Genomic DNA, 57,671 nt, shown 5'->3' on the forward strand with positions numbered 1-57,671 from the left:
TGACCTGCTGACCTGCTGACCTGCTGACCTGCTGACCTGCTGACCTGCTGACCTGCTGACCTGCTGACCTGCTGACCATGAATAGTGATGTATTCATAAGTCACTGGAGAAGATCCTTTGAAGAAGTATTTTTCCTGCACACCAATCTTCAGTATTCTCCGCGAGACAGAAGCCGGTGTTTTGGCCCGGGAGCTCTGCCACAGGCTGTATACCGGAAGTCTCATCAGCTGCTAACCGTACTCAGGATTTCGGTCAACACACCATCAATATGTAGCCTGCATAAATTTATAAGGCAGAAGCTATTATAATCAGGGGTTAAAACTATTTTTTAAAATATACGAATATTTTTTAACGTGATTTTGTTCATTTTTATTCAGGAGCTGGCTGTAAAAATAACATATTCTTTTCATGTTGTATGATTTTCAATTCTTTGTTGCTGGTCATTTTTTCTGTGTAATCTGATTATACATGCTCGAAAGCTGTTCTTCAGTGAGTGATGCGCCAACCTTTATTTAACATTAATTTAAAGTTGGTTCATTTTTGATTGTGTCTTTGTTTAAGGTTCCTGAACTTAAAGGTGGTGTCAGGAAAAAAATTTAGTTACATTAGTTTCGCATTAACGAGATGATGAATGAAATTACATAATATGGATCCGGCTGGTAATAATGATTTTTTGGGTGGATGGCTGGTTTTTTATTAGGGCGTTTAAAGGAAGGTAATAAGCAGGTGATTTTTTTAATTATTCCTTTTATTCTTGCTCGCAGTGTGAAATTGCTTCGCTTAATACGATAGGTGAAGGTTTTGACGTTAACATGCTTTTTCAGGGCGAAGTGAGCTATTAAAGTTATCTGTTTAATTTTATCCTCTGGCTTGCGGGCATGATAAATGTCAGAGAACTAATACATGCTGGGACACCCACTGCAGTGGAACCAAATGTCCTCTTCAGGAATCTGATCATGTTAATAAACCAGAGCAAAGTGACAGCGAGGATTATGAACGTCAACACTGAGCGTGGGTAAAATTCAAAAGCGAGGTTAATACGCCGAATTCAACTTATTTGAGATGTCACCAAATTCCATTGTCTTTTCTATGGGGCTGTTTTTAGCTTGCTACCGATTTTGCTGGTGAACTGAGCGGATTTTTTAAATATTAAAAATCTAATTTTCTCTTGAGATCTTAATGTCTGTGAGTTTAATTCATGTCAGAAACCCAAAGTAAACTGGGCAAGGCCCGGCCGCCACGCGTGCATATTACCTATGACGTTGAAGTTGGTGGCGCGGAAACCCAGAAAGAGTTGCCACTGGTTATTGGTGTGATGGGCGAATTTTCGGATGAAAAAAAGCCCCTTCGTGAGCGACGCTTTGTTCAGATTGATAAAGACAATTTTAATGAAGTGATGCAGGGCATGAAGCCTGAAATCGAAATGCTGGTTGATAATGAACTGAATAATGACGATGGAAAGCTGTCGGTCGCACTGCGTTTCAATTCTATTGAGGATTTCGCTCCTGAAAATATAGCTCTACAGGTGGAGCCTCTGAAAAAACTACTTGAGCTGCGGGAGCAACTGAGTGATTTACGCAACCGTACAGCCAGTAATGATCGCCTGAAAGAACAACTGGCGGAACTGCTGGCCAATCAGCCTTCAGAAACGAAAGTTGATAATGTGGGAGAAGAGGCAGAATGAGTGCTGAGGAAATGCAGGCTGCAGTCACAGAGGCGGTCAGTGCCGATTACCTTGATCAGATAATTGACAATACCCAGGCTATCAGGCGTGAGTCTGATCGCAGCAAGCTGAGGTCTCAGCTTGACAGTTTCCTCAGTGAGGTGGCAACAGGCGCTGTTGTTGTAAGTAATGACCTGGTGGGTAGCATTGAGGAGCGCATCACAGTCATTGATGCCCTTCTTTCGGCGCAGATCAGCAAAATCATGCAGGCGCCAGCGTTTCAGAAAATGGAATCTTCGTGGCGGGGTCTGCAGAAGCTGGTTCAGAGCAGCGTTACGGAAAACACGAAAGTCCGGGTGTTGAATTGTACCAAAAAAGAGCTGATCCGCGATTTTAAATCTGCCTCTGATTTTGACCAGTCAGTCCTGTTCAAAAGCGTCTATGAGAGCGAATACGGCACTTTTGGTGGAGAGCCGTACTCCGCATTTGTGGGCGATTTTGAATTCGACGCCATGCCGGAAGATTTATATCTGCTGGAGCAGATTTCTCATGTTGCGGCGGCGGCTCATGCCCCTTTCCTCACGGCAGCGGATGCCGGCATGTTTGGTATGAATAACTTTCAGGAGATGCCGCGTCCCCGGGATCTCGGCAAGCTTTTTGACACGTCAGACTATATCCGCTGGCGTTCTTTCCGACAGAGCGACGACGCCCGCTACGTTGGACTCACACTTCCCCGGGTTATAGGTCGCCTGCCTTATGGTGCCAAAACAACACCAGTAGAGATGTTCAATTTCGAAGAGAAAATCGACGAGAGCCGTGAGGGAGCCAGCTATCTGTGGATCAATGCCGCCTATGAACTGGCCGGCCGAATGATTTCTGCTTTTGAAGATCATGGATGGTGTGCGGCTATTCGCGGTGTTGAAGGTGGTGGTCTGGTGAAGTCGATGCCGGTGTATAACTACATTTCGCATACCGGCGAGAAGGTATTGCAGTGTCCAACGGAAGTGGCTATCTCCGACCGCCGTGAAAAAGAGTTAGCAGACCTCGGGTTCATTCCTCTGGTGTACTGCAAAGGAACGGATTATGCCGCCTTTTTCGCTGTGCAGTCGGCAAATAAACCGCGGAAATATGACTCCAACCTTGCAAACGCGAATGCGCGGTTATCAAACCAGCTGCAGTACATTATGACCACATCAAGGTTTGCTCATTACCTTAAATCGATTGTGCGGGATAAAGTCGGCAGTTTTATGTCCAGAACAGAATGTCAGAACTTCCTGCAAAACTGGATTAATCAATATGTGGTGGGCTCTGACAATGTCGGCCTGCATATTAAGGCCAGCCATCCGCTGCGCGAAGCCCGGATTGAGGTAGTGGATGTCCCGGGATGTCCCGGAAGCTATCGTGCCGTGGCCTATCTGAGGCCTCACTTCCAGCTTGAGGGACTGACGATGTCGCTTCGGCTTGTGGCTGAATTACCTGCATCGGCAGGCTGATAAAAAACGTATTATAACCAGGAGAAGATATGTCCAGTGCAAGTAATCTATTTATGCAAATCGACGGTGTAAAAGGAATTGTAACTGATAAACAGTATAAACAGTGGATTGCTATCGGTCATGCATCAATGGGCGTGCATAGCCAGGCCAGTATTGATAATGGCAGTGGGCAACTGAATAGCAGCGGCGTGCATTTTGAAGATATTTCTATTGCGAAGGCGCTGGATGCCACATCAACCCAACTGGTTGATATGGTTGCGCAGGGAACCAACGTTAAAAAAGTGATTATTGCGCTGAACGTCAAAACTGACAATAAAGATAATGAAATTTGCCGCTGGGAATTTGAGAATTGCATTTTTACCAGCCATAACATCAGCCTGCATAATTCAAACGGTATACCTGATGAGCAGCTTGCCATGGTATTTGGCTCGGTTAAGTTCCAGACCAGTATGATTACGTCTGAAGGTTCAACCAGTAAACAGGGTCCTGTTGGCTGGAATCAAGTCACTAATACCAAACTTTAAGTTAAGCGGCAGCGCGCTTTATAGCGTGCTGCTTATGGGAACATTATGCTTTTACAGCTGCTGTCTGATGATAATCCTGTCGCCCAGGATGAAATCCCGGAAATTATTTCGGATGACGGGGTGCTCGCAGCGGAGCTATTGATGCTGCTCTCATCCAGGCCTCGGCACTACCACGTTTCAGACATGCCTGAAATATGTCAGTCGGTCATTAACTACGGTATCAGCGATGTGTTTCCGGGAGGGATATCCAGAAGTGATAGAAATATTATTCTTGAATCCCGCATTTTACGTGCGCTTCAGCTTTTCGAACCGCGTTTAAAAGACGTCATGGTGTCCGCCGGAAACGAAAGTTATGGATGCAGTTCCTTTATTATTGAGGCTGAAAAAAATAATGCTCCCATCCGTTTTTATCTGGAATGGGATGACGTCCTCAGCCATTTCTCATTACGTTAACAGTGGTTTCTGACATGCTGTCAAAGAAGTTGCTTTCTTATTATCAGAATGAGTTGAGCTATCTCAGAAAATACGGAAAACGGTTTTCCCGTCATTTTCCGAAGGTTGCCCGACGTCTTGGCATGTCAGATGGACTGTCCGAGGATCCGCACGTTGAGCGGATCATCGAGTCTTTTGCACTTGTTACTGCGCAAATTCAGCAGCGTCTGGATGAGGATATGCCTGAAGTAACCGAAGCTCTGCTGACCGTTCTGGCTCCTCAGTTTCTCCGGCCGTACCCGTCGGTATGTATTGTACAGATGCAGCCTGACAAAAGAATCAGCGGACTGACCACTGGCTGTGAGGTTGAGGCCGGGACAATGCTCTATACCCGACAATCAGAGGAGCATGTCTGCCATTTCAGGACGCTTTACCCGGTCATTATGGAGCCCATGACGCTTGAGGAAACAAGTCTCAGGTTTGATAACAGCACTCTGCGCTGGCAACTGGAATTACGGCTTCAGGTCTGGCCGGGAGCAATCCTGAATTCACCCTCACTGCGCTTTTATCTTAATGGCAGCAGTATGGCAGTGAATATACTTTACACACTGATAAATGATGAGATTGAAGCCTTTTCACTGGTTTGCGGAGAAAAGCATTATTTACTTTCTGAATCTGATATTCAGGTCGTGGGATTTAACCGTGCAGAGAGTATTCTCGAATGCGATCCCCGTATATCACCGGTCTATGCTCTGCTTCAGGATTATTTTTATTTCCCTCAGAAGTTCCATTTTATTGATTTCAGCCTGCCCGCAGGACTCACTGTGACATCGAATGAGGTCATGTTGTTCAGGCTGCGTTTTCGCCAGTGCGCGATGGTTGCAATGCTGGATAAAATTGCTTGCTCGGTTGACCGACATTTTTTCCGGCTGCACTGTACGCCGGCAGTAAACCTTTTTCCAATGCGCGCTGAACCTCTGGTTCCGCACGATGATACTGCGGAATATCCTGTGAGACCCGATATCCGTCATGGTGATGCTATAGGAATATGGTCAGTGAACAGCGTTTGTGCCACGCACAAAACGGGTAATGAAATCAGCACAAGGGATATCGCGCCGCTGTTTGGTCTGTCGCATTCCGTTACAGGGGGAGAGCAGGGGACATACTGGCAGTGTATGCAGCGTGAAACCGTTGATGAAAGTGGCCCTGCAAACCGCCTGTTTATTGCTTTTTCCGACCGCGGTGAAAAGCCTCTGACGCCGAAGAATGACTTGATTAATATAGAACTGACCTGCTATGACCGGGATATACCCTCCAGCATACGCAATGGTAATCCTGAAGGGGATTTCGAGTCGGATCTGGCAGTAGCGGGAGTGACCATTACGGCACTCACGCGGCCCACGCGAACCGTCTCTCAGCCGGTAAAACAGGCTTCACGCTGGCGGCTCATCTCGCATTTATCCCTCAATCATATGCTCATCAGCGGCGATAACGGGGTTCAGGTCCTTAAAGAAACATTTGCGCTATATAACATTAATGATAATCCCGCTATTCAGCAGCTGATCGGATTAATCAGACATGTCGTTGTAACACCTGTGACCGCTCGTCTGGTGAGCAACGATCCCCTGTCAATGGCGCGTGGGGTTGAGATCTGTGTGACTTTCCAAAGTTCCGCCGCAGAAGAACCTGAGTATTTTCTATTCTGTCGTTTTATTGAGCACTTTCTTTCGCTTTATGCACCAGTAAACAGCTTTTCACAGGTCGTAACCTGCATCGAATTTCATCAGGAAAGCCGGCGAGTGTGGCCTGTGCGGAGCGGGAGGCTGTCGTGGATTTAAGTACGATTTTCAGCCGATATAACTTTTTCCAGCAGGTTCGCCTGATGTTGCGGCGCCTGAAGGAACGACCTGAGAGTAACGGAACAAAATCGCTGACCAGTGATATCAGTTTTGTATCGCCTCTTTCACTTGACGCTCCAGCAGGCGAAGTGGGTCAAATTATCAGAACGGAAGAGGGAGTATGGCAGGTTGAGGTTCTGATGTATGGAATGACGGGTGCTCTGGGAGCACTACCCACGACGTATACAGAATGGATGCTGGAGCGCTATTACCGATACGGTGATAAAACGGCGAAAGCATTTATTGATATCTTTAATAACAGATTGCATGCCCTGCGTTATCTGGCCTGGCTTAAATATCACTATTACGCCTCGTATGAGTTGAACAGTCAACGCCCTCTCAGCGAGGCGTTGCTGGGGCTGGCTGGCGTCATGCAGTCTGCTCCTGCGCTTCAGAATGAAGCCTTCGCAGGTCTTTTTATGCACCCTGTGCGGTCAGCCCTGAACCTTGAAACATGGCTGGAAAACCTTTTTTCCGTTCCCGCCCGAGTGCGTTCTTTCACCGGAGGATGGCTGAAGGTTCCTTCTGAGCAGTGTTGTCATCTTGGTCATGTCAGGCTGACTCTGGGACAGGCCCCTATGCTGGGTCAGATGCGCAGAGACAGGGCTTCCGGCTTTACAGTGGAATTGGGCCCGTTGCCATTAAGTCATGCGCCACAGTATCTGCCTGGCGGAAAATTCTATGCCGACCTGTTAAAACGCATTCGCGAATATGTTGGTCCCGGACTGGCATTCTCGGTCGAAATAATTACAAAACATGATCGCCACGGCGTCCCGGGGGGATGTCTCGGTGTGGATCTTTGTCTCGGGCAGCCCGGACCAGGTTTTCATCGTGTTTATTTACCCGTGTGCCGTGAACAGGAATAAATAAATGTTATCAGGTCAGGAAAATCGCTTTATCCGTTTTGTCGGACAGTCTGCATCGTCTCTGGTTCTGTTGTCCCTGGAAGGTAAAGAACAGTTGTCTGCGCCGTACGACTTCACAATCCGCTTTCGTTCAACACTGACATCGTCAGAAACGGCGAGTTTGCTGGGTGAGGAACTTGCCTGCCATGTTGGTTCAGGACAGCGCTCGCGTTATGTGCAGGGGGTCGTAACAGAAATGGAAGAAGAAAGCGATGACAGGGGGATCTGTACCTGGCACGCACGGTTACAGCCTCGCCTGGCTCTGCTGAAAATGGGCCGTAATCTGTCCGTATATCAGAATATAACGGTACCCGACCTGGTGTGTCGTTTGTTACGCGGGAATAACATCACCGATATTGACCTGCGGTTACATGGCAGTTATGCACCGCATGAATACTGTATTCAATACCGTGAATCGGACTTTGATTTTATCAGCCGACTTCTTGAGCAGGAAGGAATTTACTATTTCTTCTGCCAGACCAAAGATCGACATACGCTTGTCCTGGCCGATCATCCATCCGGTCACTACCGTGCAATAACACCTGAGCTGGCCTATCAGCCTGAAGCGGGAAAGGGTGAGGATGGCGGCATTTCGAGCTGGTCATCCCGTGTAAGTCTGGCAGTGTCTTCTGTTCATTATAAAGCGTTCAGTTTCGAACAGGCGGCTACCGCAGAGGGCGAATGTCTGTGTAATAACCTGGAATACAGTGCTCAGGGGATCAGTTTCGTTGATGCGTATGACCTGAGTGACCGGGAGACGCTGCAAAGCGCTGCACGGCTGAAAATGGAGCAGCTTGAAGCGCAGACCCGCTATGCGCATGCCCGCATTCAGGCATGGTGGCTAAGTTGCGGCGAGACGTTCTGTCTCACGTCGCTGCCTGATCAGGCAGGCGAATATATTATGCATTCCCTGACATTTCAGGCTGTCAGCAACCTGGATGATGGTTTACCCGATTTTAAGTGTAACGCGTCAGTTTTTGATACCGCCAGAGTGTGGCGGCCTGAGTGTGTCACGCCCGTACCTGACATACCCGGAGTACTTACGGCGACTGTGGTCGGTCCTGCCTCTGAAGATGTGCATACGGATGAGTACGGCCGCATAAAAATACAGTTCCCCTGGGACAGCGAAAATAAGAATGATGACAGCAGTTCCTGCTGGGTCAGGGTATCTCAGCCCTGGAGCGGCGCGCGCTTCGGTGCCATGTTCATCCCCCGCATCGGCAGTGAGGTGGTGGTTAGTTTCCTGCTCGGCAATCCTGACAATCCGCTTGTTACCGGCACCGTCTCCAACGGCAGGAACCTTCCTTTGCTTAACCTGCCCGGTGAGAAAGAACAGGCGGGATTTGTATCAAGAAGTTCTCTCAATGGTTCAGTGGAAGAGGGGCATCAGCTCCGTTTTGACGACAAAAAAGGAGAAGAAAAGCTAACTCTCGTCGCCCAAAAAGATATGGATGTGGTGGTCAAAAATAATCTGACGACGGCCGTTACTTCTGCGGTTAAAGAGACCATCGGCTCTGATCGCTCCACGGAAATCACCAAAGGAAACGATGCGCTCATTCTGCATCAGGGAAATTGTAACCTGACCCTGGAACAGGGAGATTTTAACACCCTCCTTCAACAGGGAAACATGGCGCTGGGTCTGCAGCAGGGGAATTACAGCCTGAAAATTAATGGTCACCTGCAGCAAAATCTGAAAGACGGAAGCCATTCACTCAGCATATCCGGGGGAGGCAGCACAATAAAGGCAGATAAGCGCTGTGTTATCGAGTCAACCCAGGCGGTTGAGCTGAAAGTGGGCAGCAGCAAAATCTCCATTACCCCGGCCGGAATAACGCTGAGCGGCACCACCATCAAAATTGAAGGGACAGCCACGGCAGAACTGGGTGGTGCAATGGTCACGATCAAAGGAAGCGGCATGACCCAGGTCAAAGGTGGCGTGGTCATGATTGGCTGAGGATGACAAAAATGACTGTGTCTAAGATTTTATCCCCGGAAGGGGTTGCGAAGATTCGGGATTCGGCGTCCTGGCATGAAAACATGCATAGCCTGCTGACCGCTTTGCACTGGGAAGACGCGCTTGGGTACTGGGTAAACGCGTGTACGGCTGAGAAATTAATTGCCTGGCTGCTACCGCATTCAGTCAGCACGCTGCCGCCGGGTGAATCCACCCATGCATTTGAAGCCGATATCAGTAACTGGCTTAAAACCTACGAGGATAACTACCGCTGGCGTATTTTTCATCAGGCTGAATCGCTGGGTTTTTCCACACCTGCAGGTGCTCTTGGCTTGGCGATTTTCTGGACGGGAAGCCTGACGCAGCCGGAATATGAAGCTGTATATGCTGACGAACATCTTACGCCCCTGATGCTCTGTACCGTGTTGCGACTCCTGAGCATCAGGCTTGCCGGACCCGATACGCCGGATTTTGGAGCACGGCAACTCTATTCTCTTTGGCTTCCGGTGCAGGAGAACGAATGATGGGACAGCCAGCAGCACGAGTCGGCGATATGCATATCTGCCCGATGGTCACTCCGGGAGTGCCGCCAATTCCTCATGTGGGAGGGGCGGTATCAACGCCCGGTACACCCACGGTGCTGATAGGCGGCGTGCCTGCAGCGACAGTGGGATCGCTTGCCATCTGTGTGGGGCCACCAGACAGTTTAGTGGCGGGAAGTACCTGCGTATTCATTGGTGGTAAGCCAGCGGCGCGTATGGGGGACATCTGTGCCCATGGTGGAACGGTTGTCGCAGGTTGCGTCACAGTGCTGATTTCATGAAAGGGCATAGGGATGAAAATTGATTTAGACGAGCTTCTCTTGCCCCTGCCCGGAGGGCAGCCAGCGGGCAGATGCATGGAATATGAATCTGTATATGAAGAGATCCGTCAGGCGCGTGAGAGCGATCCGGACTTTCTGCCACAGGACGAATGGCGGACACCCCTGCGTAAAGCCGACTGGCCAAAAGTAATACGTCTTAGCGCATCAATACTGCGTGAAACCAGTAAAGACTTGCAGGTCGCCTGTTGGCTGGTTGAAGGGACCAGCCAGCAATACGGGATTGTCGGTATCAGGGAAGGCCTTGCTTTTCTGCATCGTTTTGTTGCCCGTTACTGGGACAGTGGCTGGCCCAGGAAAGACGATGACGATGGCCTGTTGATTAGTCATGCCATCGTCAGCCGGCTTGATCGGCAACTGTCTGATCTGATTATTCAGCTTCCTTTGCTCAGTCAGCCTGAAAGCACGCTCGAATACTGGCGGAAGGTACTGGCTTATGAACATCAGGCGTCAATGGCTCCGGGTGAACGCGGCAGCGAGGATTTTTCAGCCGAAACGTTTCACCTTTGGGCCTCCCGGCAGTCAGCGGAAAAGTTAGCACGACTGTCTGATGAATTGTTACTGCTGTCAGTATGTCTTGCAGATTTTGAAGCCACATATCAGACGCTGAATCCGCAAAAAGAAGGACCAGCACTAGGGCAGACAGCTCAGGGAATTAATGACCTGCAGGCATTTTCACAACGACTGGCCGGGTTAGTGACACCAACCAGCGAAGATGTCATGTCGCTTAATGTTCTCGCACGGAATGACGAACAGCCTGTGTTAAAAACCAATGAGCTGGCTTCAGGATCAGGCAATCAGCAAATGTCTCGCGATCTGGCGATCACCCAGATGTTAACGATTGCTCATTTTTTTCGTCAGTCTGAGCCCTCGAGTCCGGTTCCATTTTTAATGGAGCGAGCTGCCCGCTGGGCTGACATGACGCTGACGGAATGGCTGGAAGAGATGCTGAGTGATAACAACACTCTTCAGGATATTAATAACGTGCTAACGGGGCCAGGGAAGGAATGATTATAAAAGGGAAAAATCTGTGCTGTTTCAGCCTGATATGGATGTTGTCAGGTTGTGCGGGACATCAGAGCAGTTTGCAAAATTCAGCGAAACCAGATCTGTCAGCGCCGTTTTCAGCTGGAGCCATTAGCGTAACGCTAAATGCCAGGCCTGACCTGAATCTGGTCAACGGCATGGCCAACAGTTGCACTATTTTAGTGCTTCAGGCTGCAAAAGCCGAAACGCTTGAACAGATACTCATCAATCCTGTGAAAGTAAAGAGCCTGTTTGCGGGGGCAGGAGTCGGGACGGATGCGGCAAACGGCCACGCAGTTTTACAGATTGATCGTTACACCATGATGCCGGGACAGACAACCACGTTGCATGTCGACAGGGCAATGCACACGCGATACATGGCGCTGATTGCAGGGTACTACCCATTCCCGGGTAAACAGCACCAGATCCAGGAAGATATTCCTGTAAGGAAATACAAGACAGGATGGCTGAATCCCGTCTGGCATCGCGAACTTTCACCATTATCTCTGGCAATCACGCTGGGAAGTGAGGGAATTATCAGCACACAGAAAAACGTTCAGCAAAGCCAGGCTCCGGATGTCAGCCTGCCTGACATTGATCTGACTGAGACAAAAAATAGCGGAGCAGATAAACAATGAACGCTGAAGAACAACAGATCTATTGGCATTCTGGACTTTATCTGCAACCTCAACATTTACAGTCGCTCGATCTCCATTATGCATGGTTGCATGCCCGTCATCGGCAGCAGGCGCAACCTTATAACTACGGGATTAGTGAGATGTCTGTGAACAGGGCTGCTCTGAACGATTATGTCATGAGTGTTGATAGCATTAGTTTCTTTCTTCCGGGTGGAGATTATCTGACGTACCCCGGAAACTGTCGTATTCAAAAAAGAAACTTTCGTGATGCCTGGAAACTTCGCGATCATCCTTTAACGTTATGGCTGGCATTACCGCGGTTTGACGCTGCCCACTGTAATGTGACGTTGCCAGAAAAGGAAAACAGCCATGTGGTAACTCGCTGGCTGAGTATGGCAAACGCTCCTCTGATGAAAGACGTGCATGGTAGCGGTCCTGAAACTGAAGTAAACCGTATCTTATATAATGTTTTGTTGCTGACGAGCGAGGAAAAAGAGGCCGCAACCAACTGTGAATGCATCCCATTGGTAAGGTTGTGTCATGAGGGTGAGCAAGTGGTCTTTGATTCAATGTTTTCACCTCCTGCCGTTACGCTCTGTGGCAGCCCCTCACTGCATAAGCTCATTGAGAGCCTTGTGTTCGAAATCGGAGCCAGAACCCGGAAACTCGAAGAATATAAGCGTCCGGAACAGCTGGTCAGCCGTCAGGAACGGAGCGATCAGCTAATTCAACTGATGACTATGCGCTCTCTTAATCGCGCATTACCCGTGCTGAAAAATTACATGGCGGCTGCTCAGGTACATCCCTGGAGTATTTATAATTTACTGAGTCAGCTTGTCGGCGAACTTTCCTCATTCAGTGATTGTTGTAATTGTCTGGGAGAATGGAAAGGGGAGGAAAATATCGCCCTGTATTATGATCATGAAAAACTATTTGACTCATTTTATCGTCTGAGAACGACGTTAACTATGCTTATGAACAGCCTGGTGCTTGAAGACAGCACGTATATAAAGCTGAAAAATGAGAATGGCATATTTTGTGGAGAGATAACGAAAAATCAGGAACTGAAGAAAGGCGATGTTTTATTGTTATTACGTACTTCGGAAAAAATCCTGAGCCAAAGTGGTCAGTTCAGTGCGGCAGGCTTTAAGCTTGCCTCGGGTAATACGATTGACGGATTGATTCGACATGCTTTGCCAGGGGTAGCGCTCACCGCCTGCGAAAATCCACCTCGGGGAGTGCCTGTTCGCAACGATTATTATTATTTTCACATACACCACAATTCTGACCAGTGGCGTTCTGTAGCTGAAAATGGGGAGGTTGCGTTTTATTTTCCTGAAATGCCGGATGACCTGGAAGTGCAGCTGGTTTTTACGGGGGCAGAATGAATTCTCTGTTAAATCATTATCTACCTGTGTTCAGTATGGGAATAAAGTTCAGTCTGACGCCCGAGGATTATCCTGACTGTAATCATTTCAGAAATGAGTGCATTACATTGCTGGATAAGGCTATGCTGAACTCAGAATTATTATACAGCCTGCAGGACTGTGAGGATTCACATTTTGCGGTGATTGTATGGCTTGATGAAATGGTATTAAAAACGTCACCGGACTGGGTAAATGAATGGCGCACCAGCATGCTGCAAAGTCAAAGGTTCCGGACGGCGATCGGGGGCGAGGAATTTTACACCCGTCTTGATAGAATTGATTTAGTGAATAAGGACCTGAGGCAGGTTTACCTTTTTTGTTTGCTCATGGGTTTCCAGGGGAAGTATGCTCATAAGAGGAGCGATGAATTACAGTTGCGTATCAGTGATGAAAGGAAATGTCTTCCAGATGAATGGCAGTCCTGGCCCGGTGTTGCGAGAATTATAGCAACGGACGTCGAATTAAATTCGCGCCAGTCTTTTCAGAGGTTGCGTTTTTTTCATAACAAAACATCATTGTTTTTATTTGGTGCTATTTTTTATCTGACAACTCTTTCAGGACTGCATCTGTTAATCCGGAACTAATATGTTAAAAAAGATAATTCCCGTTATAATCTGGGCGGTTTTGCTGTGCATTCTTTTCATCTTTTGCCTTTTCCTGTCAGTATGGATGGAAATATCTCTTGTTTACGCCATTGTTTTATGGTTTTTTTTTATTTTTTCTGTTTGTCTGGTTAGTCTGCTTCGGAAATCGTTATCCGCCTTGCAAAAACAGGATTATTTTCAGAAGCTTTTTTCCCGCCATGTATTTTCCCGTACAGAACGGATCCTGTATACACACTGGAGATCGGGCGTACGTAGATTAAAAAAAGCCAAAAGAATAAATAAGGTCTATCCCTGGTTTTTTATTACCGCAGCAGGCAACAGTCATTCAACCCTGCTGTCGGGGTCAGAGATGATGCCAGCTTCGGGATGTCGGGAAAATCGGGAGATCACGCCAGCCCGAACCCTGCGGTGGTGGTTTTTCCAGCCACTGTCATTTCTGGAACTGCCCGGACTATTTTCTGAGTCCGGATGTGTGAAAAAAGTCTGGAAACGAACTGCGAGCTGGTTTCATGCGGCTCCGCCGCCGGCCGGCGTTGTCGTCTGCATTTCTGTTACCGAATTGCTGAATCTTCGCGATGAGCCGCCTGTCATCAGGGGGAGGCGTATACGTGCTTGCCTGGAGCCGTTGCTGAATAAAACCAGAAGACGTTTGCCGGTTTATGTCCTGGTGACAGAGTGTGAAAATATCCCGGGATTCAGCCGCTGGATAAGTGCGCTATCATCAGAACAACAGCACCAGCCTCTGGGATATTTCTGGCTCACGCCTCCCGCGATTGATAGCCGTGATCCCTCATTCCTCAGTCCCCTTTTCGATGCCATGAGAGAGGGGCTAAATAACGTGCGTATCAGCATGTTTTCCGGAGCAAAGCCTGATGCTGATACACTTTTTCTGCTGGACATGCCTGAGCAGATGCAGTCGCTTCAGCCTGTATTGCATCAATATATTGCGTCCATCTGTGGGGATGATGTCAGTTCAGACTCTACGGTCCCGGCATTAGGCGGGATCTGGTTTACGGCAACAGAACCTGTTAGCAACACATCAAATGAGAGAAAGAGTTATTTTACAGGAGAGTTGTTTTCCAGAACGCTGCCATTTATCAGTAGCAACAGCAAAATATTATACACATGCCCTGTCCGCGGCTTTTTGAGCCGCTGGGGAACGCTTTTTATCGCGAGCATAGTTACATTTCTGCTGTTGATTAGCGCGACAATGACCTTTCATGTTGTTGATACCGATAAAAGCAGTGATGTAATTAGCTCTCTTTCTCAGCTGGAATCGATTGATGCTGCTCTTCAGCATCCGGTCCGCTATTTACCTTTCATAAGTGTGCTTTATTCCCGCCAGGCCGAGATTGAGGATAGAATATTATCCTATTCGGTGATTCATTATCAGGATGATCGCGAGGTTATCAGCCGTTACCACCAGGATTTCAAACTGGCCGTTCCGGAAAAACAACGTGAACTCATCCTGGAACTTGCTCGTGCTGTTGTGGCAAAAGAAAGCCTTCTGAACGGCAACGCACTGGCTTCGTCATCAGGAAAGTCACCGATATCTCCTGCCCTGACAATGATGACTAGCGATATTTCCCTGACTCCACGCCAGAGTTTGCTGCTCCAGCGTGCACTTTTGTTGCGTAATGGAGGAGAACAACAGATATCCCGTTTAAGACGTTTACTGGGTGAACTTGTCAGTGACGATCCACAGTGGCGATGGCTGCTGGCATCAACTCAGCAGATTTCGCCTGTACGTTCGGGAAGCTTTTTTCCAGGAAGTGGTGACAAAGTTAGCATTGATGGCATCTGGACAGCGGAGGGGACGCAACAAATTTACCGCTGGCTGAAAGAGATTCACTACGCAGCAGGTAAAAAAATAGACTTACCCGCCTTGGCACGGTTTGAACAACGCCTGCCTGCACTACGTCAGTCGGCCTGGATTAAGTTTATTATACAGCTGAACAGACTGCCTGTTTCGGATCTGAGTGAGCAACAGTGGTCTGATATCTTGCTCAATATTGCCCAGGGAAACAGTCCTGCAACAGGCCTTGCGCGTATGGTAAATCAGCAGCTTGCAGACATCAGTCATGCTGACGCTTCGCCCTGGCTGTTACAGCTGCGAAAGCTGGTTGAATTGCAGACGAACAGTGTTTCAGGAACGCTGGTTCGACAGTTCAGTCAGCGCAAGCAGGAGCTGGATTTTGTCTTCGGGGAGTGGCTTAAAAAGGGCAAGGGCGCTCAGGTTATTACTGACGCGGGCTTACAGGCACAGTCGTGGACGGATTGGCAGAGCAGTTTACATTCTGCCGTATCAGATGCACTTAATTCGCCATCAGATACTCCCTTGCTGACGTCAGGTCTGTTTGCCCCTGTTCAGGGAAACGAAAACAATCCACTTCCTGCACTGAGTAAGCGTTTCACTGCATTGCGTAAAAACCTCATCTCTGTGACGCCAGATGCCGGTGTTGACGCGGTCTGGACACTGTATGGGCAGGATAAAAAATTGATAATCGCTCATGCCATGCAACAGAGTGGATGCTGGTTACAGCATCAATGGCAAAGCACGGTGCTATGGCCACTGGAGCAGAACGCCAGGCGAATAGACTATCCGGCACAACAGGCTCTCGCACACCAATATATTTCCTCCTTTATGCGTGATTCAGCAAAACATGTTCTCGCTATCGGTAAGAACGGTGCTGAAGCAGGCAAATTTGAAGGCCAGCATATAAAGCTGAGCCAATCGTTTATCTCCCTGATAAACGCGGAACTCAATCCCGATGATTTGCTGCCCATGCCTGAGCGGGATAAAACCCGTAAGGATGACAAATTAGCCCTGCTCAGAGCCCAGCAGAAAAGTCTCGAAGATAAGCAGAAACAGCTGGAGAGCACGCCCAGAGAACTGAGCCTGCATAGCCTGCCAGCCACAGTACCTGGTGGTGCCGGGCTAATGCCTGTCGGCACAAAACTTACTCTTTTTTGTGACGATCAACGCTGGGTACTGAAGAGTATGAACTTCGATGAACAGGCGCTTTTCAGATGGCGGCCGGGTCATTGCGGCCGGGTGGCACAGCTTATTCAGTTTCCCGGCTTCAGCCTTGAATATAACTACACAGGAGAGAGTGCCTGGCCAGATTTCCTCAACGATATAGCAGAAGGGCAGCACACTTATCAGGCGGAGGATTTTTCCGACCAGGCTGCATTATTGCGTGCGCAGGGTATTAAACAAATTATGGTTCGCTATCAGCCAGCCAGCCAGGCTGATGTTCAGGAGACCTGGCGGCAATGGCAGGCGCTTGAACACGCACTTGATGAGAATAATAGCGCGCAGCAAGCGTCTCTCATTCAATCCGGCGATGGACGCTTTTCTGAACCGCAGAAACACCTGCTTTCCCGCCTTCCTGCAAAAATTGCAAGTTGCCCCTGACCAGCTGTCGGATGAACTGTTCATTTAGTATAAAAATCAGGAAAAAAAGATGAGTCAGTATTTGAAAAAAATTACGGAAGTCTTTTCTGCCGATGCGCGGTACTGCCTGAATGCGGCAGTGAGTCAGGCCGTTAGCCGGACTCACCATGAGGTGAGTGTTGAGCATTTACTGCTGGCGCTAATCACTACTCAGACGGTATTGCTTGAACAGCTGTGTCTGGGGGCGGGGCTCAGAGGGGACCAGCTGGCAGACGCGCTGACGCATAGTCTGAACCAGCAGCGCAGCGGCAATACCTGTGGACCCGTACTGTCTGAGTCCCTTGTCCGGCATCTTGAGAAAGCATGGCTGCATGCCAGCATTTGCTGGCATCAGCGGCATCTTCCTGCCACGGCGTTTATTGGTTGTCTGCTTGCTGACCCGGACGATGTTACGTTGCCTCTTCCGACAGAGGTTCGTCAGGCACTGCATTGTGACGTGCTGAAGGCTGACGCACTCATGGCTGAATACTCAGGTACGGGCCAGAAAAAAGATAACACGGAAGAAGGTGTGCCATCTGGTGGGCCTGCATTGCTGAAATACACCCATAATCTGACTCAGAAAGCGCGCCGGGGAGAGCTGGATCCCGCTACAGGGCGTGAGAATGAAATCCGCCAGATGATAGATGTATTACTTCGTCGGCGTCAGAACAATCCAATCCTGACGGGTGAACCTGGCGTCGGTAAAACAGCACTGGTTGAGGGATTAGCGCAGCGCATCGTCAGCGGTACCGTACCAGACGCACTGAAAAAAATGGATATCATGTCACTTGATCTCAGCCTGTTACAGGCTGGAGCCAGCGTAAAAGGTGAATTTGAAAATCGGCTGCAAAGCCTGCTCTGTGACATTCAGTCACACCCCGTGCCGATCATTCTTTTTATTGATGAGGCACATATGCTGGTTGGAGCAGGAGGGACTGCGGGCCAGAACGATGCGGCCAACCTGCTAAAACCCGCCCTGGCAAGGGGAGAGTTACGCATGATCGGTGCTACAACGTGGTCCGAGTACAAAAAATATTTTGAAAAGGATGCTGCGCTTGCCCGCCGCTTTCAGATAGTCAGGGTGACGGAACCCGACCGGGACACGGCAATTAATATGCTGCGGTCGATTGTACCCGCCATCAGCAGTCATCATGGTATTCCAGTCCCTGATTCGGCAATCGTGGCTGCTGTTGAATTCTCTGCCCGTTATCTTCCGGGCCGGCAGTTGCCTGATAAGTCAGTCACGCTGCTGGATACGGCCTGTGCCAGGGTGGCTTTGTCCCAGAGCGACGAGCCACGAGAGATTGAAGATCTGAATGTCATGCTGAGGAATATCTCACTTGAGCGCCGTAGCCTCTCTCTGGACAGTGGATGTGCAACACGTATTGCCTGGCTGGATCAACGTAAAGCTGAAATCAAACAAGACCTGACCATTCTGACTCCGGTATGGAAAGAACAGCAGAGCCTGGTTGCCCGGATTGCTCAATGCCAAAATTCTGAGCAGCAAGCAAGCCTGCGGCAGAAACTGTCTGTAATGCACAAACAGCAACCTATGGTCTTCGAGCGTGTTGATGCGGCATGCGTTGCAGAAATTATTGCCGGGTGGACGGGGATTCCGGTGGAACAAATCCTGGAGCAAAAACAGGGGCCGCTGAATACTCTGTATGAACGTTTGTGCGAACGGGTTACCGGACAATCACATGCGCTTGAGGCAATTGTCCGGCAGATTCGAACCAGTCGGGCGGGTCTTGCCGATCCGTTAAAGCCAATGGGCGTCTTTATGCTGGCCGGACCTTCCGGGACAGGTAAAACAGAAACAGCACTGGCCCTGGCAGAAATGTTGTACGGCGGAAGTAGAGGGCTGATAACGCTGAATATGTCTGAGTACCAGGAGGCACACTCTGTCGCCGGCCTGAAAGGCTCTCCCCCTGGCTATGTCGGCTATGGACAGGGTGGCGTACTGACTGAGGCTGTGCGTCGACAACCCTATAGCGTTGTTCTGATTGATGAAGTTGAAAAAGCACACAGAGATGTGATCGAACTTTTCTATCAGGTATTTGACAAAGGGGTCATGGAGGACAGTGAAGGGCAAACTATCGACTTTCGCAACACCTTCATCATTCTGACCAGTAATCTGGCTGATGATGTAATTATGGCGGCAGGAGAAAAGGAATCTCCTGATATCAATGCATTAGTCCGCCAGATACGACCTGAATTCAGCCGCGTATTTCCAGCGGCGTTTATGGGGCGTCTGACCCTGCTCCCTTACTTACCGCTCAGTGCCCAGGCGCTTAATAATATTATCAACGCGAAGCTCAGAAAAATCAGCCTGCGCTTTTCTGGCAGAGACGGTGAGAAGAGATCTCTCAGTTACAGTCCTGCAGTAGTGAGGTATATCGCTGACCGCTGTCATGTCAGGCAAAGTGGCGCGCGTGATGTTGATACTGTAATCAATCAAAGCCTGTTGCCTTTGGTGACCGATTATTTGCTCGAAGCTGACGGCAGCGGAAACCTGCATATCCTGGTGCAGGTTACGGGAAAAGATCTTGCCATCGTTACAGATCGACAGAGTAAAAGAAAATGAACTCAGGCACTGGTTTTCAGGCGCTAAAAGTTAATAAAAAAGATCCGAGACAGAGCCCGGAGTTTCTTGAAATCAACTGGTCCATGCAGAATGCAGATATTCGCAGGATGAGTGAAAGTGAATGGAAAACGCTGGATAGCCAGTGCCGGGCATACTGGCGTAAGTATGGGTATGATTTGCAGAGTGGGTGTTGGTTCTGTCTGATGAGCTTAAAGCTGGACGGCTGGAGAGGTCTGGCGCAGGGACTCAATATCCTGGTTAGAGTATGGCGCGGCAAGGCATCCGAATATTGCTGGCCTCCGGTCGTCGATTCGGATCGACGACGATATCTGCTTGAATGGCTGAATACACACGTAGTGACCAGTATTTACCAGCTTGACTGTGATGATAATTTTACGGCCATGGCCAGTAGTATTGCTGAAAGTATTGCACTGCTTTATGACGAAGCGGTGAAAACGGATGCGCGTTGCAGAAACTCTTTAAAAAATATGCATTATTTTCTTCAGGTTCGCAGTAAAGCATCTTCTTCTTTGATTTTAAGCCTTGCACATTTAAAAATTGATAAAGATATACGGCCAGAATTATCTCCGATCAATATTAAAACCAATTCCTCTGTCCAGGGGAGCAGCATAAAAAGAAAGCATCTTATTCAGGCTGGATGTGCAGGTATTATTGGCGGTATGTTGGCGACCATGCTGTTAATGTCCGGCATCAGATACATGGAAAAACCAGGAGTTACCGAAAAGCTTGCTGGGGTACTTCAGGATTTTCCGGGTGACGATGCACTGACAGCATTAGCATGGCAGGGGATAGATAAGGAAGAACTGGAAAGTCATCGTGATGAAATATTGCATAAGTCGGCGTCATTATTGACATGGATTGCGGATCGTCCAAACGATGAATTACTTCGCAAGGGCGATATTCTTGCTCAGCGTCTTGAAAATGCATGGCCTGATAATTCAGTCAGTCAGAAATGGAAGTATAAACTGCAGGCTAAGGCTAACATTTTACCCTCAACGTGGAACTACAAAGAGGTTACTGCCGATCTGGACGAATTTGATTTAAAACTGGCCAATGCAGAACAGAAAAAAGGAGGATATTTAACGATTTCTGAACTGAAAAGCTTTTCCTGGAAAATACGCAGAAAACTGGAAAGTTCAGGCGTACCACCAGAAGAACTGCTTAGATATTCAGCAGAGGATAAAGAAGGCAGCCGTAAAGAAATTCTGGAGTCTGTTGCAAAAACCTTGTCTGCTTTAAATGCTTTGTATGTATTGTCAGTGAACCAAAATGATAAGCCAGCACAAGAAAATCATTAAGTCCCAAAAGGATTATGCTCTTTAATGAACGTAATGTTTTTTCTGAAAAAATAAAGCTGATTTGATTTTGTTATTTTGAGGTGGCTGGCAACACTAAGCTAGCATCACCCGTGTAAAATTATACTAAACATGAGATTTAAAATGATAAACTTTGATAGAAGTATTTCAAAGAAATGTTTAAAAAAATTCAGTGAGAGAACTCAGGTTAGAAACGAAAGAGAAAAGATTAATAGCGATATATTACGGGCATGGGATTATGAATTAAATAAAAAAGCAAGACCAGATTTAATGATCGCACACTGTATCTCTTCCCGCGGAAGCGTTTCTGCCATTGGAAAAAAGAACACAAACTCACCTTTTTTAACAAAGACTGTAGAAGTGGTTCTATCATCATGGGATGTTATATCTGCCTGTTGTACAGGTGCAGTGTCGAATTCTAACGGTATTATGGAAGGTCGGGTGCCTCTGGATATTCAACTCAATCTTCGTGTTCCGGTACAAAATATTTTGGGTACGCATCATAGTGATGTGAGATTCAATAATTTTTCAGGGCTTGAAGGTAATGTTCCGCATGGACGTGTTCTGGATAAAGCGGCATTGACCGAAAGTATTTTTAAAGGGATAGAAAGACCTAATGATCATGGTTTCAAAATGTCTGGTCCTTATAATATTTTACGTCATCCAAATGAATTCTTGAGAAAAATTGTTTCCAGTGCGGTTAATTATAACGAAATACTTCTTGTGGGGAAGACAGGCGTACGGATGTATATGGACTTCCCATGTACTGAAATGATAAAGCTAATAGGGGTTTCATTCAGACCAAATTATCTTATAAAGCTTTTGATCAAAGGGGAATATGACGAAGAAACACTGTCAAAATTTGAAGAGGACATGGAGTTTATAAAAAAAATCCTCAGGATTAATGCTAGTAACAGACTTCTATTTCCGATGGGAAGACATCCTGGATTAAGGAGGCTTAAGTTTTCATATCACATTGAAAAAGCAGGGTTTATAACAGTTGATGGTAGCTCTTATGTGCTTAGATGAAAGCTAAATTTTTAACATTTTACTGATTATTCATAAGGTGCCGGGAGAATGTTCCTGCCAGCCCTGTTATCCGTTAATTATTAAGGAGATACGTATGGATGAAAAAAAGTGTGTGGCCGGCAATCCATTGCAGGTAAACAAGGCATTGGAACTACAGGCATTGATTATGTGTTATTTCCCAAAATATACTAACTGCGAAGTTAAGTTTGAAGAATGCAACTGGGATTTCGGGGGTAGTGATAATGTTATTCAGTCAAAAATAAGAAGTATGGCTATATCAAAAGGGTATTGTAAAAAGGATTTTATAGTGCGAAACCGGATGGTTGTAAAAAAAGAAAAAGCAATCAGCCCCATAAAAACCCTTCACAGGGCATTAGTAGCAACCTATGTTACTTCAGGTAATTACTATAATACGCCCTTAAGACGACGTCTCAATCCAGTTCAGCGGCTTGTGTCTGAACCACTTACCATGAGTATGGAGGATGTCATTGAAAAGTTCAGGCGTGAAAGCGAAGAAGCTGCCAGAGGTTATGGGTTTAGCCTTGATTTTACTGTAAGAAGCATGAGATTACAGGGCAGGTTGTCTGCGGGCTTTTCAACATTACTGCTTAAAAATCTGCTATTGGAAAGAAAAAGAAAAGGGACAACGTTTCGTGGCGTTCTGGCGTCATCACAGTTTGTGACTTTGCTCGATTATTACAGTCAGCATTCTACCGTTGTAACCACAGATCAATTTCTTTCCACTACCACATATCAGCTTGTTGCCAGAGAGTTTTCCGCAGGAAAATATGATTCCCGATCTGTTTCTGAAGGAGATAAAAAAGTTGTCTTTATCGTGGAGGGATACTCTGGTGCAGAAATATCAGCCTGGATTGATGAAGGTGAAGTGTTATATCCGCCAGAAGTTTATTTTCAGGTCTGTCCAGTAAATACTTATGAAAAAATACGTTATCTGGGTGCTACATACGGCGCGTTTATCTATAAATTAAAAGAGGTTCCTGCGCCAGATACCGATAAGGAAATACCCTTTTTAACAGATGTTCATAAATTGCAACGTTAAGGCATAATTTTAATAACATGTTTGATATCACACCTGAAAATGCTGGGGTTAAAACATACATTCCATAAATATCTTCTTTTGGTTTTTTAGCTTTTAAGAAGAATATGGCGGTGTTTTCAGGGTGAGGTTTCTCTTATTTTTTTCTGGTGGATGCTTTTATTTTTCTATAAAAGGTAATGTTTATGTTAACAAGCACTCAACGTGATAAGTTAAAAAATATATTTAATCATCGTGCTAAAATGAAGACAATCAATTCATTTTTATCCTTACAAGAACCTGCGGGCCCAGAGCAAATCCTTGAGCTAAGGAGGTTGTCTGACAATGATTATTTTTTTGTCCCTGTGATGCCTGAAAGGAAAGTTAATATCCCGAAACCTCATGGGCGATTTTTATTTGTTATTCCCTCTTTCTCGCCAGGAAAGGTCTTCTGTGGCGTACCTGATGGTTACCGGACGTTTGCTTCTGATATTATCAAACCAATACAGGGCCATACTTCAATATGTCTTGATAAAGATGTGTTTTTTGCGGGTGAAGTGGATTTTATTAATGGCGTATTGAAAAGCTGGTCGAATAACAGTGGTCATTATATGCCAAAAGCAGAACTCATTGATATTAATTTTATTCCGGCAGTAAAATTACTCTTGCCTAAAAGTAAGTTTAATGAGATTTTTTGAAGTAATTTTTTGTTAATGATAGACATGTAATTTTTTAGACTACTGTTTTTTTTGAAAAGCAGGATGTCCAGGAGTGCCAGAAAGATTCATTCACTACAGAATCTGGCAAATGCCTGCAAATACCTCAGAATTGGTAAAGGAAATAGATCGTTCATTACGGTCTGGAAGAATGCGTTAGCAAAGATACCTGAACCCTAAAATTTTATGAACAAGGAGCACCCCATCATGGAAAGTCAGAGTCTTGTTGATATCGCTGAGGCCTTTCCTCAGTCAGCCATCGATCTCAAATATGCCACCGCTGACAACCTCACCGGTAAGCCGATCTATCGCGACGCGCGTTGTCTGCTGCACGTTGATGCGGCGAAAGCGCTGGCAAAATGTATCAATATCGCCGGTGTGGCGGGCTATAAGATGCTGATCCTCGATGCATATCGGCCACCTGCTGCGCAGGCTATTTTATGGCAGGCCTGTCCGAATCCTGACTATGTTGTGCCGCTTTCGCGTGGATCAAACCACAGTCGCGGAACGGCGGTAGACGTGACGCTGATCGATGAGCGCGGTGAGATCGTGGATATGGGCACCGGCTTTGATGAGATGAGTGAGCACTCTCATCCTTATCATCCTGCAGTGCCTGTTCCGGCACAGCGCAACCGACTGATGCTTAATGCCATCATGCTGGGCGGTGGCTTTAGCGGTATTGCAACCGAATGGTGGCATTTTGAATTGCCCGGTTCAGAGAACTATCCTCTGATTGACGGTGTGTTTCACTGTTATTCCTCGTCTCATGCTGAAAATATCAACATCTGAAGCGTTATAAACAGACGGGGTATAATGAGTGCAGGGAAATGCGTATCGCGCTGTTTAATATAAGCAGAGTGATTAAATAAAGGAGTTCGGGCAGGGCGGAATGACGTTTTCATTTACAGCGGTTTTCTGGAGTAATAAAAATAAGCCGTGGCAGGCGCCACGGCTAACGATTTATGCAGACTGCCACTCGCTTTCAACATCCGCTTTGGCTTTAGAGAGAATGACTTTATTGTCATCCACTTCTTTAACCCAGCTGAATGGGATAATGTGGTGCTTGCCGCCTGCTTCAGGGTCGCTTTTCGCCAGTTTAATTTTGTCGTCGCCTTCAAAATGGTCGACAATACCGACATGTTCGCCGTTTACATCAACAACCTGTGCGTGATCCAGAATCTCTGATTTATCTACCATGGTGGCTTAATCCTTATATTTGATGAGTTAAGTTGCCCTCAGACAAAACAAGCCTGGTAGTTAAATACGTTTTTAGCCAGGCGATTAACAAAATGAAATAGTTAAGTGCACTGGTCCTGGTCGATATTATTTCCCCTCATAAGTGTGTGAAAGAAAAATAAGCGAAACCGCAGATAAGGCGGATTTGTCTGTTGCATCAGGCATTCTGACCTGTTCATCTGCCACATCACTTTAATCAGATTAGCTGCGTGAGTCTGCCGCGCGTTTAACAACAAGGCTATGATAATCAGACCCATCGCCTTGCGGTAGAGCAACCTGATCGCGGGCGGTTTAACGTACAGAAAGGAGTCCCTATGACAGCAGTCAGTTCATTGACCACCGAAGGCGGCGTCTGGATTAATCAGCCGCCGGTACACAGTCTGGATGGCAATACGTTGCAGTTCGAAACCGCATTAAACAGTGATTTCTGGCAGCGCACCTGGTACGGCTTCGAACGGCACAGCGGCCACGCCTTTGGCTTCTGGGTAGAAAACGACTTCACCGTTCAGGTGCAGGTGAGGGCAGAATTCAGTCAGCTCTATGATCAGGCTGGTCTGTTCATTCAGGACAGTGAAACGCATTGGGTTAAAGCGGGTATTGAGTTCAACGATGACCAGCCCGCCATTGGCAGCGTGGTCACGCGTGAGTTTTCTGACTGGTCTACCGGCGTTTTTCCAGGCGATGCGCGTCAGTTCTGGATGCGAGCCACGCTGGAAAATGCCGCGCTGAGGATCCAGTACTCCACTGATGGAGAGATATGGCCGCTGTTGCGACTCTGCCCGTGGCCGGGTCAGGGGCGGCGTTTTGTCGGCGTGATGGGCTGCTCGCCCGAACGCGAAGGGCTGGCGGTTAGCTTTATGGATTTCGCGCTGACTCCGCCGCTCGGTAAAGCACTGCACGACCTGTCATAACCCAGGGCAGATTGCTTATCATCGCAGAATCGGCTTAATTGTCGGGTCAGAATTTGCGGTGACGCGTCGTCCATACAGGGCAACGCTTTTACAGGGAAAGCCATGCGTTGTTCCAACTTGTTGACCAGACTGCTGGTCATCTTCTGCTGTGCCGGGTGGGCAGAGCAGGCCGCAGCCGATACCGTCTGGCTGAATAATGGCGACCGGCTGACGGGCACGATTCGTTATCTCAGTGACGGCAAGCTGGGTATAGAGACACAGTATGCCGGGACCGTCACGCTGGACTGGAATGCGGTCAGCACGCTCGCCAGCGAGAATCCGGTCAATGTCGAAAACAAACAGACCGGTGAGCATTATCAGGTGCGGCTCAGCTCGTCCGATCCCGGCTATGTCTGGGTTGAGCGCAACGAGCAGGAGCAGCAGGTCTCCCTCAGGCGTATTGACGAGTTTATGAAAGCCAAAGTACGCACCGATCAGCTCGCCTGGACCGGCAACATCGATGCGGGCGTCAAAGTCAAAAAAGCCTCGACCAAAACGGATGACTACAGTTTTGCGCTTAACACCAAACTCAACCAGGGAAAATGGCGGCATGACATCGGCGCGACCTTCAATCGCGAGCAGGAAAACGACAGCATCAACACCAGTAACTACAGCCTGCGCTATGCCTTTGATTACCTGGTCAGGGAGCAATATTTCTGGCAGACCCGCGCGACCTACAAGCGCGACTGGGTTGAGAATCTCTCCCGGCAGGCGCTGATCGGTACCGGGCCAGGCTATCAGCTGTGGGACACTGAACTCAGCGCGTTCTCACTCTCATTGCTGGGCGGTGCCTTTGAGTATGGCTACAGCGATGACAGGGAAGAGCGACATTTTGGCGGCTCAGTACGCTGGAACTATCAGCGCTATTTGCTGGGCAAGTCGGTCACGCTTTACAGCAATGGCGACATCGGCCATTCGCTGGACGATGACGGGGTATTTATGCTGGATGCGGAAGTCGGAATGCGCTATAGCCTGACTTCCTGGTCAACCCTGCATATTGGCTATCATCGCAACCTGGTCAGCGGCATACCGGATACCCTGAATGAAGGCATCTTCTCCACCGGGCTTGGGCTAAAGTGGTAATCCGCAGATTGCGCAACGCCGCAGCAAATCCTTACGGTTTTTATCCGGTTACAGGCCCGGCATTAGCTAAGCTCCATGTACTGTCACAACAGGAATGCAGAAGATGATCGTAAGTAGCATGGTGTATCGTCCGGGATGCGCGGGCGAAGAGGTCCAGGTCGATGATATCAGTGAAGTGATTAAAGAGCCGGAGGCGTTTATCTGGCTTGGGCTGTGGCAGCCAGACGCTGAGTTTATGGCGAAGATTAAAGAGGAGTTTGGACTCCACGAACTGGCGGTTGAGGATGCGCTTAATGCCCATCAGCGACCTAAAATCGAACATTATGGCGACTCACTGTTTATTGTCGTGAAGACGGTGTGCGCTAAGGATGATACCTGCGAGCTGGGTGAGTCCCATTTCTTTGTTGGGAAAAAATTCCTGATCAGCATCCGTCACGGCGCATCGGAAAGCTACACCCCGGTGCGACAGCGGGCGTCTGAAAACCCGGCGCTGCTAAAATTTGGTCCGGCCTATCCGCTTTACTGCCTGCTCGATTTTGTCGTGGATCGGTATGCTCAACTCTCCACCTCTCTGAATGAGCGGGTCGGGCAGATGGAGAACGATCTCTTTACCAGCGAATTCGACCGCAAGTCGGTGCAATCGGTTTACACCATGCGTCGTCATCTGCTGTCGCTGCGCAATGCGGCGCTACCGGTTGAAGAGATCTGCAATCAGCTGATTCACCTGCATGAAGATTTGATACCCCGTCCGCTGCGTGCCTATATCCGTGACGTACAGGACCATGCCCGCCATGTGGTAACCGACGCGGAAGATATGCGCGAGATGCTGACCAGCGCCATGCAGGTCAATCTGGCGCTGGTCACGGTGCAGCAGAATGAAGTGGTGAAAAAGCTGGCCGGCTGGGGCGCGATTCTGGTGATTCCGACAGTTGTATTCAGCATGTATGGCATGAACTTCGAGCACATGCCGGAGCTGAAGTCGCTGTATGGTTATCCGCTGGCTGTCGGGCTGACGCTGGTGGCCTGCGGCGGGCTGTGGGCCAGGCTGCGCCGCTCTGGCTGGTTGTAATCGTGACGGGTCAGGAGAGGGTGCATAAACGGTCATCCTGTTCCTGACCCGTGTTCTTTCGCTGTACCTGACGCAACTGCCCGTTTTTGCTGCGGGTCCACATGAAGATGCGCGGGATTGGTCCGGCAGAACAGGCAACAGACACCGCCACAAAGCGAACCCTTTGACGCTGCGCTTATTCTGCCGCTGCCCTTGTAATCCTGTCGATTTAGTTCAGACTCACTACTCCACTCATGTTTTATCATCAGAGCTGGCCTGACTATCAATCAGCGTTATGCTTTTACAGTCAGGATTAATGTGAATGAATTTACACGTTTTACCTTCTATCCGATCACCGGCTGGCATATCGGTCCTCTGAGCTCGCATCAGGCACTCGTCCTCAAATTCGGTTATATCGATCCCGACGCCCCGCGTGAACATGGCCCGCAGGAGACGCTGTTCCTGGGGCTGACCATTGAAATGGCCAAAAAACTGGTTGCCAGTCTTTCCGAACATATCGACTACGCCGAAAAAATGGGCAACCAGCACTAGTTTCCATCCGGGAAGACGCCTGGCGGTTGGCATTCAGTAATCCATCGTCGGGTGCGCACACCGTTACGCTGCCGCCGCATTTAACCTACTGGCACCACCGCCGACAATAACGCTATCCACGCCACTCTACGCGACTGGCCTACGCTGCGATTCACTGGCTGTCGCTGCGGGGTTCGTTTTCGTCTGATTGCAGCATAATGAGTCCTGTTTGAGTCAGCAGCGTCTGTGCCCGACGGGCCTCCACGCCTCTTTTGGACTATTGGTGATTAATCAGCAATAGCCCTGTTCTTTCATGGTGAACACACTTTTTTGTCATCCTGATGTCAAACCAGCGACAATAAGAGAGCAGGAACAGCATCCGACTGACCGGTCAACAACGTTGCCTGCGCGACGGTACGTAACCCGTTGAGTGCCATAAGTAACCATAAAGATCGTCTACACTGCTTAGGGTCTGTTCCACATTGAGGTGTTGCCATGACCGAACATGAATTCAGAAAATTGTTAGCCGAACAGGGCTTTGATGAGCCGCTGCTGGTTGAACGTGCAGCGTCAGCCCAGCTTGATAATCACGTCCATCCCTTTGAGGCGCTGGCACTGATTCTCAGTGGTGACATCACTATCAGTACTGAACAGGGCGACACGACGTATCATCCCGGTGAGACATTTCACCTGCAGCCGAATGAGCTGCATCGCGAGGCGTTTGGTCTGCAGGGCGTCAGTTATCTGGCGGGACGTAAATATGAGTAACGAGTATTAGCATGAAGGTTTCAGACGATCTCTTTATCCGGCTGGCGCGCTCACCGTTCCGCCAGCGTTTTCGCCTTGGACGCGCTGAATATGATTACGCCAACAGCAAAGGCGAGTCGGTAGTGAGGCAGCACGCCGCAGAGTTTGTGGAACAGCGCCTTGCGCCTGCCCAGCCTGAGAATGATGGCAAACAGACACCCATGCGCGGCCATCCGGTGTTTATCGCCCAGCACGCCACCGCGACATGCTGTCGTGGCTGTCTGAGTAAATGGCACAATATCGGACAGCATCAGCCGCTGAGTGCTGAGCAGCAGGCGTATGTGGTAACGGTGTTACTGGCGTGGATTACGCGACAGCTGGAACAGCCTGCGCCGCCTGCTCGCGTGACCCGAAATCAGCCTGAAAAAGACGACGATCCGCAGCTCGCGCTTTGGTAGTGGGCGAAAAATCTACAATCAATCACTTTTTCTGGTGAAAACTGGCCCTTTTTCATTCCTGGTTTATTCTTAAATCTTTCCTGGGAAGGCTATGCCAGGATTAAAACCTACACGGCAACGATGAATACAGAGGGAATTATGAAGAAATCAATTATTGCACTGTCTGCTATTTTGCTGGCCTCGCCAGTATTTGCTGCTACTACTACAGACAACACCGTTGCAGAAGCGCATAAAGGCGCTGATACCGCGAAAGAAAAACTGCATCAGACCCAGAACGAAGGCGAAGAGCTGAAGCTGAAGTCTGAGCACGCCGCTGAAGGCAAGAGCCACACCACCGGTAGCAAAATCACCGAAGGTACACAGAAGGGCTGGCACAAAACCAAAGAAGGCACTGAGAAAGGCTGGGATAAAACCAAGCAGGGTGCTGAAGATCTGAAAAACAAAGCGACCAACTAATTCGCTGCTGTTTCAGAGTTAAAAAAAACCCACCGAAAGGTGGGTTTTTTTATGGCCTGACGCTGTCAGGGCTTATTCAAGGCTGCTTTCTCTCTCTGCGAGGCGACTAACGCTGAGACTTTGCTTTCCGTTTCTGCAGCCGCTTCCGCTGATGCCGCAGCCGCTTCTGCCGCGGCTTCTGCTGCTGCCTCGGCGGCGTCATCGGACTGTTTCTTGCCTTCTTCGATAAACTCTTCGTCGATGGCTTCGATATTCTCGCGGTTATCGCGTCCGGAGAGGAGATTCCAGCAGGCGATAAACAGAGCAGCAATCACCGGACCGATAACAAAACCGTTAATGCCGTAGATTTCCATACCGCCCAGCGTGGCAATCAGGATCATATAGTCAGGCATTTTGGTGTCTTTGCCGACCAGCAGCGGACGCAGGATATTATCCACCAGACCGACAATCACCACGAAGAAACCCACCAGGAACAGCCCTTTCCACAGTGCGCCAGTGGCGAAGAAGAAGATCGCCGCAGGCACCCAGATAATGGCGGAACCGACGGCCGGAATCAGGGAGAGGAAGGCCATCAGCGCACCCCACAGCAGGCTGCCGTCGATGCCGGTAAACCAGAAGGCCAACCCGCCGAGAATACCCTGAACGATACCGACTACCACCGTGCCTTTCACCGTCGCGCGCGCCACGGCGGCAAACTTCACCATCAGGTGATGCTTCACGTAGGTTGAAAGCGGCAGCGCTTCCAGAATCAGATGTACCAGATAGGAGCCATCTTTCAGCAGGAAGAACAGCAGATAAAGCATGATGCCAAAGCCGACGGTGAAGCTGAACGTTCCTTTACCGATAATAAAGGCGCTGCCCGCAACATACTGACCGCCCTTAAGGGCAAACGAGGAGAGCTTCTGCTGAATCTGCCCGGCGTTATCCAGATTGTTTTCAGCCAGAAAATGCTTCGCCCAGCGCGGCAGATGCTGCAACAGATCGGCGAAGACCACCGGGAACTGCGACGAGTTGGTCTGCAGCTTGTGATAGACCGCGTTGGTTTCAACCACCAGTGAGGAGGCAATGATCGCCAGCGGCGTAAACACAATCAGGCAAATACAGAGCAGGGTAATTAACGCCGCTACGCCATTACGATCACCCAGTCGATTACGAAGCCAGGTTTTCAGCGGATGGAAAATGACCGCCAGAATCGCTGCCCATAAAATCGACGAGAAATAGGGCGAAAGGACGTCAAAAAAAGCGACGGTGGCGATAGCCAGAATCAAAATGAAAAACCCGATGTTCAATCCTTTAAAACGCATGGAAAAACCTCATCTGGAACAAACGCTGATAAACCCGACGCGCAAATTTTCTGTGCCTGTCTTCGCCTATGCGAGGGCCTGGGACGCATTAACGGTCTGGCTTTGTTCTTAACACGCTGCTGGTGGCAGCATCATACTGGCTAACTATCTGAAAGGTCTGGCAGAAGTGATGAACGGATAATGTTCGTTCGCTGCGTGACTTCCGGTCGGTAGCAGGCTGCTTATGACTGCAGCGCGCTGAATCCTACATTAGCGTAGCGGTTTCGACCATTATTGGTAGGTCAGAGACTCATGTTCTCTGTGTATGCTGCCGATAATAGCGTTGACTGAGCAAAAAACAGGCAATAAGAAATGGGTAAACCGAGCGTTTTAACGGTGCTGCTGGCGCTGGCACTAACCGGCTGTGCCACCAAACAGTATCCTCAGGCGGCGGCGGTAACGCCGGAAGAGACGGCGACACTTAACTGCAGTGCACTGGATCAGGAACTCGTGAAAGCGCACAGCGTGCAGAGTGACATTGAGCAAACCGGCCAGTTTGATGCACTGACCGTACTGGGGTTTGTCGGCGATTTCGGGCTGGGTAATGGCATTGCGAAATACAATGCCAGCCAGAAGGCAGAACGGCGACTGAATCAGTTACAGTCGCTGAAAGCCGCGAAGTGCAGCCAGCGACTGTCGTAGCGGGCGGCTTAAAATCAGCCAACGGTTCCTGCGCGGACATGCTGCAGCCGGACATTTTCGGCTGCACGTTTACCTGCCAGAAACGCGTGATCCGAATTGTAATATTCCCACTCGCTGTAGCGACCCGACAGATGAATATCCTGAGTCAGCAGCCACTGACGGATCAGCGCCACGTTATCGCTTCGTGCATGGTCATAGACCACGTAGGCATAGGGCATATCAACCTCTGAAGCACAAAGCAGCGGATCGTCCGCAGTGATCATGCCGACCCTGATGCAATCCTGACGGCAGCGCTCAATCAGCGCATCGCCCTCCAGCGGCAGTGGGTTGGCCGCATTGTAGGTGATTTCGCAGGTTAAGCCGAATCCGCCAGGCGGATTGCAGTGTGGGCTGGCATTACCCTGCACAAAGATGCGGTGGAACAGCGTATCGCCAGGATAGTAAATCCAGTGCTTTTCGGTCAGATCAGCGCGACCAATGCCCAGATTCACACAGCGCACCGAAACAAACTGCAGCTGCTGCGCCGCCCGTTGCACACTCTCCGGCACCTCATCGCCCATCAGTTTAATCAGCTCAGGTAGCGGCATGGTGCTAATCAACTGCTCATAACGGTAGTGGCGACCATCCGCCAGCAGCGCAACATGCGCCTGCGAATAGATGCGGGTCAGCGTCGTATCCGTTTCCAGCGTACATTTCAGATGCGGCAGGAAGCCGGACATCAGTGCCTGGAAACCGCCGCGCAGCGGATAGCCAAATCGGGCGTTAGGGCCGACCGGTTTCGCCAGTGGTTGTAGTGCGCCATCGATGATCTGCGACAGATCGGGCAGTGGGACGCGTCCGCCCAGCCAGGAGGTTTCCATATCTGTCAGCGGCACTTTCCACAGCTTCTGGTTGTAGGGCAGGGCAAAGTGACGTGCGATGCCTTTACCCCAGGTTCGCATAATGAAGTGCTGGAAATCCTCTTCGCCTTCCACCATGCCGCTGCTGCTGCCCTCATCCGGAATCGCGCCATCCGCACAGCAATCCCGCCGCGCCCGCGCGCGATCCAGCGGCACGGCAGCTGTCGCCGTTGCGCCATAACGCGCCTCGATAGCCCCCAGCACGCACTCTTTTACCACCTCGACCGGCAAGCCGTGCAGCGCAGACTGGAACGGATAGCGGGTATACACGCCGTCACTGTAGACCCAGGCTTCACGTGCCTGCCAGTGCAGATTGTCGCCCAGCAGCATTTCATAGAGCTGCAACACATATGGGTCCTGCGAGAACATAATGTGACCAGCATAATCGAAGGTGAACCCCTGATCGTCAATCGAGCGGCACCAGCCGCCTGGGGTGCTATTTTTCTCCAGCAGTACGGCACCTTCGCCATAGTGATAACCGGCGCTCAGCCCGGTGGGTCCGGCTCCGATAATCAGGCACGGCACCGCATCGCTCTCCAGCATGGCCGGCGTTAAAGGTGTGACGTTAGCCTGTGCGCTGGCCTGACTGGCTGACTTCAGGGCAGGCTGACGTTGCGCGAGCGCCTGCTGGATCAGTCCATGTATCTGCTCAGCGGTGCGATCCCATGAGGTGGCATCCACTTTTGTCTGCATCCGTCCCATCAGCGCCAGCCGCTCAGCGGCACCCATCGCCATTGCCTGTTCACAGGCGGCAATAAACGCCGGGTGAGTTTCTGCTACTGCCACCTCCTCTGCGTAGTGGCGCGCCACATCGACAATCGCGGTACTGACAATCGGCAGCTGCGCCGCCATATATTCCAGCACCTTGGTAGGCGAGATGAAGCGGGTGGAGGCATTAATGGCGAACGGCATCAGACAAACATCCCAGCCTGCCAGAAATTGCGGCAGTGCCTGGTAGGGCTGCTGGCCGAGCCAGTGAATATTGTCGCGCTGTGGCAGGCTGGCGGGATCAATTTTTACTACCGGCCCAACCATAATGATCTGCCATTCGGGGTGGGTGTCTGCCAGCGTCGCAATCAGCGACAGGTCGATGCGCTCATCAAGCACGCCGTAGTATCCCAGACGCTGCGGTGGAATCGTATCCTGCAACGGATGACGATTAGTGCGATCGCGTGCCTGCTCAAAATGAACAGCATCGACACTGCTGGGAAAGCAGTAGACCTGAGAATGTTTGTCACGCTTCGCTTCGTAGAGACTGGTGCCGCCCGTAAAGACCAGATCGGCGCGGGTCATCAGTGCCGATTCGCGCTGTTGTAACTGGCGCGGCGCATTCTGGAAAGCGGAAAGCTCATCCATACAGTCGTAAATTACCAGCGAGGGATCAAACGGCGTCAGCAGCGGCAGCGCCATCGGCGTATAGAACCAGATCAGCGGCTGTTCATCTTCCTCAAGAAGTGGCGCCAGCAGCAGCAACAGTGGCGCGATCTGGCTGTCATGAAAACCGGGCGCGTCGCTGTCGGTATGTGGCTGGATGACCGTGATGTTAGCGGCAGGTGAACTCTGATGCAGACCCGGTGGCCCCGACTGCCGGACCGGCTCCTCGACAAACAGCACGCGATAGTGCTGCGCCAGGCGTGTCAGAAGCTGCTGCGGACGCTGGAAAACAAATCCCCAGCGTAAATGGCTGAAAACAATGAGAACAGGTGGTTTCATGGTGTGCTCCTGACGTTGTAGTGGGGACTGAATGTGCTGCAAAAAGCGCTGCGCCTGCCGTAAAGCGTCGGCATAAGGCTGCTGTAACTGGCGGGCGTAAGGATCCGGCCCCAGCAGATCGAGATCCCATAAACCGCTGCGGGTCCAGAAGGTTGTCTCTTCCCACAAGGGACGATCGAGGATCGGATAGAGGCAGATGCCGATCAGATCAACGCCTGCCAGCTGTGCCTGCGCTACCTGGGTGGTGATTTCGCTGATCCAGGCTCCACGTCCGCTGCCAACATGACTCGTTTCCGCCAGCAGAATGGGCCGCTGGTAACGCTGCCAGACTTGCTGCAGCATCTGATGCAGTGGCTGGCGGCGGTTGTCGCCCAGATGCCAGTAAAGGCGGAGGTTTGAGCCCTGTTCCCACTGGTTATCGTGGTAGTAATTCACGCCAATCAGATCGAGATAGCGGGGTGTGCCACCCAGCTCCGGGTTACGCCTGCCGCTAAGCATGTCCCACGCCTGATACTGGGTATCGCACATCTCACGTGCCAGCACGTCACTGGTGGGATCGGCAGGATCGGGCACGATATGGATCAGCGGATCGCAGTGCAGCAGACGGGCGCGCGGATCGGCCAGCCAGATCGCATCACAGGCGGCCAGAGTGGCGCGAACCAGTTGCTGCTTGGCAGCATCCGCCCGATCCGGCGCCGGAATCGCCTCACAGGCGAACAGCCCGACCGAGATGCCCCAACTGACAAAGGAGATTTCATTCATTGGGGAGTAGACCGGCGGCTGCTGATACCAGGGCACCAGAAAGCGGGCCAGCGCACCGCAGAACGCAGCAAAGCGACTGATAAAATCGTGATCAAACAGGCTGACGCCAGCGGGCCAGCCGTAATGGCAGATTGTCCAGCTCAGCTGGATGCCCTGCTGCTCTGCGGCCCGCATCCGCGCAGCGACCGTCGAAAAGTCATAATGCCCATCGCGTTCACATAAGCGCCAGCCGACGCTTTCGCGTACCGTGCGAATAGAAAAGGGGGACAGCGCGGCATAATCCTCTGCTACACGTGCCTGATGCTGATTAAGATCGTTCATCGACAGCGCAATCCCGGCAGGATTGATATGGTCGGCACCTTCATAGCCGGCCTGCCAGAAACTGGTAAAAGGCGTCATGGCATCTCCCGAAAAAAAAGCAACACGTTTCTCTCTGACGAGCCGTCGTGAAACGGGTCAGGGCGTTACAGGTATGCATTGCAGACTGGTCGTTATGACCAGTCTGAACAGATGGGCGATCCTTGCCATAAGGCACAACCACTGAAGGACAGGCATCAGGTCCTGTGGCGGTCTGGACGAGAGATAGCAGGTATCTATGTGCGGCGCTATCGACAGGAAAAAGACTGACTTCTCTGAATGTTATCGGGTTTACGGAAGCCTTACTGGAAAGTATAGATGCGAGAGTGTGGTAATCAACTCATTGAAGTAAAAAGAAAAAAGCGTAGCGGTAAAAGAATTCCAGTCAGAAACAGGATGTTTTTTGGTTAAGTTTCATAATCTGTTTGATAAGCGCAACGTGAACAGCGTCAGCGCTATTTTCAGCTTTATTAACCTTTTCCTTCACATGCAGAGAGGTCAGACTCACCCGCTTTTACGTTACAGCTTCGCTTGCCTTTTGGCGGGCTGGCGACAAGATTTACTTATCACTGGCCTGAATCTGCGGGTCATCAACGGAGGGCTGCGATAATGCGCGTTCCCTTAAAACAGGATGTTTAGCAGACTATGTTCTCATTCGACTGGCACCGTTTCTTACTCAACGATCAACCGGCCACTTTTTTATTTGAGGTGGTGGCGCGGGTCCTGATCGCATATCTGGTGGTATTCACCTTTTTGAAAGTGTCTGGACGACGCGGCGTGCGCCAGCTGTCCCTGTTCGAACTGGTGGTCATCCTGACACTGGGCTCGGCATCGGGTGACGTCACATTTTACGATGATGTACCGGTGTTGCCGGTCATTATGGTGTTTGTGGTGCTTCTGGCCCTCTACCGCCTGACGACCTGGCTGACGGCACGCAGCCCGCGCTTTTCACGATTTATTCAGGGCGACGTCATTACGCTGATTAAAGATGGGTTGTATGTGCTGGAAAGTCTGGATCGGCTGAATATTTCCGAAGATGAGTTCTTTATGGAGTTGCGGCAGAGCGGCGTGGAGCATCTGGGACAGGTCCGGCTGGCGCTGGTGGAGGTCGACGGTCAGCTTAGCCTCTATTTCTATGATGATAATGAGATGCGCGCCGGGCTAAGCATACTGCCGCCGGAGCATCGGCAGGATTACAGTACGGTGCCGATCAGCGCCCTTTACGCCTGCACGCATTGCGGGCAAACACAGAGGATAGAAGCCGGGCAGCCGGCCGTCTGTCCGCGCTGTCAGCGGCAGCGCTGGTCTGCGGCACTGAGCGTGCGTCGGCTGCATTAATGGCCCGTGCCTGCTTAACCTTTCCGGCTTGTCGCGTCAGTATCGCCCCGATGAGCACCGGCGAAACAGGCGCTGAGTGAGCGCTTTTGCTCTCCTTCGGCGGTGAAATTATCCGCGCTCAACCAGGCGTTCAGGGCGCGCTGAACGTCTGGCCATTCCCGATCAATCATCGACAGCCAGTCGGTATCCCGATTACGCTGTTTTCGCGTCATGACCTGACGAAAACGGCCCTCAAATCGAAACCCCAGCCGTTCTGCTGCGCGTCGTGACGCCACATTGGTTGAATCACAGCGCCACGCGACTCGCCGATACCCCAGCGAGAAAGCCTGTTGCAGCAGCAGAAAAATCGCCTCGCTGCCGATAACACTACGCTGCATCAGCGGCGACCAGGTGACGTGACCGATTTCAAGGGTGCCATGTTCGGGTTCAATGCTGGCGAAGCAGACCACACCGCAGGGCTGCTGATTCGGCGTGCAGACAGTGAAGGGTACCAGGGCTTTATCAGCAACTTTATCCGCAATCCAGCGCTGCATCTGCATCAGCGAAGCGGGCCGCTCTGCGCTCAGCCAGGTCCAGTCGCGATCATCCGGTGCCAGCATAAAGGCCTGTAACAGCGACGCCGCATGTTCCACGCTAAGCGGTAAAAGAAGGCAGTGCTGTCCCTGGAGAGGAACGCCGTGAGGTCTGGCGACCGGCTGCCAGTCGGGCAACGCTTCACCGACCGGCTGATCAAACTGATTGATGTTCACTGGCATCCTCCTGAAGGGAATAGGGACGGGAAGCGGGAAAACTTTCGAGCTGTACTGACGGGCTATCCTGAACCGCGAGTAAACCCGTCGCAGCTTGTTCCCGCTACCCACATAACTTTGCCTGTTACTGACAGAAAATGAAAACCCTTCAGGCAGCATAGCGACACCGAATTCATTGAGGTGTGCGTATGAAAGTGAGGCTGGCCAGTACATTACTGTTTTTGCTGTTATCGTTTGGCGCGTTTTCACAACAGGTGATCAGTGAAAGTCATCCCCATTCACGCAGTGCGCGACTGCTCGAGCAGGGGAGTCAGGTGGACACGGCGGATTCGCCGGATGAACATCTGCTGGAGCGGCGGGAGTGGCGAAGCAGTCTGGAGCGTAAGCCGTTTTGAAATGAATTCCCCGGCAGAGTTCTCTGCCGGGGAGCAGGGAATGTGGCCCTGCTGGTTCATGTGACTAAATGGTGGCCTGGGAGGCTGCCATGCCAGGCACCAGAATCACCTTGCGACACTCCTCTTCGCGTTTTGCGAAAATATCGTAGCCGCGTGCGGCATCTTCCAGCGGGAGATGGTGAGTTATAATCTCTTCCGGCGTCAGATGGCCCTGCTCAATCAGCTTCAGCAGGTCAGGCAGATAAGCATGGACATGCGTCTGTCCCATCTTAAAGGTCAGCCCTTTGTCGAAGGCATCGCCAAACAGAAAGCCGTGAATAAATCCTGCGTAGACGCCTGGCACGCTGACGATACCGCCACGTCGCACTGCAGCAATACACTGACGCAATGCTTTGCCGCTACTGCCTTCCAGCTTGAGATTGGTGAGCACGGTCTCAGTCATGCTGCCTTTTGCCTCAAACCCGACGGCATCAATTACGGCATCTACACCGCGATTGCCGGTACTGTGTTCGATAATCCAGCCAGCCGGATCATCAATTTCATCGAAATTAATCGGGATTACGCCGTAACGTTCGCGGGCAAAGTTTAAGCGGTAATTATTATGGTCAATCATGTAGATCTGTTCTGCACCCTGCTGGCGGGCGCAGGCAGCACTGAGCAGGCCAACCGGTCCGGCACCGAAAATTGCCAGGCTGGAGCCCGGCTTGACCTCAGCGTTTTTCACCGCCTGCCAGGCAGTGGGCAGAATATCCGACAGGAACAGCACTTTTTCATCCGACAGCACCGACGGCACTTTGAACGGGCCTGTATTGGCTTTGGGCACCCGGACATATTCCGCCTGGCCGCCAGGCACACCGCCATAAAGCTTGCTGAACCCAAACAGCGCCGCAGGTGGCGTGATGTTTTTGCGGTTCAGGATAGCGCCTCGTCCGCTATTGGTATTTTCACAGGCGGCATACTGACTCATGAGACAGAAAAAGCAGTCGCCACAGGCGATAACAAAAGGGATGACAACCCGATCACCTTTGGCCACGGCGGTCACGGCGCTTCCGGTCTCAACCACTTCACCCATAAACTCATGACCGAAGATATCGCCATGCCCGGTCCCCGGGATTTTGCCGCGATAGAGATGCAGGTCTGAACCGCAAATAGCGGTAGCGGTCACACGCAGGATAATATCATCGGCGGCTTCCAGTCCCGGATCGGGCACGTTATCCACACTGACTTTATGGGGACCATGATAAGTTAATGCTTTCATCTCTTCATCTCCTGCTGACAAGGGAATGGTGGTCAGGCCAGAAGGCGTGACTACCCGCGGGAAAGACTCAGGGAACCTGAAATCGCAACCTGCCTGAAGTGTAGTAACCCTTTGAGGAGTAAGCAGAGCGGTGCATATGACTGACCTGTATCAGCCGGGCTGACAGGGCGGATGCAGCTGGATCGTAGCGACCGGGGCGGAGGCCGAATCGGGCTGCCAGCGGGCCAGATCGGCAAAGGCACGACGATAAACCGTATCGATCTGCGCCGGAACCTGTTCGATGTAGTGAAACGCATGCTCGCGTGTTTCACCGGTGAGATTCTGCAAATAGTGCCGTGCGTCATCCAGCGTGGGGATCTGGCCTTCCGTTCCCGCCATGCGGGCGGGCAGACCGGTCCAGATTAATCCTTCAATGCCTTTCGTCTGTGCCCACTCCGCCAGCGGTCCGGTTGCGTTCTCTGTCACCGTAATCATGCCGATGCCATCGACGCGGCTGTCCGGAATCGCCTCACGAAGGCGCAATGCACGGCAGGCGCTCTCCAGTGACGCCGTGTTTAACCAGGCCCAGAGTACCTGCACCGGTTTTGCGTTCAGACAGATTGCGGTCGAGAGTTCACCGCCGTCAGCGATGCGCACAAATTCAATCGGTACCGCAGGACCATCATGATGCCACGGACTGGCCACTGGCAGGTCGCCGGTTTTCCAGATTAACGATCCCCATCCCAGGCAGGCAATCTTCATTTTCATCTCCTTTGCATCTGTCGGCGTGATCGCGACAGCGTGAGGTAAAGCGTAGTCCGTTATGCTGAATCGTTGCAGGGATCACCTTTTTAAGGGGGTAAAACCGCCACATAAATGGCATGATCGCCGTGCAGTCGCCTTGCACGATATGACGGATTTTTGCGCAACACATGCGAGTTTATCTTCGTTACTTGAAGTTTTATCGTCATGTAGTGTAAAAAGTGGCGCACGCAATCGATTACCTATGCGCGGGCGGATCAGCGGCACCCTTCACTGATCCGCTTGCAGCAGAGGCGGAGAGCGGGAGAGACCTTTTCCTGCCTGTTGGCTCAAATTAATGGCGGCTTTTAACACGGAAAATCTGATGAAAACCACGCAAACGGGCACGCTGGGTGCGCTTGAGAGTGACGTCGATACGGGATGGCGTAAAACCGACACCATGTGGATGCTGGGTTTATACGGCACGGCAATTGGCGCGGGTGTACTGTTCCTGCCAATTAATGCGGGTGTCGGCGGTCTGATCCCGCTGATCATTATGGCGGTGCTGGCTTTTCCGCTGACCTTCTTTGCGCACCGCGCTCTGACGCGCTTTGTGCTCTCCGGTAAAAATCCGGCCGGTGATATCACTGAAGTGGTCGAGGAGCATTTTGGCGTCGGCGCGGGCAAGCTGATTACGCTGCTCTATTTCTTCGCTATCTACCCGATACTGCTGATGTACAGCGTGGCGATTACCAATACGGTAGAGAGCCTGATGGTGCATCAGCTTGGCCTGGTGCCACCGCCGCGTGTGCTGCTGTCGCTGCTGCTGATTGTCGGACTGATGACCATTGTGCGTTTCGGCGAGAAGATGATCGTGAAAGCGATGAGCGTGCTGGTTTACCCGTTTGTGGCGGTACTGATGCTGATGGCCTGCTACCTGATTCCACACTGGCACGGCGCGGCGCTGTCGACCCTTAACGTTCAGCCTGCGGGCAGCAGCCTGTGGATGACGCTGTGGCTGGCGATTCCGGTGATGGTCTTCTCGTTTAACCATTCACCTATCATCTCTTCCTTTGCGCTGGCGAAGCGCGAAGAGTATGGCGATGCCGCTGAGAAAAAGTGTTCGCGCATTCTGGCCTGTTCGCACCTGATGATGGTAGTGACGGTGATGTTCTTTGTGTTCAGCTGCGTGCTGAGCCTGTCGCCCGAAGATTTACACGCTGCCAAGGCGCAGAACATCACCATCCTTTCTTATCTGGCTAACCATTTTCAGGTGCCGATGATTGCGTGGATGGGGCCGCTGATTGCCATTGTGGCGATCACCAAATCATTCCTGGGTCACTATCTGGGTGCGCGCGAAGGATTTAACGGTATGGTCAATAAGGCGTTGCGCAGTCGCGGTAAGACCATCGCGCCAGCCAGACTGAATCGCCTGACGGCACTCTTTATGCTGCTGACCACATGGCTGGTGGCGACGCTGGACCCGAATATTCTCGGCATGATTGAGACACTGGGCGGACCGATTATTGCCATGATCCTGTTCCTGATGCCGATGTATGCCATCCAGAAGGTGCCCGCGATGCGTAAATACAGTGGTCACATCAGCAACCTGTTTGTTGTGCTGATCGGACTAATTGCTATCTCTGCAATCTTCTATTCGCTGGTGAAGTAACACGCAACAGGCGCATCTCAGTCACGCTGAGACGCGCCTGCTTTCCTGCCCGCCACTCGCCGTTCTTACTCTCCTCCTCCGCAATTCTGCGCCATCGCTTCGTGATTTCAGCCAGCAGTCGCGTTCCAGATCTTCTCGGACAGTAGCATCCGGTCAGCAATTTTTACATTTGTTACGTATTCGCATGGTAAAGTAAACGCGAATAATTATTATTCCTTTATGGGACAGGAGAAAAATGAAAATCGGGATTGCTGCAGCTACCACACTTTTACTGTCAACGGCCTGTGCGGCTACCACCTATCCGGTCACCGTGACCGACATGGACGGCCAGAAAATTACGCTGCAAAAAGAGCCGCAACATGTAATTTTGCAGGATGGGCGCGACGTGATGTCGCTGGCACTACTGGATCGACAGAATCCGTTTCAGCGGGTTGTCGCCTGGAACAACCTGCCGAAAAAGCAGGACACTCAGACCTGGGACCTGCTGAAGCAGCGCTGGCCGCAGGCCGCATCCATTGTGGACATGGGCTTTAACGATCAGGGACAGGTCAATCTGGAGAGCGTGCTGGCTCAGCAGCCCGATATGATGATTGCCCAGCTGCGTGCCAAACCGGCCCTGATGCAGTCAGGCGTGCTGGCGACCCTGAAAAATCTGCATATCCCGGTGCTGTTCCTGGATGATGAACTCCATCCAAAAGAGAATACCCTGAAGAGTGTGAAAGTGTTGGGCACCGTTCTGAACCGCGAAGCCGAAGCAAAAGCCTATGCCGATTTTTACCAGCAGCGCTGGGAGATGCTTCAGCAGAAGATTGCGCAGGTGCAGCACAAGCCGACAGTGTTTATTGAGCCAATTGCCGGCAACAGCGATAACTGCTGCTTTACCCACGGTCATAACGGCTGGGGCGCACTGGTAGAAGCGGTCGGTGGAAAAAATATCGGCTCAGCGTTACTGCCCGGCAGTTCAGGATTTGTGTCGCTGGAGAAGATTATCGCCATGAAGCCGGACGTCTACATCATGACCGGCTCTAAACGCCCGAACAGCAACGTGCTGCCGTTTGGCTACGGTGCCAGCCAGGCCGACGTGACCGCCACCTTTAACCGCCTGCAGAGCCGTACCGGTCTGGAGCAGATCGAACCGATAAAACAGAAGCGGGTGTATGGCGTTTATCACCATTTCTATAATCACCCTTACAACATTATCGGAATGGAAATTCTGGCAAAAGATCTCTATCCGGATTTGTTCAGGGATCTGGATCCGACGGCTGATTATCACCACATTGTGACGCACTTTACCGGGTTACCGGACGCGCCAGTGATCCTCAGTACGCCATAACCGGATAACGCGTCAGAGAGCGATTCAGCATCCTGACGCATCTCAATGCTTAAACAGTCAGCCTGATGCATGATTATCAGGCTGACTCTTTGATATCTGGATTACGTCAGGAAAGCTGTCCGGATATGACGCGTGTTAAGAAAGCGCTAAGCAAGCGTAATAGTATGTAAGTTACTGGATTTTAAGACTTTTGAAGATGTCTCCCGCCACAATTATTGCCATCATGCCGATCAACGGTGCCTGAACAGCCGTTATTTTCGGAGGCAGTATCATGAAAAAAACAACACTCACGCTTATCGCTTCACTTTTGACATGCAGCACACTCTTTTCTCAGGCCTCACGGGCAGACGATCACGGAGACGCACAGCGTATGCCGGTGCCACATCAGAATGATGATCATCGTCCTGACAATCGCGGTCCTGACCAGAATCGCGGTCGCGACAATCGCGATCATGATATGGGCAATCATCGCCCGGATCAGGATAACAAACGCCATGGTAGAGAAGGCCGCAATGACCGGGACCATTTCGCCTGGCAGGGACACGACTTCCGTCGCGGCCATCCTGTTCCGCCAGAATATCGCGGTGACCATTATCGTGTAGCCGACTGGCATGAACGCGGTCTGCGTGAACCGCCACGTGGTTACCACTGGGCAAACATTGATGGCAACTATGTGCTGATTGCTGCCGCGACCGGGGTGATTACCGCGCTGGTGCTGAATAGCGCCCTGAACTGATTCCCGGGGGATGGCTCAGGCCATCCCTCTTTCTTTCCGTTTTGCTGCGCCAGCGGCTATCCTGAGACTCCACTCTGAAATTTCCTGTGTAAGGAGTCATGATGACGACGGTTAAGATGGTTGCGGTAGATATGGATGGCACGTTTCTGGACGATAACAAGCAGTATAATCGATCCCGTTTTCTCGACGGCTATCAGCAACTCACCGCCCGTGACATCAAATTTGTGGTAGCCAGCGGCAATCAGTATTACCAGCTCAAATCCTTCTTCCCGGAGATCGCCAGCGATATCGCTTTTGTGGCAGAGAACGGCGCATGGATTATTGATCGTGATGAGGAGCTGTTTTGCGGTGCCTTTGAACGACGTGATGTGGAAGCGGTCATCGACACTCTGCAAAACGGCAACTATCCCGGCCTGCGTTACCTGCTGTGTGGACGTGACAGCGCGTATTACTTCGAGGGCATGGAAGAGACCTGGCTTAAGAAGATGCGCCACTACTGTCACCGGCTGAAGCCGATTCATCATCTGAATGAGGTGCAGGATGACAGGCTGTTTAAGTTCGCACTGAATCTGTCTGACGATCACATAGAAGCACTGATGGCGGATATTGAGCGTTTGCATCAGGGCCGCGTGGCGGCGACCTCCAGCGGTCACGGTTCGGTAGATTTGATCGTGCCGGGAAATCATAAAGCGCACGGTCTGGATCTGCTGGCTCAACGTTGGGGGATTACGCACGATCAGGTGCTGGCCTTCGGCGATGGCGGTAACGATCTGGAGATGCTCAAACAGTCCGGCTTTAGTTTTGCCATGGGCAACGCGCCAGAGCGGGTGAAGCAGGCGGCGCGCTTTGAAGCACCCTCTAACAACGAGCAGGGCGTGCTGCAGGTGATTGAGCAGATGCTGGCAGGTGAGGGGCCTTTTAGCGCCAGAGAGGCTTAGCCTCGCGTCTCAGAGCGCGGATGCAACAGAATTGCGCTGAGCGGATGCCTGACCTGCCAGGGCTGGCAGGTCAGAATTGCCGGAACCGGGAAGCGAGATTCGCGTTGATCACGCCGTGATTTGCCAGGCCTGCGTAATCATCGTCTGCATCTGTTCGTGGCTGTAATTTACCAGCGAGTTTTTGCTGTTGGCACGCGCCAGAATCCACTCGACCTCGGTGCGGCTCAGTGTGGGGCCATCCTGCCAGAACGGGGTGATCGACTGCGCCTGCAGCCACTGCTTCAGAAACTGTGCCGGTGAATCCGTGGTTTCGCTGAAAAGTTGTGGGTGTAGCTCGGCCATCAGCTTTCGCTGCAGCGGCTGCTCGCTATCAGACAACAGATCCAGGAACGGAAACAGAAGCCGCCCGCATACTTCTCCGTGATGGAACGGTTTTATCGCCCCCAGTTCTCCCGCAATACCATGGATCACGCCGAGACCCGCACTGCTGAGACTGACACCTCCCAGCCACGACGCCATCATCATCGCTTCTCGTGCCTCATCACCAACCGCATCCTCGCGATTGAGTGCAGGCCAGGCCTGAATAAACTGACGCAGACCGGTCAGCGCCAGCTGTCGGGTGAAGAGATTGCCTTTGCTGGAGAGATACGCTTCAAACAGGTGGGTAAAGGCATCAATTCCGCAGGTCGCCAGCACAGAGTCAGGTGCACCTTTCAGCAGATCCGGGTCAAGAATCGCCACCTCTGGCACAAAGACCGGGTGGCGCAATGACGCTTTGATTTGAATGTCCTGCTGATCGGTTACCACCGCATTTTGCGTCACTTCACTGCCGGTCCCGGCAGTAGTCGGAACAGCAATCAGCGGCAACGTGATGGGCTGAACGGCGGTGTCACCCACTTTTTCCAGATAACGGGCGACAGGTAACGGATGCTGTACCATCGCACTGAACGCTTTCGCCGCATCCAGCACACTCCCTCCACCAATCGCGACTACCCGATCAACATGCCCGCGCCAGCGCGCAACCCAGCCATCAATTTCAGTGGGTGAGGCTTCATGGCTTACAATTTCGTAGCCAATAATGTGATCGTTGAGGCCAGCTTTCAGCCGGGCGTAGGCCGGGCCCTGCAGGAAAGATTGTCCGCAAAACAGCAGGGTAGGCTGTGAACGGGCGGCCAGCAGCGGCACCAGCTTATCCAGACTACCGCGGCCAAAAAGGGTTCGTTGATTACTGTACAGCTCACTCAGGTTCTCACTCACCAGTGCATCCTTTTTACATTTCACTAAAATCTGAGTGTAACGAAAAGCGCGGCGTCGACACTGGCAAACTTTCTGATAACGCATCGGCAAAAAGTTGATCACCTTCGCAAAACAGAAATTCACCGTCGGCGGGGTGATGCTTTCCTGCCGATGTTACCCTTAACATGTTATCGGTAACAGCGTTTGTCGGGATGTGTAAACATCTTACAAAGGCACTGTTTTGTCGCCCTACGGGGATCATGATAATAAATCGACACCGTATTCCGTTCGGTGCACAAGGTGGAGAAAAGCTATGCCATTACTCTATGTGGCGATCGGCGTCGCGCTACTGTTGCTGCTGATGATTCGCTTTAAGCTCAATGGATTTATCGCGCTGATCCTGGTGGCGCTGGCCGTCGGCGTGATGCAGGGCATGCCGGTGAATAAAGTTATTACCTCAATCAAAGCGGGTGTAGGTGGCACGCTGGGCAGCCTGGCGTTGATCATGGGCTTTGGTGCCATGCTCGGTAAACTGCTGGCCGATTGCGGCGGGGCGCAACGTATCGCGACCACCCTGATTGAGAAATTCGGCACAAAGCACATTCAGTGGGCGCTGGTGCTGACCGGTTTTATTGTCGGATTTGCGCTGTTCTATGAAGTCGGCTTTGTACTGATGCTGCCGCTGGTATTCAGCGTGGCGGCGTCGGCGCGTGTGCCGCTGCTCTATGTCGGGGTGCCGATGGCCGCTGCTCTGTCCGTGACGCACGGTTTCCTTCCGCCCCATCCGGGTCCAACCGCCATTGCCACGCTGTTTAACGCAGACATGGGTAAAACGCTGCTGTTTGGCACGCTGCTGGGTATCCCTACGGTGATTCTGGCAGGTCCGGTCTACGCACGTTTCCTGAAAAATATCGATAAACCGATTCCACAGGGGCTCTATAACCCGAAAACGTTTACCGAAGCGGAAATGCCCAGCTTTGGCGTGAGTGTCTGGACGGCACTGGTACCAGTGGTGCTGATGGCGCTGCGTGCCGTGGCGGAGATGCTGCTGCCAAAAGGCCACGTGCTGCTGCCCTATGCGGAGTTCTTTGGCGACCCGGTCATGGCGACCCTGATTGCGGTGCTGATTGCCATCTTCACCTTTGGACTGAATCGTGGCCGCACGATGGAACAGGTGATGGATACCCTGACCGACTCGATCAAAATCATTGCCATGATGTTGTTGATCATCGGTGGTGGCGGTGCCTTTAAACAGGTGCTGGTGGACAGTGGCGTAGATAAATATATCGCCAGCATGATGCACTCAACGCAGCTGTCACCCATCTTTATGGCGTGGTCGATTGCCGCAGTGCTGCGTATTGCGCTGGGCTCTGCCACGGTAGCAGCGATTACTGCCGGCGGTATTGTTGCACCGCTGATTGTTACCAGTGGCGCCAGCCCGGAACTGATGGTGATCGCCGTGGGGTCCGGCAGCGTGATCTTCTCTCACGTTAACGACCCTGGATTCTGGCTGTTCAAAGAGTATTTCAACCTGACGATTGGCGAAACCATTCGCTCCTGGTCTGCGCTGGAAACCATTATTTCGGTTTGTGGCCTGGTGGGTTGCCTGTTGCTCTCCTGGGTGATTTAACCTGTCGTCGCTGGCAAATCTGTCAGCGGCTCTCTGTTCTGACCGGGTGCACGACGTTAAAACTAAAATGGGCCGCAAGTGCGGCCCAGGCTGTCACTTAACTCTGACGCCTTAGTGAGGCGGTTCAAAACCGGCTTTCACCATCTCTTCCCGCAGCGCACGTGCAATTTCACGGTTGCCGCCAGTGACCGGGTAGATCACGTTATTCACCACATCATCAAGATAGTGCTCGTCAAACTCCTGCATAGAGAGCTGCGTGCCGCCTTCATCGTTGATGGCGAAAGAACCTCTGATGTGGTTACCGCTGTTTTTGGCCTTAAGGCTGTAGCGGCCCATGCTGGTATTAATCGTGCTCATAAGATCTCCTCGCGACTCATTTCAGTCTCATCACTATTGAGGCCTGCCTTGCCGCATAAATTTTAGCCAGGAGTATTCTTTAAAACGAAAAAAGAGTGCCGGTAAAAACTGGTGTTGCGATCGCTATCCCAGAAAGCAAATAAAGAGCAGGATTGGTGAACTTTTGACCAATTGAAGCCTGAGTGAAGCGGCGCGATAAATATTCCTGTCTATACTGCCTACAGGAAACGTGTCTAATCAGTGAGGGAAAAGGAAATGAAAATTATTCTGTGGATTATCGCGATTATCTTTATCGTCGGCCTGCTGACCCTGACAGGGGTGTTCAAACTGATTTTCTGATTTTTGTAAAAGCTTCAGCGATAACGGGCACCTAATCAGGTGCCCGAACTGTTTTCTGGCTGGCCAGCAGACACTGTGTAATGGGATCCATCGGCGTCGTGGGCAGCAGATCCTGGGAATCCAGGCATTTTTTACAGTTCGCACAGCGGGCACCATGAACGTTGTGCTCTTCCTCGTGATATTCCGTAAAAACGAATCGGGTGCTTCCGCACTGACTGCAGCGTATCTTCATCACCATCCTGTGCCTCACTCTCCTTTTCATTTGCCCGGAAGGAAGCTATCCCCTCACCGGTTAAGCGGACGTAATCTATTGCCGGGTAATATTATTCCGGCTCGCCATAAGAAAAGTAGTTGCTCATAACGTTAATTGTTTGTTGCCAGATGCGAATCCGGACACTAAAAAGCACTTCATTGATCTTTCTCAAGGTTTGCCTGCTGTTGGTGAAAATATCAGCAGGTGGCCTGCTCTCACTGGGGGCAATGGCACAGCAGTCTCAATATTGTCTGAGAAAAAGTCATTTCGGCGGATAGGAATTTGCGATCAACTGCACATTAAATAACCAGACGCGTTACGGCGGCCTCTGGAAGCAGGGAAATCGGATTTTTATGCTGAGGTTTACTACCCGCAGGACGATAAAAAATAACGCTTTTGAGACGATCGTTATCAGTAATAACAGGAATACGTCTTAATAAGATTTTCCTTTTTAACCTCAAAACGTCACGGTGCTAAAGATCAAAAAGGTTTGCCTTTCCAGCAGGTTAGTGGAAGGCACAGGCCATACGTCTGATCCCTGCTGATGAGTGTTTCGCAAGTCGAAAAGCAGGAAAGTGTGATGCATGTACGGAAAGTCGATATTTATCACTTTTTCATCAAATCATGCTGGACAAATCCCTCAGCAATTGCTGTACTAGACCCCGACACAGTTTAGTGTCCATTTTTCATGTAAAGGTAATATAGATGTCTAAGATCAAAGGTAACGTTAAGTGGTTTAATGAATCTAAAGGATTCGGTTTCATTACTCCTGAAGATGGCAGCAAAGATGTATTCGTACATTTCTCTGCAATCCAGAGCAACGGCTTCAAAACTCTGGCTGAAGGTCAGCGCGTAGAGTTTGAAATCACCGACGGCGCTAAAGGCCCATCTGCTGCTAACGTTATCAGTCTGTAAGTTAACAGTCAGAATTCTAAAAACCCGCCTTATGGCGGGTTTTTTTATGGCTGTAATCTGAGCTTCATCCCTCACATCGTAACCTTCTGAATTGTCCCCAGGGGCGCACAAACTGCGCGGCGGTTCACAATAAATCCTCGTAACATATTTATAACAACAAGCTGTGCAGCTTTTCAGCCTGCGACGCTATATAACAGTGCTACAGAACCCGATGAGTGAGGAGACAGGATGAACATACGGCATGCGGAGTTGAGAGACAGTTTTGCGTTGAGTGCCTTGCTGAGTGAGTTAGGCTACGGCGGCACTGAAAGTTTCATTGAGCAGCGTCTGGCGCAGTTATGCAGCGATCCCAGTGAAGCGCTGTTAGTGGCTGAACTGGGCAGTCAGGTTCTGGGTTTCCTTTCACTTCATTTTATTCCTCAGCTGGCCCTGGCCGGTGATTTCGCCCGCATCAGTTACTTCTGTATTGCGGAAGGTGAGCGCAGCAAAGGCGTCGGCCAGCAACTGCTCCAATATGCCGAAACGCTGGCAGCCCGCCGTGGCTGCGATCGTATGGAAGTCCATTGCCATCAGTCACGGCTCAAGGCGAATCAGTTTTACGCGCGCGAGGGTTATGCTGAATCACCCTGTTATCTCATTAAAAATCTGCAAGCGGGTTAAATTCCCGTCCTGAGGCGATGACCAGTGCCTCGGCAATCATCTCCCGCTGTTCATCCCTGAGGCTGGCGACAGGGATTATTGCTGACCTGCTACCACAGCATTTGTTCTTTGCCAGCACTTTCTGCTTCCTATCTGGTTTCAGGACAGCATAAACAGTTGTCCGACTGCTGATTAGCGCCGTTACCTCACGTGATGCAGACACTCTCTGCATACCCATCGGGACGGCGTCCACGCAGAACACGCACTGAAGCTGTTAGCGGTATTAAGGGCGGCGAGCGATAGCGCTTAGAGGCTATGGCGGTATAAAAGAAAACAGGATGACACTGCACTGGCTGTACAATGCCGAAGCACAGCGCAGGAATAAGCGGCGATCAGGTTCGTTTTAAAGAGAACAGACAACGATCGCCGGCTCTGGATGCGAGCATTCTCTGCAAGGGCTTAATCACTGATGAGTGACGCGGGAAGTGATACTTCTGGTCGCTGGGGGAGGAAAGAGATGATGAAAGTTGCACTGGGACAATTTGCGGTCAGCCGTGAATGGCAGGAGAACGCTGATAGATGTCTGGCTCTGATGAAGCGGGCAGCAGAAGGAGAAGCGGATCTGCTGGTGCTGCCAGAAGCTGTTCTGGCGCGCGATAATACCGATCCCGATTTAGTGGTGAAAGCCGCACAGCCGCTGGATGGCCCTTTTATCACACAGTTGCTGGCTGCCAGTGAGCATAATGCGCTGACCACTATAATGAGCGTCCATGTCCCCAGTGACCAGCATAAAGCGCTCAATGTACTGGTGGCTATCCGCAACGGCGAAATTATTGCCACCTATGAAAAGCTGCATCTGTACGATGCATTTGCCGTAAAGGAATCGCAACGGGTCAATCCAGGCCATGTCATTCCACCGCTGATTGAGGTTGCGGGTATGAAAGTCGGATTAATGACCTGCTATGATGTGCGTTTCCCGGAACTGGCACGACGACTGGCGCTGGACGGTGCAGAAGTGCTTGTGTTGCCTGCCGCATGGGTGAAAGGCCCGCTGAAAGAGATGCACTGGGATTTACTGACCCGTGCCCGCGCGCTGGAGAACACCTGCTATATGGTGGCGGTGGGCGAGTGTGGCCCACGCAATATTGGCAACAGTCTGGTGGTCGACCCGCTGGGGGTAGCGGTGGCGAATGCCGCGGAGTCCCCGACACTACTGTGTGCTGAACTCGACCCGGAACGCGTCGTCTATGCCCGACAGATGCTGCCGGTACTGGAGAACCGGCGCTTTGCGCGTCCTGAACTCAAGTGATCTAAGGATAAAAATCCATGACGACAAAGCGAGTAAAACGCTGAGTGCTGGCACTTGTGCATACTTAATCGGCCTCTCTGAGATCTCACTCTGTTACAGATTCCAGTTGTCGCCGCAGGCAAACTGCGCGTAAATAACAGTCACCGTGATTTGAATAAGTTGAAAGGTTAAATATGGAAGGTATCAGTATTGCCAAGCTGCTGATTATCGGTGCGCTTATCGTACTGCTTTTTGGTACCAACAAGTTGCGCTCACTGGGCGGCGATCTGGGCTCCGCGATTAAGGGCTTCAAAAAAGCCATGAAAGACGAAGATACCAGCGCAACCCGAACAACCGCTGAAGACGTACCGGCAGAACGTGTCGTTCATAAAGATTAATCGATTATTTGCTGAAAATAAATGTTACTTTTTATTTCAGGCAACGTCAGGCACGCATAAAAAAACCAGGCTGTTTCCAGTCTGGTTTTTTGTTTTTCAGGCTTCTGATAGCGAAGGCTGGCTTATTTCACTTCTTCGCCTTTGGCCTGCATATCCGCATGATAGGAAGAGCGGACAAACGGACCGCATGCGGCATGGGTGAAGCCCATCGCCATCGCTTCTTCTTTCATCTCATCAAATTCAGCCGGGCTGACGTAGCGCTGAACCGGCAGGTGGTGACGGCTCGGCTGCAGATACTGGCCCAGAGTCAGCATGGTGACACCGTGGCGACGCAGATCGCGCATCACTTCCACGATTTCGGCGTTGGTCTCACCCAGCCCAACCATCAGACCCGATTTGGTCGGGATATCCGGATGCGCTTCTTTGAACCGCTCCAGCAATTTCAGTGACCATTCGTAGTTAGCGCCCGGCCGCACCTGGCGGTAGACGCGTGGTACGTTTTCCAGATTGTGGTTAAACACATCCGGTGGCGTTGCGGTGAGAATTTCCAGCGCACGGTCCATGCGGCCACGGAAGTCCGGAACCAGTGTTTCAATTTTAATCGTGGGATTTTTTTCGCGAATGGCGCGGATACAGTCTGCAAAATGTTGTGCACCGCCATCACGTAAATCATCGCGGTCAACAGAGGTGATCACGACGTAGCGCAGGCCCATATCGGCAATCGTCTGCGCCAGTTTTGCCGGTTCGTTAGCATCAGGCGCATTAGGACGGCCATGTGCCACATCGCAGAACGGACAGCGACGGGTACAGATAGCACCAAGAATCATAAAGGTGGCAGTACCGTGGTTGAAGCATTCAGCAAGGTTAGGGCAGGAGGCCTCTTCGCAGACTGAGTGCAGCCCGTTTTTACGCATCGCGGCTTTAATGCCCTGAATACGACTGGAGTCAGCTGGCAGCTTGATTTTCATCCATTCCGGCTTACGCAACATCTCCTGCCGTTCAACAGCCACGGTTTTCACCGGGATCAGCGCCATTTTGTCTGCGTCACGATATTTGACGCCGCGTTCCATCTGAATTGGTTTACTCATAAATCAGCAGGTTCCGGTCGGATTGCGATTTGAAAGCGTTCCCACTCAAACCGGGAAGGGGGCTTTCAACTTTATTTGAAAAAAGTGCAAAAATTATATCATCACATCGCCTGCGAAGCAGCCACAGTCAGCACGGATACGTTACATATTTGTAAATTCGCATTCTGCGTTAAGGCTTAACAGGGAGATCGCCTGATATCCATTCAACATTTTCATAACCTGACAGCCGCGCAAAGGCGCTGACCAGCGGAGAACGTACCTGCTCCGTTGTCACCTCTGGCTCAAAATTTTTCAACTGGGTCATGCTCATCCCGGCGTAACCACAGGGATTGATGCGCAGGAAAGGAGATAAATCCATGGCCACATTCAGCGCCAGGCCGTGAAATGAACAGCCTTTGCGGATGCGTAATCCCAGTGAACAGATTTTCTCTTCCCCGACATAAACGCCAGGGGCATCCGCGCGGGCGCGGGCGCTGACGCCGAACTCTGCCAGCGTCGCGATCACCGTCTCTTCCAGAATGGTCACCAGCTGGCGCACGCCGAGTTTACGGCGTTTCACATCGATGAGGACGTACATCACCTGCTGTCCCGGCCCGTGATAGGTCACCTGACCGCCACGATCGCTCTGCACCACCGGAATATCGCCTGGCATCAGCAGATGCTCCGCTTTTCCCGCCTGACCCTGCGTAAAGACCGGAGGATGCTCGACCAGCCAGATTTCGTCACGACTCTGGTCATCGCGCTGGTCGGTGAAGTGATGCATGGCGTCAGAGACAGATTGCCAGTCGCACAGACCGGACTGACGGACAAAGAGGGTTTCAACTGACAAAACGATAGCCCGCTAAAGGAAATAACGTTAAGAATAGCGTCGGCAAACCGTCAGGCAGAGGCGCCTTGCCGACCCGTAAATTACAGGACCATCCGCACGATTTCGATGTTGCCCAGCTCTTCGTACAGGCGTTCAACCTGCTCGATGTGGGTGGCGGTGATAGTGATGTTTACGGAGTGATAGTTGCCTTTGCTGCTCGGCTTAACTTCAGGGCTGTAGTCGCCGGGCGCATGACGTTGCACCACTTCAACCACTTGATCAACCAGCTCCGGTTGCGCCAGACCCATTACTTTGTAGGTAAACGGGGTAGGAAATTCGAGCAGCTCATTCAGTTTGGTTTTCATATTAACTCCGGTGCATAAAAAACAGGCTCCCGCCTGAGCGGGAGCATCATAATATCCTGTAATGGGGGCAGAAGGGTGATTTTTCAATCACCCCTTACGCTTAACCGAACCAGTGATGGAACATCAGTTTGATGTAATCAACGATACGGCCAAAGAAACCACCCTCTGAAACTTCGTTCAGCACCACCAGCGGACGCTGTTCGATAGTTTTGCCATCCAGCTGGAAGTTGATGCTGCCCACAACCTGGTTTTTCTTCAGTGGCGCGTGCAGTTCTGTATTGGTCAGCACATAGCTGGCTTTCAGATCTTTCATACGGCCACGTGGAATGGTCAGGTAAGCATCTTTTTCCACGCCCAGTTGTACACGGTCATTATCACCGAACCAGACTGGCTCAGAAGCGAACTCTTTGCCTGCTTTCAGTGGCGCAACAGTTTCAAAGAAACGGAAGCCCCAGGTGAGCAGTTTCTTGCTCTCAGTTTCACGGCCTTTATAGGTATGACCGCCCATCACAGCGGAGATCAGGCGCATCTGGCCTTCGGTCGCTGACGCCACCAGGTTGTAACCGGCTGAGTTAGTATGACCGGTTTTGATCCCATCCACGTTCAGGTTGGTATCCCACAGCAGACCATTACGGTTCATCTGACGGATATTATTGAAGGTGAACTCTTTCTCTTTATAAACAGCATACTCTTCCGGTACGTCGCGGATCAGCGCCTGGCCGATCAACGCCATGTCGCGCGCGGAGCTGTACTGACCTTCCGCGTCCAGGCCATGAACGGTCCCGAAGTGGGTATTCTGCAGGCCAAGCGCTTTGACGTAGTTGTTCATCAGGTTAACAAAGGCATCCTGACTGCCAGCGACATAGTCAGCCATCGCAACGCAGGCGTCGTTACCGGACTGCAGGACAATGCCACGGGTCAGCTGTGAAACCGGCACGCGATCGCCTGGTTTCAGGAACATCAGCGAAGAACCTTTAAACACCGGGTTGCCGGTCGCCCAGGCATCCGGGCCGACGGTCACCAGATCATCCTGATGAATTTTGCCCGCTTTCACGGCCTGACCAATGACATAGCTGGTCATCATCTTGGTCAGACTGGCAGGATCGCGGCGTGCATCGGCGTTTTTCTCTGCCAGCACTTTGCCTGAGTTGTAGTCGATGAGGACATACGCTTCGGCATCAATGTCCGGCACGCCCGGAATCATGGTCTTGAGATTGACGTCATCAGCAATAGCAGCATGGCTGAGAGAGATAGCGATCAGTGATCCCACTGTCAGGCGTTTCAGTAAACGAGATGATTTCAGCGTGTTCATGTGTAGGACTACAACATCCGTGAGTTTGAGGTTAAAAATGTCACTCATCATAACCAATGCCAGATTTTCTGGCACCGGGCATGATGATTGGGTTGTTAGCAGACGTAACCTGCAGTGCTCTGAACCACGGTTCAGCGACGTGTGTTCGTAATAAATGACGCGGCCTGGCCTTCACTGCTCAGGCGCTGTTGCAGCGCAGCCGCTTCGGCGCGGGAGGTATAACCACCAAGCTGTACGCGATAGACATTGTTGCCCGCGTTTTCAACCTTGCCGGGCACACCATAACGCTGGCTCAGGCTTTTCATCATCTGCTGCGCACGCGCCGGATCGTTCAGCGCACCAACCTGCACCACATAGCCATCGGCGGAACCACTGCTGGCTGCAGGCGAGGCACTGGCTGCTGCGGGTGCGGAACTGGCAGGTGCGGCGGCTGGCGGCTCGTTACCTTCCAGTACACCGTTCGCTAATGGCTGGGGTGCGCCAAGAAAGCCGCTGCTCTGGACTGGCGCGCCCATGTTGTCACTGCTCTGCAGCGTGCTGTTGCTGATGGCTTCAACATTCTGTGCAGGTGGTTCAGAAGGGGCTGCGCTGCCGCCGTTCATCACCGCGCCGCCACTCAGATCCGGGCGGGCAGGCAGAGAGTAGCTCTGTTTGGCTACCACGGTTCCGATGGTGCCGGGACCTGAGAGCGTGCCGTCGGGTGCGACCTTGATGTAGTCGACCCGCACCCGCGAATTGTTAGAGATATTCAGGCGATCACCGGCAGCCCGCGACAGGTCGATAATACGTCCCGGCGTGTAAGGGCCGCGATCGTTAACGCGCACCACAATCTGACGGCCATTCGCGATATTGGTCACGCGCACATAACTCGGCAGCGGCAGAGTAGGGTGAGCCGCAGTCAGCGCATCGGGATCGTAAGCTTCACCGGTGGCGGTGCGGTTTCCCTGTGCCTCTTCACCGTACCAGGTTGCCAGACCGACTTCGCTGTAGTTCGACGGATCTTTGATAATGCGATAATTTTTGCCGTTAACGCTGTAATCCTGGCTGGTGCCCGGATTGATTGGCTCATAACGTGGCTCAACGCCTGGAATCTCTACCACCGGTCCGTTGTAAGCCGGTTGCGGCGGCGCCGTATTTTGGGGTTCGGGCGTGGTACAGGCCGCCAGAACCAGTGATGCCAGTGCAACGCCAAGCCATTCCTTACGCATCTGCAGCCTCTTAGACACTTTTAGATAACATTTTTCGGTGAGTGTGGATCGACATCACAATGCCAAATCCCGCCATAAGCACGATAAGCGCGGAGCCGCCATAACTGACCAGCGGCAGCGGCACGCCAACTACCGGTAAGATACCACTAACCATGCCAATGTTAACGAAAACATAAACGAATAAAATCAGCATTAAACCGCCCGCCATAACACGGCCAAAGGTGGTCTGCGCCCGGGCTGCTACCACCAGTCCCCGCATGATCAGCAGCAGATAGAGGGCGAGCAGCAGCAGCACGCCGACCAGCCCTAACTCTTCGGCCAGGACCGCGAAGATAAAGTCAGTATGACGTTCCGGCAAAAACTCCAGCTGAGACTGGGTGCCCTGCAACCAGCCTTTGCCGCGCAGTCCGCCCGAGCCAATCGCGATTTTCGACTGGATGATGTGATAACCGGCACCCAGCGGGTCCGTTTCCGGATCGAGCAGCATCATGACGCGGTCGCGCTGATAGTCGTGCATCAGGAAGAACCACAGAATCGGGATAAAGGCGGCGACCAGCAGTACCGCCACGCTAATCAGTTTCCAGCTCATTCCTGAGAGGAAAAGCACAAACAGGCCTGAGGCGGCAATCAGAATCGAGGTGCCGAGATCGGGCTGTGCGGCCACCAGCAGAGTAGGCAGGAAGATCAGAATCAGCGCGATACCGGTATTTTTCAGCGTCGGCGGACAGACATCGCGGTTGATAAAGCGCGCCACCATCAGCGGCACCGCGATCTTGGCAATCTCCGAAGGCTGGAAACGCACAAAGCCGAGATCGAGCCAGCGCTGGGCCCCTTTACTGATCTGTCCAAAAGCATCCACTGCCACCAGCAGGATGACGCAGACAATAT

54 protein-coding genes (1 of these 54 running past the window's edge) are annotated in these 57,671 nt (G+C 51.3%); 39 read left to right on the forward strand and 15 right to left on the reverse strand.

Annotation, left to right across the window (positions count from 1 at the left end; translation table 11 throughout):
* Positions 1-605: 605 nt before the first annotated feature.
* Positions 606-887 carry an IS1 family transposase gene (locus Q7C21_RS18840; RefSeq protein WP_078804315.1) on the reverse strand — a complete coding sequence of 94 codons (282 nt, stop codon included), beginning with the start codon at positions 885-887 and terminating at the stop codon, positions 606-608.
* Between the two features lie 311 nt (positions 888-1,198).
* Between Q7C21_RS18840 and tssB the strand changes: the two genes are divergently transcribed.
* The 20 genes from tssB (at position 1,199) to ddpX (ending at position 24,372) form a co-directional block, all read left to right on the forward strand.
* The gene (gene tssB / locus Q7C21_RS18845; protein ID WP_003854105.1) at positions 1,199-1,684 is read left to right on the forward strand and encodes a type VI secretion system contractile sheath small subunit; all 486 of its coding nucleotides are present in this window, start codon (positions 1,199-1,201) and stop codon (positions 1,682-1,684) included.
* A complete protein-coding gene (tssC, locus tag Q7C21_RS18850) occupies positions 1,681-3,156 on the forward strand; it encodes a type VI secretion system contractile sheath large subunit (protein WP_003854103.1) in 1,476 nt (491 codons plus the stop codon). Before tssB ends, tssC begins: the two co-directional genes overlap by 4 nt.
* A 29-nt stretch (positions 3,157-3,185) precedes the next feature.
* Positions 3,186-3,680 carry a type VI secretion system tube protein Hcp gene (locus tag Q7C21_RS18855; protein ID WP_008924967.1) on the forward strand — a complete coding sequence of 165 codons (495 nt, stop codon included), beginning with the start codon at positions 3,186-3,188 and terminating at the stop codon, positions 3,678-3,680.
* Between the two features lie 45 nt (positions 3,681-3,725).
* Positions 3,726-4,133, forward strand: a complete 408-nt coding sequence (locus Q7C21_RS18860; RefSeq protein ID WP_003854098.1) for a GPW/gp25 family protein — start codon at positions 3,726-3,728, stop codon at positions 4,131-4,133.
* 14 nt (positions 4,134-4,147) lie between these two features.
* The gene (gene tssF, locus Q7C21_RS18865) at positions 4,148-5,950 is read left to right on the forward strand and encodes a type VI secretion system baseplate subunit TssF (RefSeq protein ID WP_375151028.1); all 1,803 of its coding nucleotides are present in this window, start codon (positions 4,148-4,150) and stop codon (positions 5,948-5,950) included.
* The gene (tssG, locus tag Q7C21_RS18870; protein ID WP_008924969.1) at positions 5,941-6,876 is read left to right on the forward strand and encodes a type VI secretion system baseplate subunit TssG; all 936 of its coding nucleotides are present in this window, start codon (positions 5,941-5,943) and stop codon (positions 6,874-6,876) included. The genes tssF and tssG overlap by 10 nt, the downstream gene beginning before the upstream one ends.
* Positions 6,877-6,880: 4 nt before the next feature.
* Positions 6,881-8,869 carry a type VI secretion system Vgr family protein gene (locus Q7C21_RS18875; RefSeq protein ID WP_008924970.1) on the forward strand — a complete coding sequence of 663 codons (1,989 nt, stop codon included), beginning with the start codon at positions 6,881-6,883 and terminating at the stop codon, positions 8,867-8,869.
* An 11-nt stretch (positions 8,870-8,880) separates the two neighbouring features.
* The gene (locus Q7C21_RS18880; protein WP_008924971.1) at positions 8,881-9,393 is read left to right on the forward strand and encodes a DUF6931 family protein; all 513 of its coding nucleotides are present in this window, start codon (positions 8,881-8,883) and stop codon (positions 9,391-9,393) included.
* Positions 9,393-9,692, forward strand: coding sequence for a PAAR domain-containing protein (locus Q7C21_RS18885; protein WP_181162220.1), 300 nt, complete (start codon positions 9,393-9,395; stop codon positions 9,690-9,692). The genes Q7C21_RS18880 and Q7C21_RS18885 overlap by 1 nt, the downstream gene beginning before the upstream one ends.
* A gap of 12 nt (positions 9,693-9,704) precedes the next feature.
* Positions 9,705-10,760: a type VI secretion system protein TssA gene (gene tssA / locus Q7C21_RS18890; RefSeq protein WP_008924973.1), complete on the forward strand. Its 1,056-nt coding sequence runs from the start codon at positions 9,705-9,707 to the stop codon at positions 10,758-10,760.
* Positions 10,757-11,413 carry a type VI secretion lipoprotein TssJ gene (locus Q7C21_RS18895; protein ID WP_008924974.1) on the forward strand — a complete coding sequence of 219 codons (657 nt, stop codon included), beginning with the start codon at positions 10,757-10,759 and terminating at the stop codon, positions 11,411-11,413. The genes tssA and Q7C21_RS18895 overlap by 4 nt, the downstream gene beginning before the upstream one ends.
* Positions 11,410-12,801 (forward strand): type VI secretion system baseplate subunit TssK, encoded by a 1,392-nt coding sequence (tssK, locus tag Q7C21_RS18900; RefSeq protein ID WP_008924975.1) that lies wholly within the window; start codon positions 11,410-11,412, stop codon positions 12,799-12,801. Before Q7C21_RS18895 ends, tssK begins: the two co-directional genes overlap by 4 nt.
* Positions 12,798-13,424, forward strand: a complete 627-nt coding sequence (locus Q7C21_RS18905) for a DotU family type IV/VI secretion system protein (RefSeq protein ID WP_008924976.1) — start codon at positions 12,798-12,800, stop codon at positions 13,422-13,424. Before tssK ends, Q7C21_RS18905 begins: the two co-directional genes overlap by 4 nt.
* A gap of 1 nt (position 13,425) precedes the next feature.
* Entirely contained in the window at positions 13,426-16,863 is a 3,438-nt protein-coding gene (locus Q7C21_RS18910; protein WP_008924977.1) for a type VI secretion system protein, read from the forward strand.
* A gap of 49 nt (positions 16,864-16,912) precedes the next feature.
* Positions 16,913-19,465 (forward strand): type VI secretion system ATPase TssH, encoded by a 2,553-nt coding sequence (gene tssH, locus Q7C21_RS18915; RefSeq protein ID WP_008924978.1) that lies wholly within the window; start codon positions 16,913-16,915, stop codon positions 19,463-19,465.
* Positions 19,462-20,784 (forward strand): VasL domain-containing protein, encoded by a 1,323-nt coding sequence (locus tag Q7C21_RS18920; protein WP_008924979.1) that lies wholly within the window; start codon positions 19,462-19,464, stop codon positions 20,782-20,784. Before tssH ends, Q7C21_RS18920 begins: the two co-directional genes overlap by 4 nt.
* Positions 20,785-20,925: 141 nt before the next feature.
* Positions 20,926-21,831: a hypothetical protein gene (locus Q7C21_RS18925; RefSeq protein ID WP_375151029.1), complete on the forward strand. Its 906-nt coding sequence runs from the start codon at positions 20,926-20,928 to the stop codon at positions 21,829-21,831.
* Between the two features lie 94 nt (positions 21,832-21,925).
* Positions 21,926-22,891 (forward strand): hypothetical protein, encoded by a 966-nt coding sequence (locus Q7C21_RS18930; RefSeq protein ID WP_008924981.1) that lies wholly within the window; start codon positions 21,926-21,928, stop codon positions 22,889-22,891.
* A gap of 182 nt (positions 22,892-23,073) precedes the next feature.
* Positions 23,074-23,565, forward strand: coding sequence for a hypothetical protein (locus Q7C21_RS18935; RefSeq protein ID WP_008924982.1), 492 nt, complete (start codon positions 23,074-23,076; stop codon positions 23,563-23,565).
* A gap of 225 nt (positions 23,566-23,790) precedes the next feature.
* A complete protein-coding gene (gene ddpX / locus Q7C21_RS18940; protein WP_078804179.1) occupies positions 23,791-24,372 on the forward strand; it encodes a D-alanyl-D-alanine dipeptidase in 582 nt (193 codons plus the stop codon).
* 171 nt (positions 24,373-24,543) lie between these two features.
* On the opposite strand, the gene Q7C21_RS18945 is transcribed toward ddpX, so the two are convergent.
* Complete coding sequence (locus tag Q7C21_RS18945) at positions 24,544-24,780, reverse strand: DUF2171 domain-containing protein (protein ID WP_003854080.1); 237 nt, start codon at positions 24,778-24,780, stop codon at positions 24,544-24,546.
* A gap of 353 nt (positions 24,781-25,133) precedes the next feature.
* On the opposite strand from Q7C21_RS18945, the gene Q7C21_RS18950 reads away from it, so the two are divergent.
* From Q7C21_RS18950 to Q7C21_RS18980, 7 genes are all read left to right on the forward strand, one after another.
* Positions 25,134-25,730, forward strand: a complete 597-nt coding sequence (locus tag Q7C21_RS18950; RefSeq protein WP_078804180.1) for a DUF1349 domain-containing protein — start codon at positions 25,134-25,136, stop codon at positions 25,728-25,730.
* A gap of 102 nt (positions 25,731-25,832) precedes the next feature.
* Entirely contained in the window at positions 25,833-26,852 is a 1,020-nt protein-coding gene (locus Q7C21_RS18955) for a DUF481 domain-containing protein (protein WP_008924985.1), read from the forward strand.
* Between the two features lie 103 nt (positions 26,853-26,955).
* On the forward strand, positions 26,956-27,921 hold the full coding sequence (corA, locus tag Q7C21_RS18960) for a magnesium/cobalt transporter CorA (RefSeq protein ID WP_003854075.1): 966 nt from the start codon (positions 26,956-26,958) through the stop codon (positions 27,919-27,921).
* A 297-nt stretch (positions 27,922-28,218) separates the two neighbouring features.
* The gene (locus tag Q7C21_RS18965) at positions 28,219-28,452 is read left to right on the forward strand and encodes a hypothetical protein (RefSeq protein WP_375151030.1); all 234 of its coding nucleotides are present in this window, start codon (positions 28,219-28,221) and stop codon (positions 28,450-28,452) included.
* Between the two features lie 474 nt (positions 28,453-28,926).
* Positions 28,927-29,199 (forward strand): cupin domain-containing protein, encoded by a 273-nt coding sequence (locus Q7C21_RS18970; RefSeq protein WP_003854069.1) that lies wholly within the window; start codon positions 28,927-28,929, stop codon positions 29,197-29,199.
* An 11-nt stretch (positions 29,200-29,210) separates the two neighbouring features.
* Complete coding sequence (locus tag Q7C21_RS18975) at positions 29,211-29,636, forward strand: DUF4186 domain-containing protein (RefSeq protein ID WP_003854068.1); 426 nt, start codon at positions 29,211-29,213, stop codon at positions 29,634-29,636.
* A gap of 138 nt (positions 29,637-29,774) precedes the next feature.
* Positions 29,775-30,092 (forward strand): hypothetical protein, encoded by a 318-nt coding sequence (locus Q7C21_RS18980; protein ID WP_003854066.1) that lies wholly within the window; start codon positions 29,775-29,777, stop codon positions 30,090-30,092.
* Positions 30,093-30,157: 65 nt separating this feature from the next.
* On the opposite strand, the gene Q7C21_RS18985 is transcribed toward Q7C21_RS18980, so the two are convergent.
* On the reverse strand, positions 30,158-31,396 hold the full coding sequence (locus Q7C21_RS18985) for an AI-2E family transporter (RefSeq protein WP_003854064.1): 1,239 nt from the start codon (positions 31,394-31,396) through the stop codon (positions 30,158-30,160).
* A gap of 351 nt (positions 31,397-31,747) precedes the next feature.
* Here Q7C21_RS18985 and Q7C21_RS18990 point away from each other — a divergent pair, with 351 nt between their 5' ends.
* Positions 31,748-32,077: a hypothetical protein gene (locus Q7C21_RS18990; RefSeq protein ID WP_003854059.1), complete on the forward strand. Its 330-nt coding sequence runs from the start codon at positions 31,748-31,750 to the stop codon at positions 32,075-32,077.
* Positions 32,078-32,091: 14 nt separating this feature from the next.
* Here Q7C21_RS18990 and Q7C21_RS18995 read toward each other — a convergent pair whose 3' ends face one another.
* Positions 32,092-35,850, reverse strand: a complete 3,759-nt coding sequence (locus tag Q7C21_RS18995) for an NAD(P)-binding protein (protein WP_140033618.1) — start codon at positions 35,848-35,850, stop codon at positions 32,092-32,094.
* 603 nt (positions 35,851-36,453) lie between these two features.
* Between Q7C21_RS18995 and Q7C21_RS19000 the strand changes: the two genes are divergently transcribed.
* On the forward strand, positions 36,454-37,146 hold the full coding sequence (locus Q7C21_RS19000; RefSeq protein WP_140033617.1) for a YetF domain-containing protein: 693 nt from the start codon (positions 36,454-36,456) through the stop codon (positions 37,144-37,146).
* Positions 37,147-37,160: 14 nt separating this feature from the next.
* Here the strand turns inward: Q7C21_RS19000 and Q7C21_RS19005 are convergent, their stop codons facing one another.
* Complete coding sequence (locus Q7C21_RS19005) at positions 37,161-37,895, reverse strand: GNAT family N-acetyltransferase (protein ID WP_003854055.1); 735 nt, start codon at positions 37,893-37,895, stop codon at positions 37,161-37,163.
* A 188-nt stretch (positions 37,896-38,083) separates the two neighbouring features.
* On the opposite strand from Q7C21_RS19005, the gene Q7C21_RS19010 reads away from it, so the two are divergent.
* The gene (locus Q7C21_RS19010; protein WP_003854053.1) at positions 38,084-38,290 is read left to right on the forward strand and encodes a hypothetical protein; all 207 of its coding nucleotides are present in this window, start codon (positions 38,084-38,086) and stop codon (positions 38,288-38,290) included.
* Positions 38,291-38,354: 64 nt separating this feature from the next.
* On the opposite strand, the gene Q7C21_RS19015 is transcribed toward Q7C21_RS19010, so the two are convergent.
* Complete coding sequence (locus tag Q7C21_RS19015) at positions 38,355-39,548, reverse strand: zinc-dependent alcohol dehydrogenase (RefSeq protein WP_003854051.1); 1,194 nt, start codon at positions 39,546-39,548, stop codon at positions 38,355-38,357.
* A 150-nt stretch (positions 39,549-39,698) separates the two neighbouring features.
* Positions 39,699-40,289, reverse strand: a complete 591-nt coding sequence (locus tag Q7C21_RS19020) for a hypothetical protein (RefSeq protein ID WP_003854049.1) — start codon at positions 40,287-40,289, stop codon at positions 39,699-39,701.
* A gap of 364 nt (positions 40,290-40,653) precedes the next feature.
* On the opposite strand from Q7C21_RS19020, the gene Q7C21_RS19025 reads away from it, so the two are divergent.
* The 4 genes from Q7C21_RS19025 to Q7C21_RS19040 all read left to right on the forward strand — a co-directional run bounded on the left by Q7C21_RS19025 (position 40,654) and on the right by Q7C21_RS19040 (position 44,947).
* The gene (locus tag Q7C21_RS19025) at positions 40,654-41,940 is read left to right on the forward strand and encodes an HAAAP family serine/threonine permease (RefSeq protein ID WP_008924991.1); all 1,287 of its coding nucleotides are present in this window, start codon (positions 40,654-40,656) and stop codon (positions 41,938-41,940) included.
* A 235-nt stretch (positions 41,941-42,175) separates the two neighbouring features.
* Positions 42,176-43,273, forward strand: a complete 1,098-nt coding sequence (locus Q7C21_RS19030; RefSeq protein ID WP_105099421.1) for an ABC transporter substrate-binding protein — start codon at positions 42,176-42,178, stop codon at positions 43,271-43,273.
* Positions 43,274-43,544: 271 nt separating this feature from the next.
* A complete protein-coding gene (locus tag Q7C21_RS19035; protein ID WP_187512754.1) occupies positions 43,545-44,009 on the forward strand; it encodes an RcnB family protein in 465 nt (154 codons plus the stop codon).
* A gap of 101 nt (positions 44,010-44,110) precedes the next feature.
* Positions 44,111-44,947, forward strand: coding sequence for a Cof-type HAD-IIB family hydrolase (locus tag Q7C21_RS19040; protein WP_008924994.1), 837 nt, complete (start codon positions 44,111-44,113; stop codon positions 44,945-44,947).
* Between the two features lie 108 nt (positions 44,948-45,055).
* On the opposite strand, the gene Q7C21_RS19045 is transcribed toward Q7C21_RS19040, so the two are convergent.
* Positions 45,056-46,204 carry an iron-containing alcohol dehydrogenase gene (locus Q7C21_RS19045; protein ID WP_039659295.1) on the reverse strand — a complete coding sequence of 383 codons (1,149 nt, stop codon included), beginning with the start codon at positions 46,202-46,204 and terminating at the stop codon, positions 45,056-45,058.
* Positions 46,205-46,496: 292 nt separating this feature from the next.
* Between Q7C21_RS19045 and gntT the strand changes: the two genes are divergently transcribed.
* Positions 46,497-47,813, forward strand: coding sequence for a gluconate transporter (gene gntT / locus Q7C21_RS19050; protein ID WP_003854041.1), 1,317 nt, complete (start codon positions 46,497-46,499; stop codon positions 47,811-47,813).
* 111 nt (positions 47,814-47,924) lie between these two features.
* Here the strand turns inward: gntT and Q7C21_RS19055 are convergent, their stop codons facing one another.
* On the reverse strand, positions 47,925-48,170 hold the full coding sequence (locus Q7C21_RS19055) for a hypothetical protein (RefSeq protein WP_003854040.1): 246 nt from the start codon (positions 48,168-48,170) through the stop codon (positions 47,925-47,927).
* Positions 48,171-49,467: 1,297 nt separating this feature from the next.
* Between Q7C21_RS19055 and cspE the strand changes: the two genes are divergently transcribed.
* The 4 genes from cspE (at position 49,468) to tatE (ending at position 52,002) form a co-directional block, all read left to right on the forward strand.
* Positions 49,468-49,677: a transcription antiterminator/RNA stability regulator CspE gene (gene cspE / locus Q7C21_RS19060; protein ID WP_006118399.1), complete on the forward strand. Its 210-nt coding sequence runs from the start codon at positions 49,468-49,470 to the stop codon at positions 49,675-49,677.
* A 228-nt stretch (positions 49,678-49,905) separates the two neighbouring features.
* On the forward strand, positions 49,906-50,337 hold the full coding sequence (locus Q7C21_RS19065; protein WP_003854037.1) for a GNAT family N-acetyltransferase: 432 nt from the start codon (positions 49,906-49,908) through the stop codon (positions 50,335-50,337).
* A gap of 499 nt (positions 50,338-50,836) precedes the next feature.
* Positions 50,837-51,625, forward strand: coding sequence for a deaminated glutathione amidase (locus Q7C21_RS19070; RefSeq protein WP_110411590.1), 789 nt, complete (start codon positions 50,837-50,839; stop codon positions 51,623-51,625).
* 173 nt (positions 51,626-51,798) lie between these two features.
* Complete coding sequence (gene tatE / locus Q7C21_RS19075; RefSeq protein ID WP_003854033.1) at positions 51,799-52,002, forward strand: twin-arginine translocase subunit TatE; 204 nt, start codon at positions 51,799-51,801, stop codon at positions 52,000-52,002.
* A 122-nt stretch (positions 52,003-52,124) separates the two neighbouring features.
* Here the strand turns inward: tatE and lipA are convergent, their stop codons facing one another.
* The 6 genes from lipA to mrdB all read right to left on the reverse strand — a co-directional run.
* Positions 52,125-53,090 (reverse strand): lipoyl synthase, encoded by a 966-nt coding sequence (gene lipA, locus Q7C21_RS19080; protein WP_003854032.1) that lies wholly within the window; start codon positions 53,088-53,090, stop codon positions 52,125-52,127.
* Between the two features lie 169 nt (positions 53,091-53,259).
* On the reverse strand, positions 53,260-53,919 hold the full coding sequence (lipB, locus tag Q7C21_RS19085; protein ID WP_110411589.1) for a lipoyl(octanoyl) transferase LipB: 660 nt from the start codon (positions 53,917-53,919) through the stop codon (positions 53,260-53,262).
* Positions 53,920-53,999: 80 nt separating this feature from the next.
* On the reverse strand, positions 54,000-54,263 hold the full coding sequence (gene ybeD / locus Q7C21_RS19090; RefSeq protein WP_003854030.1) for a DUF493 family protein YbeD: 264 nt from the start codon (positions 54,261-54,263) through the stop codon (positions 54,000-54,002).
* 100 nt (positions 54,264-54,363) lie between these two features.
* Complete coding sequence (dacA, locus tag Q7C21_RS19095; RefSeq protein ID WP_003854029.1) at positions 54,364-55,575, reverse strand: D-alanyl-D-alanine carboxypeptidase DacA; 1,212 nt, start codon at positions 55,573-55,575, stop codon at positions 54,364-54,366.
* Between the two features lie 131 nt (positions 55,576-55,706).
* A complete protein-coding gene (rlpA, locus tag Q7C21_RS19100) occupies positions 55,707-56,783 on the reverse strand; it encodes an endolytic peptidoglycan transglycosylase RlpA (protein ID WP_105099418.1) in 1,077 nt (358 codons plus the stop codon).
* A 10-nt stretch (positions 56,784-56,793) separates the two neighbouring features.
* A protein-coding gene (gene mrdB, locus Q7C21_RS19105) for a peptidoglycan glycosyltransferase MrdB (protein ID WP_033743010.1) crosses the window boundary here: on the reverse strand, positions 56,794-57,671 show its 3' portion. 235 nt of this gene lie beyond the right edge of the window; 878 of the gene's 1,113 nt are visible here — the last part of the coding sequence; its start codon lies beyond the right edge, outside the window; it ends in the stop codon at positions 56,794-56,796.

Origin of the sequence: Pantoea sp. ANP04, from assembly GCF_041982285.1 — a bacterium.
GTDB classification, from domain to species: domain Bacteria; phylum Pseudomonadota; class Gammaproteobacteria; order Enterobacterales; family Enterobacteriaceae; genus Pantoea; species Pantoea eucalypti.

Bases quoted from the DNA above. Each gene is read 5' to 3' on its own strand.
- Q7C21_RS18935 (WP_008924982.1), top strand. From the start codon at position 23,074: ATGTTAACAAGCACTCAACGTGATAAGTTAAAAAATATATTTAATCAT.
- Q7C21_RS19065 (WP_003854037.1), top strand. From the start codon at position 49,906: ATGAACATACGGCATGCGGAGTTGAGAGACAGTTTTGCGTTGAGTGCC.
- Q7C21_RS19040 (WP_008924994.1), top strand. From the start codon at position 44,111: ATGACGACGGTTAAGATGGTTGCGGTAGATATGGATGGCACGTTTCTG.
- tssH (WP_008924978.1), top strand. From the start codon at position 16,913: ATGAGTCAGTATTTGAAAAAAATTACGGAAGTCTTTTCTGCCGATGCG.
- ddpX (WP_078804179.1), top strand. From the start codon at position 23,791: ATGGAAAGTCAGAGTCTTGTTGATATCGCTGAGGCCTTTCCTCAGTCA.
- Q7C21_RS18970 (WP_003854069.1), top strand. From the start codon at position 28,927: ATGACCGAACATGAATTCAGAAAATTGTTAGCCGAACAGGGCTTTGAT.
- Q7C21_RS18920 (WP_008924979.1), top strand. From the start codon at position 19,462: ATGAACTCAGGCACTGGTTTTCAGGCGCTAAAAGTTAATAAAAAAGAT.
- tssC (WP_003854103.1), top strand. From the start codon at position 1,681: ATGAGTGCTGAGGAAATGCAGGCTGCAGTCACAGAGGCGGTCAGTGCC.
- Q7C21_RS18975 (WP_003854068.1), top strand. From the start codon at position 29,211: ATGAAGGTTTCAGACGATCTCTTTATCCGGCTGGCGCGCTCACCGTTC.
- cspE (WP_006118399.1), top strand. From the start codon at position 49,468: ATGTCTAAGATCAAAGGTAACGTTAAGTGGTTTAATGAATCTAAAGGA.
- Q7C21_RS18985 (WP_003854064.1), bottom strand. From the start codon at position 31,396: ATGCGTTTTAAAGGATTGAACATCGGGTTTTTCATTTTGATTCTGGCT.
- rlpA (WP_105099418.1), bottom strand. From the start codon at position 56,783: ATGCGTAAGGAATGGCTTGGCGTTGCACTGGCATCACTGGTTCTGGCG.
- Q7C21_RS18855 (WP_008924967.1), top strand. From the start codon at position 3,186: ATGTCCAGTGCAAGTAATCTATTTATGCAAATCGACGGTGTAAAAGGA.
- dacA (WP_003854029.1), bottom strand. From the start codon at position 55,575: ATGAACACGCTGAAATCATCTCGTTTACTGAAACGCCTGACAGTGGGA.
- Q7C21_RS19010 (WP_003854053.1), top strand. From the start codon at position 38,084: ATGAAAGTGAGGCTGGCCAGTACATTACTGTTTTTGCTGTTATCGTTT.
- tssK (WP_008924975.1), top strand. From the start codon at position 11,410: ATGAACGCTGAAGAACAACAGATCTATTGGCATTCTGGACTTTATCTG.
- Q7C21_RS19070 (WP_110411590.1), top strand. From the start codon at position 50,837: ATGAAAGTTGCACTGGGACAATTTGCGGTCAGCCGTGAATGGCAGGAG.
- Q7C21_RS18880 (WP_008924971.1), top strand. From the start codon at position 8,881: ATGACTGTGTCTAAGATTTTATCCCCGGAAGGGGTTGCGAAGATTCGG.
- Q7C21_RS18995 (WP_140033618.1), bottom strand. From the start codon at position 35,850: ATGACGCCTTTTACCAGTTTCTGGCAGGCCGGCTATGAAGGTGCCGAC.
- tssF (WP_375151028.1), top strand. From the start codon at position 4,148: ATGCTGTCAAAGAAGTTGCTTTCTTATTATCAGAATGAGTTGAGCTAT.
- Q7C21_RS18955 (WP_008924985.1), top strand. From the start codon at position 25,833: ATGCGTTGTTCCAACTTGTTGACCAGACTGCTGGTCATCTTCTGCTGT.
- tssB (WP_003854105.1), top strand. From the start codon at position 1,199: ATGTCAGAAACCCAAAGTAAACTGGGCAAGGCCCGGCCGCCACGCGTG.
- Q7C21_RS18950 (WP_078804180.1), top strand. From the start codon at position 25,134: ATGACAGCAGTCAGTTCATTGACCACCGAAGGCGGCGTCTGGATTAAT.
- Q7C21_RS19035 (WP_187512754.1), top strand. From the start codon at position 43,545: ATGAAAAAAACAACACTCACGCTTATCGCTTCACTTTTGACATGCAGC.
- Q7C21_RS19030 (WP_105099421.1), top strand. From the start codon at position 42,176: ATGAAAATCGGGATTGCTGCAGCTACCACACTTTTACTGTCAACGGCC.
- lipA (WP_003854032.1), bottom strand. From the start codon at position 53,090: ATGAGTAAACCAATTCAGATGGAACGCGGCGTCAAATATCGTGACGCA.
- Q7C21_RS18990 (WP_003854059.1), top strand. From the start codon at position 31,748: ATGGGTAAACCGAGCGTTTTAACGGTGCTGCTGGCGCTGGCACTAACC.
- Q7C21_RS18945 (WP_003854080.1), bottom strand. From the start codon at position 24,780: ATGGTAGATAAATCAGAGATTCTGGATCACGCACAGGTTGTTGATGTA.
- Q7C21_RS19055 (WP_003854040.1), bottom strand. From the start codon at position 48,170: ATGAGCACGATTAATACCAGCATGGGCCGCTACAGCCTTAAGGCCAAA.
- tssA (WP_008924973.1), top strand. From the start codon at position 9,705: ATGAAAATTGATTTAGACGAGCTTCTCTTGCCCCTGCCCGGAGGGCAG.
- Q7C21_RS18860 (WP_003854098.1), top strand. From the start codon at position 3,726: ATGCTTTTACAGCTGCTGTCTGATGATAATCCTGTCGCCCAGGATGAA.
- tatE (WP_003854033.1), top strand. From the start codon at position 51,799: ATGGAAGGTATCAGTATTGCCAAGCTGCTGATTATCGGTGCGCTTATC.
- Q7C21_RS19015 (WP_003854051.1), bottom strand. From the start codon at position 39,548: ATGAAAGCATTAACTTATCATGGTCCCCATAAAGTCAGTGTGGATAAC.
- Q7C21_RS18925 (WP_375151029.1), top strand. From the start codon at position 20,926: ATGATAAACTTTGATAGAAGTATTTCAAAGAAATGTTTAAAAAAATTC.
- Q7C21_RS19020 (WP_003854049.1), bottom strand. From the start codon at position 40,289: ATGAAGATTGCCTGCCTGGGATGGGGATCGTTAATCTGGAAAACCGGC.
- Q7C21_RS19025 (WP_008924991.1), top strand. From the start codon at position 40,654: ATGAAAACCACGCAAACGGGCACGCTGGGTGCGCTTGAGAGTGACGTC.
- gntT (WP_003854041.1), top strand. From the start codon at position 46,497: ATGCCATTACTCTATGTGGCGATCGGCGTCGCGCTACTGTTGCTGCTG.
- Q7C21_RS18895 (WP_008924974.1), top strand. From the start codon at position 10,757: ATGATTATAAAAGGGAAAAATCTGTGCTGTTTCAGCCTGATATGGATG.
- Q7C21_RS18885 (WP_181162220.1), top strand. From the start codon at position 9,393: ATGGGACAGCCAGCAGCACGAGTCGGCGATATGCATATCTGCCCGATG.
- corA (WP_003854075.1), top strand. From the start codon at position 26,956: ATGATCGTAAGTAGCATGGTGTATCGTCCGGGATGCGCGGGCGAAGAG.
- Q7C21_RS19000 (WP_140033617.1), top strand. From the start codon at position 36,454: ATGTTCTCATTCGACTGGCACCGTTTCTTACTCAACGATCAACCGGCC.
- Q7C21_RS18910 (WP_008924977.1), top strand. From the start codon at position 13,426: ATGTTAAAAAAGATAATTCCCGTTATAATCTGGGCGGTTTTGCTGTGC.
- ybeD (WP_003854030.1), bottom strand. From the start codon at position 54,263: ATGAAAACCAAACTGAATGAGCTGCTCGAATTTCCTACCCCGTTTACC.
- Q7C21_RS18875 (WP_008924970.1), top strand. From the start codon at position 6,881: ATGTTATCAGGTCAGGAAAATCGCTTTATCCGTTTTGTCGGACAGTCT.
- Q7C21_RS18980 (WP_003854066.1), top strand. From the start codon at position 29,775: ATGAAGAAATCAATTATTGCACTGTCTGCTATTTTGCTGGCCTCGCCA.
- Q7C21_RS18905 (WP_008924976.1), top strand. From the start codon at position 12,798: ATGAATTCTCTGTTAAATCATTATCTACCTGTGTTCAGTATGGGAATA.
- Q7C21_RS18930 (WP_008924981.1), top strand. From the start codon at position 21,926: ATGGATGAAAAAAAGTGTGTGGCCGGCAATCCATTGCAGGTAAACAAG.